Genomic DNA, 57,013 nt, shown 5'->3' on the forward strand with positions numbered 1-57,013 from the left:
ACACCGAACCGCCCATCACCACGCTCTCCCTGAAACCCCGCCGCATCGGCACGGCGGTGGTACAGCTCCTCATCGACGCCATCGAGGGAGTGGAATCCGACCACCCGGTGGAGCAGGTGATACCGACGGAGCTGATCGTGCGCACCTCGTCCCAGCGACGCCCGCCGCGCACGACGGTCAGCCCTCCGCGATCACCCGAGGACACGTAGGTCCCGCACGGGTAAGAGGAAGGTCGCCCTCCTGGGGAGAAACAGGGCCGGTCCCCCGGAGAGAAGGGATCGTTCTCGCGAAGAGAAGAAGAGCGCGGGCGGTCACACGGTGGTCAAAGCCCGGCCCAATCGGGGCGAAAGCCGCGGTGAACTGGACTCTTGCTCTGATTCACCACCCCTGGGTCATCACATGGCGCGATCCGCATTCCTATGATGGGCCCACGACACCCGCGGGCCGCTACGACCAGGCAGTCCGATGCGGTGCAACGCGGCGCGATGGTGGAGGGGTCGATGACTCAGGGGGCCGGTCAGGGACCCGAGGTGGAGCGGACGGCGACGTTGCGCGACTTCCGGGTGCCCGCGTACGTCCACGAGGCCGGTCCGTATGTCCACAGCGTCCACCCCGAGGTCGCCCCGCCGCCCGAGGAGACCTACCCCGAGGGATACACGCCGACCCAGCGCGACCTTCCCGTCGTCAACCGGGGTGACACTGTTCAGGTGACCGTGGATCCCGAGATCGCCGCCCCGCAGTCCACCACCGGGCAGGGCCCGCTGTACGTCGTGGGTGACGTGCACGGCTACCTCGACCAGCTGGTGTCGGCCCTGCAGGAGAAGGGCCTGCTCGACGCCGCCGGCAACTGGTGCGCGGGCACCGCCCGGCTGTGGTTCCTCGGCGACTTCACCGACCGCGGCCCGGACGGCATCGGCGTCATCGACCTGGTGATGCGGCTGTCCGCCGAGGCCGCCGCGGCCGGCGGCTACTGCAAGGCGCTCATGGGAAACCACGAACTGCTCCTGCTGGGTGCGAAGCGATTCGGCGACACCCCCGTCAACTCCGGCGCGGGCACCGCCACCTTCCAGGCGGCCTGGCTCCTCAACGGCGGCCAGAAGACCGACATGGACCGCCTCCAGGACCACCACCTGCAGTGGATGTCCCGCCTGGACGCCATCGAGGAGGTCGACGGCCACCTGCTCGTCCACTCCGACACCACCGCCTATCTCGACTACGGCCGCTCCATCGAAGAGGTCAACGACACCGTCCGCGAGACGATCACCCGCAACGACGCGGACGAGGTCTGGGACCTGTTCCGCAAGTTCACCAAGCGATTCTCCTTCCGCGACGAGGGCGGCGCGGACGCCGTGCGCTCCCTGCTCGATACGTACGGGGGCAGCCGCATCGTTCACGGGCACAGCCCGATCCCCTATCTGCTGGGTGAGGTCGGCTCCGAGGACGACGAGGACAACGGCGACCCCGTCATCGAGGGACCGCACGTCTACGCCGACGGACTCGCCATCGCGATGGACGGCGGCGTGACCATGGCCGGAAAGCTGCTGGTCCAGCAACTGCCGCTGGATACGTGAACGTTCACCGGGCAGGCGTTCCCGGTCGGAGGACCGGGCCGGTGAGGGGTCAATTTCGGTAAACCCCCTGTCACCGCGTACCGTCACCGCTCTACCATCGGCTTATCCGTAGCAGGCTCCCCTCCGTTTCTGCCCGACGGCTCGTCAGCATGCCGAGCCCCAAGCCCTACGGAGCATCGGGGGATGCACATGAACAGCGTTCCGCAGCACCTGCTGAGCGAGGACCGCCAGGAATACGAGCGGATCCTCGATGAGGCGCTGCGCTCCGCACCACACCGTCCGGAACTGGCCGCTGTCGGACAGCGGCTCAACCCCGAACAGCTGCGCACCATGGCGCTGAGCGCCACCGCGCTCATCACGGCGGCCGCCTCGACCGAGTACCAGCACTACGTCAAGGTCCGCGACGAACTGCGTCAGCCGGCCTCGGCCGCCTCACCGGCCGTGCGCGGGTCCAACGCCTCCGAGCCTGGCTCGGGTGCGTCGGGGCTCGCCGCCACCGTCGGAGGGGTCGCCGAGACCACCGGCGCGGGCGCCGTCGCCGTCGTCGCCGTCCTCGCACCCGTCCTGGCCGGTACCGCCGCGGCGATCTTCCTGCTCGTCGGCTACATCCTGCGGATGCTCGACCCCGAGCAGGGGTTCGCCCGGACCATGCTCACCACGGGCTGGGTGTTCGGTGCCGTGACCGCGGTCGCGATCCTCGTGGCCGCGGTGGGGCTGCTGCTCACCGCTCTGCGCAACAAGCCCACGGCCGAGGGCGGGCCGCACGGCGAACTGCAGGGCGAGGTGGCCCAGGCCAAGGAGGCCTGGCACGAGGCCCTGCTGGAACGCGGCATCCTGCCGTTCCTGCGGGACGCACTCGCCGACCCCGGCGCGGCCGCCGCGCTGCACCCCACGTCCTCGTCCACTCCGGTCAGCCGCATGCCGCACCTCGGCTACGACCGCCCGGGCTTCACCAGCCCGGACGACGGCGACCGCGGCTCGCGCCCCAGCTTCAGCAGCCCGGACTACACCAGCCCGGACTTCGGAGGACCGGAGCACCAGCCGGAGTAGCCGGCGGAGCCCGTCCGGGCACCCCCGCCCGCCACGGGCGGCGAGACCCCGGGCGGCTCCTCGCACGGCACCTCCCACAGGCCGGGGCCCGTCGGCCCCGGGCCTGTGCATGGCGCGGGGCGCGTCGGCCCCGGCCTGTGAGCGGCGGTCAGTCCGCGATGGGCAGGTACACGCGGTTCCCGCTCGCCGCGAACTCCTTCGACTTCAGGGCCATGCCCTCCTCGACCTCGGCCCTTGTGCCGCCGTGTTCCCGGCGGATGTCCTGCGAGATCTTCATGCTGCAGAACTTGGGACCGCACATCGAGCAGAAGTGGGCCGTCTTGGCGGGCTCCGCGGGCAGGGTCTCGTCGTGGAACTCCCGTGCCGTGTCCGGGTCGAGGGCCAGGTTGAACTGGTCCTCCCACCGGAACTCGAAACGAGCGTCCGAGAGCGCGTCGTCCCACTCCTGCGCACCCGGGTGGCCCTTGGCGAGGTCGGCTGCGTGGGCGGCGATCTTGTAGGTGATCACGCCGGTCTTGACGTCGTCACGGTTCGGCAGGCCCAAGTGCTCCTTGGGCGTGACGTAGCACAGCATCGCCGTGCCCCACCAGGCGATCATCGCGGCACCGATGCCGGAGGTGATGTGGTCGTACGCCGGGGCGACGTCCGTGGTCAGCGGGCCGAGCGTATAGAACGGAGCTTCATCGCAGATCTCCTGCTGAAGGTCGATGTTCTCCTTGATCTTGTGCATCGGGACGTGGCCCGGGCCCTCGATCATGGTCTGTACGTTGAAACGCTTCGCGATCCGGTTGAGTTCCCCGAGCGTGCGCAACTCCGCGAACTGCGCCTCGTCGTTGGCGTCCGCGATCGATCCGGGCCTGAGTCCGTCCCCGAGCGAGTACGTGACGTCGTACGCGGCGAGGATCTCGCAGAGCTCCTCGAAGTTCTCGTACAGGAACGACTCCTTGTGGTGCGCGAGGCACCAAGCCGCCATGATCGAGCCGCCCCGGGAGACGATGCCGGTCTTGCGGTTCGCCGTGAGCGGCACGTACGGCAGGCGCACACCCGCGTGGACCGTCATGTAGTCCACGCCCTGCTCGGCCTGTTCGATGACCGTGTCCTTGTAGATCTCCCAGGTCAGCTCCTCGGCCCGGCCGTCGACCTTCTCCAGGGCCTGGTAGAGCGGCACGGTACCGATGGGCACGGGGGAGTTGCGCAGCACCCACTCACGCGTGGTGTGGATGTTGCGGCCGGTGGACAGATCCATGACCGTGTCGGCGCCCCAGCGGGTCGCCCAAGTCATCTTCTCGACCTCCTCCTCGATGGAGGAGGTCACCGCCGAGTTGCCGATGTTGGCGTTGACCTTCACCAGGAATCGCTTGCCGATGATCATCGGCTCGATCTCCGGGTGGTTGACGTTGGCCGGCAGCACGGCCCGACCCGCGGCGATCTCGTCGCGGACCACCTCGGGCGAGACGTTCTCCCGGATGGCCACGTACTCCATCTCGGGCGTGATCTCGCCGCGGCGGGCGTACGCGAGTTGGGTGACCGCCTCTCCGCCCCTGCCGCGGCGCGGCTGGCGGGGCCGGCCGGGGAAGACCGCGTCCAGGTTGCGGAGACCACCACGGGGCGAGGTGTGCTTGATGCCGTCGTCCTCGGGACGGACCGGGCGGCCCGCGTACTCCTCGGTGTCGCCGCGGGCGATGATCCAGTTCTCGCGCAGCGGCGACAGACCCCTGCGGACGTCGGTGTCGACGAGTGGATCGGTGTAGGGGCCCGACGTGTCGTACAGCGTGACCGCCTGGCCGTTGGTGAGGTGCACCTGACGGACCGGCACGCGCAGGTCGGGGCGGGTGCCCTCGATGTACGCCTTGTGCCAGCCGATGGACTTCCCGGCCTCCTCGGACGTCTCGTCCTGAACGGAGGCAGGCGTGCGTGCGTCCTTGTTGGTCATGAGACCTACTCCCTACGCCGGCATTACCCGGTAACAGGTTCGGCGGTCGACGCAGCGGTGTCCGTCCGGCGATGCTTCGTGTGAAACATCACTCGACTCCGGCGACGTTTCATGTGAAACATCGCTGGGACGGAGGTCAGCGCCCTCTCAGCCCGGTGCTCCGAGCTCCCGCGTGTACAAAAGGTGCCCCCACGCTAGCGGCAATTCTGGCGCGGTGAACAGAGGGCCCCCCTCGTTCTTGCGATGATCGGGCGGTGACCACGACGCAGCGTCCCTCCTTCCCACCGCCCGAGCCGCCCCGCGGATCCGGCGCCGGAAACGGCAACGGCCGTGGCGACGGCCGTGATTTCGCCGCCGGGGCCGGGCAGGGAGGGGCCAGAGTGCCAGGGCCTGCCACGGGGCAGAGCCCTGAGCTCGGGTACGGGCAGGACACGGGGTTCGGCCCTGGGGGCCGCGGCGAGTATGGGCGGGGCTCCGGACATGGCACCGGTGGTGAGTACGGATCAGGGCCCTCCGGGGGTGGCGGCCACGGCGGTGGCGCCGGGGACGGTTCCGGTCACGGCGGAGGCAACGGACAGGGTCATGGTCAGGGCGGTGGCGACGGGCACGGCCAAGGCGGAGGCGACGGGCACGGCCACGGCCACGGCCACGGCGGAGGCGACGGGCACGGCCTCGGTTCCGGCTCGGGTGGCGGGCACGGGCATGCGCACAGTCACGGTCCGGCCACGCCTGTCTCCCTGCATCTGCGCAAGGTCATCGCGGCGATCCTGATCCCGTTCGGCGCTGCCGTGCTGGTCGGTCTCGCCGTGCTGTGGCCGGGCGGCGCTCCGGCGCACGAGCGCACCGGCGTCGGGTTCGACCGGCAGACGCAGGACGCCACCGTCACCAAGGTGGTCGAGGTGAGTTGCAAGGAGGCCGGCGCTTCGGGCGTGCCGCCGACCGGTGACACCTCCACGGCCGAGGGTTCCTCCGCGGTGCAGGAGGAGAAGGGCACCTGCAAGCGGGCGACGATCCGGGTCGACAGCGGCGACGACAAGGGCCGTACGTTCACCGAGATCGTCCAGCCCGACCAGACACGCCAGCTGCACGAGGGCCAGGAGGTCGTGGTCGCCTACGAGCCCTCGGCGCCGAAGGACCTGCAGTACTCGGTCACCGACATCAACCGCCGTCTGCCCATGGCGCTGCTCGCGGGCATCTTCGCCCTGGCCGTGGTGGTCGTCGGGCGGATGCGGGGTGTCATGGCGCTGGTCGCCCTGGCCATCAGCTTCATGGTGCTGAACTTCTTCATCCTGCCCGCGATCCTGCAGGGCTCCAACCCGCTGGTCGTGGCGGTGGTCGGCGCGAGCGCCATCATGCTCATCGCCCTGTACCTGTGTCACGGCCTGTCCGCCCGGACGTCCGTGGCGGTGCTCGGCACCCTCATCTCACTGCTGCTGATCGGCATCCTCGGCTCGGTGTTCATCGACTGGGCCGCCCTGACCGGGAACACCGACGACAACACCGGTTTGATCCACGGCCTCTACCCGACGATCGACATGAGCGGTCTGCTGCTGGCCGGCGTCATCATCGGCTCGCTCGGCGTACTCGACGACGTGACGGTCACGCAGACCTCGGCGGTCTGGGAGCTGCACGAGGCCAACCCGTCGATGGGCTGGCGGGGGCTCTACCGCGCGGGCATCCGGATCGGCCGCGACCACATCGCCTCGGTCGTCAACACGCTCGTCCTCGCCTACGCGGGTGCCGCGCTGCCCTTGCTGCTGCTGTTCTCCATCGCGCAGAGCAGTGTGGGGACGGTCGCCAACAGCGAGCTGGTCGCGGAGGAGATCGTGCGCACGCTGGTGGGTTCGATCGGCCTGGTCGCCTCGGTGCCGGTCACCACCGCCCTGGCGGCGCTGGTGGTCTCGGCCGACCGCCCCGGCTCACGACCCGCCCCGGAGGCCGCCTCCGCGGTCCCGGTCCGCGGGGGGAGGGGCAGGCGCCGCAAGCGCTGACGCCTCAGAGCCCGAGGCGTCTCGCCGGGCCGGAGGAAGATCGTAGGACGATCGCAGGAAGAAGCGTTCCTGCGTAGCTCGGCGGCGTTCGGTGAAGCGTTACTCCACCGTGCCGCCGGGCCATGGCTCAGCCGGCGCTCTGCTCGGCGAGGATGCGGTCCAGGGCCTCGTCGAGGTGCGCGTCGAAGTCGGCGAGCGAGCCCTCCTGGCCCAGCGGCACCAGCTTGTCCGTACGGTCGAGGAAAGCGACGAGCGGTGCCGTCGACGAACGGAACAACGCCTGGTCGCTGCCCACCTGAAGCCGGATCAACACCTCGCCCAACGCGTCGGGTTCGACGGGCGTGACGCGCACATCGCCCTCCCCGCACGGCCGGCCGACCCCGTCGATCAGCAACTCCCGTCCAAAAGCCCACGTCACCGGGGCATCACCGGGCAAGTGGAACGTCAGCCGGACGGCATAGGGATCACTGGACTCATAGCGCAGCTCCACCGGGATGCGGAAGGAGAGCTCCTCGGACACGAGAAAGCTCATCATGACCTCTGCTTGTACGGACTCGCGCATCGATAACCCCGTCAATCGCCGTTACTGGCCGGGAACGAACCTCTGACACTTGGTGGAATCTTGCTGAACGTACACAGCAGATCACAAGGAGTGAGTTTTCACATACTGATAGAGAGCGCGAGTGAGCCGAGCAACCGCCCCATCTCGGCCTGCAACTGCCGGGCCGCGGGCAGCAGCCGGTCGGCCTGATGTGCGGGGAGTGAGATGGCCATCGTCGCTGCCGTGGTGCCGAGGGTGAGGGGGATCGCGGCGCAGACCGCGCCGAGGGCGTACTCCTGGCGCTCGGTCACCGGCTCCATCCGCCGGATCCGCTCCAGTCGCCTGAGCAGGCTGTGGTTGTCGCGCACCGTGTAGGGCGTGAGGGGCTGCACCGGGTAGCGGTCGAGGTGGTCACGGCGTGTGTCCTCGTCCAGTTGGGACAGCAGGCACTGCCCGATGGCGTGCGCGTGCCCGGTCTCCCGGAAGTCGGCCCATTCCTCGACCGCCGGGTTGACGGGGGTGTCGGAGACGCACATGACCTCGATTTCGCCCTCGCGGTAGACCGCGTAGTACACGGGCACGCCCAAGGCGTCCCGCCAGCGCGCCAGGGCGTCGACGATCGTGCTGCGACGTTTCTGCCGCGCCCCGCTGCTGCTCAGCCGCTCGGCCGCCTCACCGAGGAAGAACAGGCCCTTGTCCCGGCGCAGATAGCCCTCGTGCACGAGCGTGCGCAGCAGGTGGTACGTCGTGGGCAGGGCCAGCCCGGTCTCACGGGCCAGTTGCTTGGCCGGGGCGCCGTGCTCGTGCGCGGCGACGGTCTCCAGCAGGCGCATCGCGCGCTGCACGGAGCCGATCAGGGTCGGCGGAGACGGTGCGGCAGCCGGAGCCGGTGGCCCGGAGGGCGCCGCCGAGCGGGGTTGCGCGGGGACGGTGCGGAGGTGGGCGGGTGCGGTGTCAGCCGGGACCAAGGGGCTCTCCCGAAGCGCGAGGGACAGACCCGTGCGGGGAACACGGGTGGGGGTGAATGCCGCTCGCGGGGAAGTCCCCGCGTCGAATTCCGGACTCTATTCGCCTGCCACCGCCTGCAGACGGCCCCGCCGGGAAACTTCCCCCGCCCGAGGGAACCGGTGATTCCAGGCGTTTCCCGCTACCCCCACCGGTTTCCCACCGGTCTCACCAGTCGCTGCGCGACGAGGAGCTCGACGTGAACTTGCGTACGACGTAGATCAGTCCGCCGACCAGGGCCACGAAGACCAGCACCTTGAAGAGCAGTCCGATGACGAACCCGACCACACTGGCGATCAGCCCGCCGAACACGACCAGGGCGATGACCGGCACCGCGATCCACTTCACCCACCACGGCAGTCCCGTGAAGATCTCTCGCATCGCCCTCGTCCTTACCTCTCCGCCCGTTCGAGTGCCGGGTCCTGTCGGTCCTGTCGGATCTCTGATGTCCTGCACTCGATGCTAGGTGCGGGAGGGGGTCGAACGGGTGCCTCGCATCCCTTGTCCTCCCCTGACCGACCCCCTAGGGAACCCTGAGACGCCGCGTCAGCTCTCGGGCGGAGAGAAGATGACCAGCACCCTCAGGTCCTCGGTGATGTGATGGAACTTGTGAGCGACGCCCGCCGGCACGTAGATCACACTGCCGCGCGCCACCTGGGTGGTCTCCATCCCGACGGTGATCGCGGCCCGACCGCTCACAATGAAGTAGACCTCGTCCTGATTGTGCGGCTTCTGTGGATCCTGTTCGCCCGCGTCGAGGGCGTACAAGCCGACCGACATGTTCTGCTCCCGCAGAAACTGCAGGTAGGCGCCCTCGTTGGCGGCGCGCTCCGCCTCCAGTTCGTCCAGCCGGAATGCTTTCATCGCCTTGTCCGCCCCTGCCTCTTGTGCCCGTGTCCGATCAGGTCTGCCACGATCAGACACATGAAGAATTTCCTAGTCAAGACGATCGCGAACGCGGGCGCCCTGGCGGTCGCCGTATGGCTGCTCGACAAGATCACCCTGACCGGTGACAGCACGGGCAAGGAGTTCGCCACCCTGATCATCGTGGCGCTGCTCTTCGGCCTGGTGAACTTCCTGGTCAAGCCGGTGGTCAAGCTCCTCAGCCTGCCGTTGCTGATATTGACCCTCGGCCTGTTCACGCTGGTCGTCAACGCGCTGATGCTGCTGCTCACCTCGTGGCTGGCGGACAAGCTCGACCTGAGCTTCCACGTGGACGGCTTCTGGACGGCCGTCGTGGGAGCCCTGATCATCTCGGTCGTCTCCTGGGCGCTGCACGTCATCCTGCCCGACGGGGACTGAGCGGACATGACGTACCGGGTCTGTTTCGTCTGCACGGGCAACATCTGCCGCTCGCCGATGGCCGAGATCGTGTTCCGCGCGCGGGTGGCTGAGGCCGGTCTCGACGAGCTGGTGGAGGTCGACAGCGCCGGTACGGGCGGCTGGCACGAGGGCGACGGCGCCGACCCGCGCACCGTGGCCGTCCTCGAGGACAACGGATACCAGGGCGGCCACACGGCCCGGCAGTTCCGGTCGTCGTGGTTCTCCCGCCTCGACCTCGTGATCGCCCTCGACTCCGGCCATCTCGGGGCCCTGCGCCGCCTCGCGCCCACCGAGCAGGACGCGGGGAAGGTACGGCTGCTCCGCTCCTACGATCCCGCCGCCGGCGACGACCTCGACGTACCGGACCCCTACTACGGGGGCATGGACGGCTTCGAGGAGTGCCTTGAGATGGTGGAGGCTGCGAGCACCGGTCTGCTCGCCGCAGTGCGCGAGGACGTGGAGGGACAGGTGGCATGAGTGATTCCGCGACGGGTGCCGGAGGTGGCGGGCCAGCTGCCGCAGATGACGCGTCGGGGGCCGCGGGCCAGGTGACGGGCCCCGCCGACCCGGCCGCCGCGGGCGCCGGTGACGGCACGCGTGCGGTGCGGGCCGGGCTGCCGGAGCCGGTCAAGCACGAGCCCACCCTGCCCGGCCCGGTGTTCGCGGCCCACTTCCATCTCCCGGGCGACCCGACCGGTCCCTACACCTACGGCCGCGACGAGAACCCGACGTGGACGCTGCTGGAACGCGCCGTCGGCGAGCTGGAGGCCCCCGGCCGGGACGGCGCCGAGACGCTCGTCTTCGCCTCGGGCATGGCGGCGATCTCGGCGGTGCTCTTCTCCCAGCTGCGCACCGGCGACGCGTGTGTGCTGCCCGACGACGGCTACCAGGCGCTGCCGCTGGTCCGCGCTCAGCTGGAGGCATACGGCATCGAGGTGCGCACGGCGCCCACCGGCGGGGACGCCCAGCTCGACGTCCTCGACGGTGCGCGGCTGCTGTGGATCGAGACTCCTTCCAATCCCGGGCTCGACGTGTGTGACATCAGGCGGCTCGCCGAGGCGGCACACGCGCGTGGTGCCCTGGTCGCCGTCGACAACACCCTCGCGACACCGCTCGGCCAGCGTCCGCTGGAGCTCGGCGCGGATTTCGCGGTGGCCAGCGGCACCAAGCAGCTCACCGGCCACGGCGATGTCCTCCTCGGCTATGTGGTCGGCCGGGACCCCGAGGCCATGGCGGCCGTGCGCCGCTGGCGCAAGATCGTCGGTGCGATTCCCGGACCCATGGAGGCCTGGCTCGCGCACCGTTCGATCGCGACGCTCCAGATGCGGGTCGACCGGCAGAGCGCGACAGCCCTGACGGTCGCGAAGGCGCTGCGCGAGCGGCCCGAGGTGGCAGGGCTGCGCTACCCCGGACTGCCCGACGACCCCTCCCACGAGATCGCCGCGCGGCAGATGCGGCGCTACGGCTGCGTCGTGTCGTTCACGTTGCCCACCCGCGCGCGTGCCGACCGGTTCCTCGACGCGCTGCGCCTCGTGGACGACGCGACGAGCTTCGGCGGGGTGCGGTCCACGGCCGAACGGCGTGGCCGCTGGGGCGGAGACGCGGTGCCGGAGGGCTTCATCCGGCTGTCGGTAGGCGCCGAGGATCCCGAGGACCTGGTGGCGGATGTGCTGCGTGCGCTGGACGAGTCGGCCGCCTGACCACCCCCACGGACGGTCCGAGCCTCCCCCCTCGTGGCTCGGACCGTCCCCCGGTTCCGCGCGCAAGAACCGCGCGACCAAGGCTAGTTGACTCTCTGTCAGTGTCCAATCACAGTAGCGACAGAGACCTATCGACTTATTTATAGTTGGGCACGGCCAGGGCAGGGAGCAGGGGCCGAAGAGGGGGGTGCGCGGTGGATCTGGCCTTGCTGCGGACCTTCGTGACCGTGCACCGGGCCGGCTCCTTCACCCGCGCCGCCGCCCTGCTCGGCCTCTCTCAGCCTGCTGTCACCTCGCAGATACGGACGCTGGAACGGCAACTGGGCCGCCCTCTGTTCCTGCGACAGGCCCGTGGCGTGACCCCGACGAGCATCGGCGACGAACTCGCCCACAAGGCCGCACCTCATCTCGACGCCCTGGTGGAGATCACCGAGACCGGCCTCGACGACGACTCCTCCTTACGGACGCTGCACCTCGCGGGTCCTCCGGAGTTCACCGCCGAACGAGCCCTGCCCGCCCTCACGGAGCTGACCGGCGAGGACGGCCAGGGCTTCGCCCTGCGCGCCTCCTTCGGGACCGCCGAGGAAACGCTGGAAGGGCTTTCCGCCGGGCACCATGATCTGGCCATCAGCACGGCTCAGCCACGCGGCGCCCTGCTCACGGCGACTGCGCTCTGCGACGAGGAACACGTTCTGGTCGCCGCCCCGCGCTGGTCCGAGCAGCTCGGGACCGGGCAGCCCGACTGCGGGCCGGAACCGGCCCTCGACAAAGTGCCGGTGGTGGAGGTGCACGAGTCACTGCCGTTCGTCTCCCGCTACTGGGCCTCCGTCTTCGACTCGCATCCGGCCGCCCCGGGCACCGTGATCGTCCCCGACCTCCGTGCGGTCCTGGCCTGCGCGGTCGCCGGCGCAGGCCTGGCGGTGCTGCCCCGCTATCTGTGCGCGGCAGCGTTGGAGCGGGGCGATGTCGTCGCGCTGCACGAGCCGGCGGTGCCGCCGCTTCGGACGTACTTCCTGGTCGTCCGGACCGGGACGCTCGCGATGCCCCATATCGCGCGGGCACACGACTGGCTGCTGCGGTCCTCGGCCGACTGGTGCTGAGGCGCTCGGAGACGCGCGCCGGGGTGCACTGACGTGAGGTGTGGGCGCTCGGGGCCGTTCCTCACTCTGGGAGCTCGACCGGTGACGTTTCGCGATGTTTCACGTGGAACCAGCCGGGCCACATTTCACTCATGACCGTCCGACCCGTGGTCAAGCGCACCGCCCGCGCCGTTCTGCTGGACGGTGCCGACCTGATCCTGATCAAGCGCACCAAGCCGGGTGTGGATCCCTACTGGCTCACCCCTGGTGGCGGGGTCGAGCCCAGTGACTCCACCGTCGTCGATGCCCTGCACCGTGAGGTGTACGAAGAGCTCGGCGCGAAGATCTCCGATGTGGTGCCCTGCTTCGTGGACACCATGGAGCACATCGGAGAGGACGGCGGCGCGACCGGGGTGAAGGTGCAGCACTTCTTCGTCTGCCGTCTGGAGTCCATGGACCCCTCTCTGCGTCACGGCCCCGAGGTGGACCAGCCGGTCGGCGAGTACGAGATCGTGCGCGTGCCCTTCACCCGGGTCGGAATCGCCTCCGTCCATCTCGTGCCGCTGTCGCTGCGCCACTACCTGGACGGCAACATCGAGGGCGTGCTCGCCATGCACGCGCCCGACCTGGGCTGAGACGCCTGATCAGCTTCCCGCCGCGACCAGTTCCTCGACGGAGTCGTGCCGTATGCGGTCCGACGGGATACCGATGTCCCGCAGGGCGTCCACACCGCTGCGAATCATCCCGGGCGGGCCCGAGAGGTAGGCATCGAACTGGTCCCACGGCCCGTAGGTGCGTATGGCGTCCGGCAGCTGAAGGTGCGCCTGCTGGTCGATGATCGCGCGGACCGAGAGCCAGGGGTGGGTCTGCTGGAGGCGGAGCATGGTGTCGATGTCGTACAGGTCGTGGTCGGTGCGGGCACCGTAGAAGACCTCGACCGACCGGCGGTCCCCGTGCTCGGCGACATCCTCGACCAGGGCCTTGATGGGCGCTATACCCGTGCCGCCGCCCAGGCAGAGCAGGCCGTTGTCGGTGGTGTGGTCGACGGTCATGGAACCCGCGGGCGGGCCGAGCCGGATGATGTCGCCAGGGCGGGCGCGGTGCACCAGGGCGTTGGAGACCCAGCCGGCCGGTACGGCCTTGACATGGAACGACAGCAGACCGTCGGACCGGGGCGCCGACGCGAAGGAGTAGTGCCGCCAGATCCGCGGCCACCAAGGCGTCTCCACACTCGTGTACTGCCCGGCGAGGAACGGGTACGGCTGGTCGGGTCGGACGGTGACCACCGCGACATCCGGCGTTCTCAGGTCGTGCGTGACGATCTCGGCGTACCACCAGGCCGGGGCACGTAGTTCGTCCGCGGCCGCCGCGTCGATCATGACTTGGGAGATCGTGGTGTAGGCCCGGATCCAGGCCGCCTCCATCTCCGCGTTCCACACCCCGGCGGCGTACTTGCTCAACGCGCCGATCAGGCACTCGCCGACGGCCGGGTAGTGCTCGGGCCGCGTCCCGTACTTGCGGTGGCCCCGGCCGAGTTTTTGCAGGTAGTCGACGAGGACGTCCTTGTTGTCGATGTGCTCGGCGGCCGTGAGCAGCGCTCTGAGGAGCCGGTCCCGCTGGGTGTCCATCGCGGCGGGGAACAGCGACCGCAGATCGGGATGGCGGACGAAGAGCAGGGCGTAGAAGTACGACGTGACCTTGTCGGCAACCGGCGCGACCTCGGCCATGGTGCGGCGGATGAGGAGGGCGTCAGGGGAGCCCTCTTCGGCCGGTGCGGTGGCGTCCGGACTCGAGGGCGGCGCCGGTGCGTGTTCCTGGGCGGAAACCCGCTGTTCGGGGAGAGTGCGGGGCGGGTCAACGGTGGAGGCGAAGGGCGTCGGGGTGAGCGCCGTGGGGGCGGGGCCCGGCGACGAGACAGTGGGGCCGGACGCAGCGGCGGGGGACGGAGCGTGCTGTACGGCCGGAGAGGCGGGCGTGGGTATCGCCTCCGGATGTTCACGCCCTTGTTCGGGCCCATCGGTGCGTGGGCTGCCGGATGGCGAACCGGGGGGCCCGGGTTGGGCGTCTGCCGGTGCTTCCGGGACGGGCCCGGGCCTGCCCACCGGGCGTATCGTGGCCGGTCGACGCGCTTCCGCCGTGCTGTCCGGCGAACCGGCGGCGTCGCTTTCCGGTGCTGCCGTCGGGTTCTTGCGGGGTGTGAACCAGTCGCCCCCGCCGCCAGAAGTGCCGTTGTCGGCCGACGTGGTGGTCGGAGCGTCCATGGTGTGCCTCGCCTCGAGCATCTTTCGGTCGGTCTGCGCACTTCCGAAGTCGGAAGGTGCCTGCTTCCCCCGTGGACGGTCTCGTTCCCATCCTTGTCGCGGCCAATGCGGCCACATTCAACCCGTATTCCGGCTCCGTACGGACAAGTAAGGCGAGAGTGTGACATTGGCCGCAGTGACTCTCATCGAGCTTCCCACCCGCCTGGCCGCTTCTGGCGTATACCCGGAAACGTGGGTCTTCGATCTCTCCGTCCCGTTAGGCTGCATTGCCCTGCGCTACCCCATACGGGACGGGGCGTCCCGTCCCGGATGCGAACCGGACTCGACCCTACCGGCCACTGCCGTGCACACAAGTCCCCCCTCCTCTCGTCACGAATGCGGGCAGGACGCGAATCGCCGAGTCCGTCAACCCTGGGGCGGGAAGGTCCCGTTCAGCGTTTCGGTCGGGCGTCCGGCGTTCTTACCTGTTTCACGTGAAACATCCGGCACCGGCCCCCTGCTGTCGGGGCGGCGACAACTGGCCAAAAGCTCGTACGTCTCCGCTGAAACAGGTGGACGTCAGGGGCCCTCGTCGGACAGCCTGACCTGCGTGCCGACTCCTTCCCTTGCCTCCTTGCCCATCCGCCGTCTGACGCTCCGCGATCTGGCCGCCTGCGCCGACTTGTCCGAGGACCGGGGGTGGCCACGGGAGGAGCACAAGTGGGGCTTCCTCCTCACGGCCGGAAAGGGCTACGGCATCGACGACCCCGAGGGTGGCCTGCTGAGCGCCTGCGTCGTCACCGAGTACGGACCGCAAAACCCCGCCCTCGCCGCGATCGGCATGGTCCTGGTCGCCGGACGGCATGCCCGGCAGGGCGTGGGACGCCGGCTGATGCGTCACGTCGTCTCGGCGATGGGCACCACGCCGCTCACCCTGCACGCGACGCCGAACGGCCGCCCCCTCTACGAGGAACTCGGCTTCAAGGTCACAGGGCGGGCCGAGATGGTCCTCGGGCACTTGACTCCCGGTGGACCGGAGCCGGAGGTGGCCACCCGCGCCGCGACCGCCGAGGACCTCACCGCCATCCTCCGTCTCGACGAGCAGGTCTTCGGGAGCGACCGCACCCACATCGTCACCCGGCTGCCGGCCTTCGCCGACCAGTTGCGCGTGGCCGAGGACGGCGGGCAGATCATCGGGTACGCGGCCGCCTGGCCCAACATGGACACCCACGTCGTCGGGCCGCTCATCGCGCGCGACACATCGGTGGCCCAGGCTCTCATCGCCTCCCTGGCCGCCCGCACAGACCGTCCCCTGCGCACCGACATCGACGTGCGTCACGAGGAACTCCTCGCGTGGGTGAAGGAGCGCGGCCTGCAATCCGTCGCCTTCAACTCGGTGATGGCCTACGGGATCGCCGAGCTGCCCGGCGACTGGAGCCGGCGGTTCGCGCCGGTCACGGTCGCGGCGGGCTGACGAGCCTCGATACGACGACGTCGGCACCCCGAGAACAGGGAACCGGCGTCGTCGCGCCGCAGGGGCCGGTTCAGGCGAAACCTCCACGGCGGCCGTGGCGAAGCCGTGGATCCTGCTCCGGGGCGCCGCCGCCGACGCCTATCGCGCCGATCAGCCGGCCGTCGCGGTGCACCGGCACGCCTCCGGCGATGAACAGCAGCGGCCGGTCGAGCGCTGTCGGCAGCGTGTGGAAGAGGCCTCCGGGCTGCACCGCGTCCACCAGGTCGGCGGTGGGCGCGTTCAGCTGGAGGCCGTGTAGGCCTTGCGGGTGCTGGTCTCACCGGAGATCAGCACGGCTCGGTCGTCACGCCGGAAGGCGAGCAGCTGGCCGCCCGCGTCCAGGACTGTGACGCTGACGGTGACGCCTGCGGCCTCGGCGGCACGGTAGGCCGCGGCCACGAGGATGTCGGCGTCCTGAGTGGTCAGCGGGGCGACGGCGGTGGTGGTGCTCATGAAGAGGTTCTCCTGAAGGACTTACCGTCGTTCCGGATCGTGGGGCCGGTTGGGGTGTGGATGTTGCTCAGTGGCGGACAGCAGCGCGCTGCTCGGCCGGTGTGGCTACCGTGACGACGGTGCTGGGACCACCGGCGCGACGCTCCAGGGCGGCCGAGAGGAAGGCCAGGACCAGGGCACCGGCAGCCAGGGCGGCACCGACCCAGTTGGGTGCGGTGTAGCCGAGGCCCGTCGCGATCACCAGGCCACCGAGCCAGGCGGAGAGCGCGTTGCCGAGGTTGAAGGCGCCGATGTTCACCGCGGAGGCCAGGGTCGGGGCGCCGTGCGCCTGGTCGAGAACGCGCTTCTGCAGCGGCGGCACGGTGGCGAAGCCCAGGGCACCGATCAGCGCGATGGTGATCGCCGAGAGCACCTTGTCGTGGGCGGTGAGGGTGAACAGAGCCAGGACGACGGCCAGGGCACCCAGGGAGACGTACAGCATGGGCATCAGGGCGCGGTCGGCGAACGTGCCGCCGACCAGGTTGCCGCCGACCATGCCGAGGCCGAAGAGGACCAGCAGCCAGGTGACGGAGCCGTCGGCGAAGCCCGCGACATGGGTCATCATCGGCGCGATGTACGTGATGGCGGCGAAGACACCGCCGAAGCCCAGGACGGTCATGGCCATCGCCAGGAGGACCTGCACGTTCTTGAACGCGGCCAGCTCATGTCGCAGACGCGCGCCCTCCGCCTTGGGCATGTCAGGGACGAGCCGGGCGATGCCGGCCAGGCCGACGACGCCGAGGGCGGCGACGATGCCGAAGGTCACCCGCCAGCCGACGGACTGCCCGACGAGCGTGCCCAGCGGGACACCGACGACGTTGGCGACGGTCAGACCGGTGAACATCATCGCGATGGCACCGGCCTTCTTGTCCGGGGCGACGAGGTCCGCCGCGACGACCGACCCGATGCCGAAGAAGGCGCCGTGGGCCAGTGAGGCGACGATCCGGCCGATCAGCATGACGGAGAAGGCGGGGGCGAGTGCCGAGAGCAGATTCCCCAGGATGAAGAGGCCCATCAGCAGCATCAGCATCCGCTTACGGGAGATCTTGGTGCCGAGCACGGTCATCAGCGGCGCGCCGAACATGACGCCCAGCGCGTAGCCCGTCACCAGGTAACCGGCGATGGGGATGGAGACCCCGTAGTCGGACGCGACCTCGGGCAGCAGGCCCATGATCACGAATTCCGTCGTTCCGATCCCGAAGGCCCCGATCGCGAGGGCCAGAAGCGCGAGAGGCATGGAGGGTTACCTTCCCAGATGATTGCAGGAGCGCCTAGCTTGCGTCCACAATAGTTGCAGACGCGGGCTACAAGCAAACGCCGTCAATTGCGGTTCTGCTCTATCCTGGGTGTCAGCCGCTCCGGGACGGAGGAAACGCCAATGACAGCGACGGACCCCGCGCTCACCGCTCTCGCCCAGAGCTGGTGCGCCCTCTCCCTGCTCCATGGGAGGATCGAGGCCAGCATCGAGCGCGCCCTGCAGGCCGGGCACGACCTCAGCGCGCGGGAGTACTCACTGCTGGACGTGCTCAGCCGGCAGCACGACGGCGACGGGGGCCATCTGCAGATGAAGCAGGTCGCCGACGCGGTCGTTCTCAGCCAGAGCGCCACCACGCGCCTGGTCACCCGGCTCGAAGACCGGGGCCTCCTGGAGCGCTACCTGTGCCCCACCGACCGCCGGGGCATCTACACCAACGTCACCCCGGCGGGCCTCGAGTTGCTGGAAGCGGCGCGTCCGACCAATGACGCCGCCCTGCGCGAGGCTCTCGACGAAGCGGCGAAGAACCCCGAGCTGGCACCGCTGGTCCGAGTGGTGGAGACGCTGAAGGCTCCGGTGCCCGCATAGGGCACCCGAGTACGGCCGACGTGCGGCGTCTGCGCACCGCCGACTGTGCGTAAGGTGCGTTCATGGGAGATCTTGAGATACGTGCCGCCGCCGCCGACGACGTCCCCGCGATCGTCGCCATGCTGGCGGACGACCCTCTGGGGGCACAGCGCGAGTCGCCGGACGACCTCACCCCGTATCTGGCGGCGCTGGAGCGGCTCAGCACCGACCCGAACCAGCACCTGGTCGTGGCGGTCCGGGAGGGCAGGGTCGTCGGCACACTCCAGCTCACGATCATTCCCGGTCTCTCCCGGCGCGGTGCGACCAGGTCGATCGTCGAAGGGGTGCGCATCCATGCGGACGAGCGCGGCAGCGGCCTGGGAACCCAGCTCATCGAGTGGGCGATCGAAGAGTCCCGGAACGAGAGGTGCCAGTTGGTCCAGCTGACCTCTGACAAGACCCGCGCCGACGCCCACCGCTTCTACGAGCGGCTCGGGTTCACGGCCTCCCACACGGGCTTCAAGCTCCAGCTGTGACCGAGGGATGTGGGCGTCCTGTTTCACGTGAAACAGGACGCCCACGCATCCCACCGCGCTAACCGATTCCGCGCCATCCCTCGGGGTCGACGCCACCCGGCACCGGAGCACCCTCGTCGTACGGCTGACGCGTGAACACGAACGAGCCGAGGTCCAGGTGACCCACGGACCCATCCGGCCGCCGTACGGCCTTCAGAAGCTCGCCGGCGTAGTAGCCCTCCAGTCCCGTCCAGGTGCCGTCGCCGTTCGCACGGAACCGAGAGCGACGCCCTGCACCGGTCAATGGCCCCAGCGAGAGGAGCCCGTCGGCCGTCAGGCGCAGAGCGAAGGCGTGCGTCCCCCAGTACCACTGGCCCGTCAGCTCCAGCAGTGACTGATCGACATCATGGAGCGGCTTCCACGGTGCGGGGATCCGCGGTTCCGCCTCGACGACGATACGGACCAGGTCGGCCGCGAGGGGGAACAGCAGTGGTCCTGACGTGGAGTTGGCCAGGGTGATCGCCGCCACGTCGTCCTCGACGCTGATCATGAGACACGCGAGGAAGCCGGGCAACGACCCGGTGTGGCCGACAAGGGACCGCCCGTTCCGTCGCCGGATCTCCATGCCCAAGCAGTAGGCGTAACCGCTCGCCACGTCCGCCGCCTCGTGCGGGGCTGACGGCGTCCTCATCTCCCTCAGTGACCCGGCGCTCAGCACTCGCTCGTCGCCGTTGAGCAGGAAGGCCGCGAACCGCGCCAAATCACCGGTCGTCGACCAGAGTTGACCGGCCGGCGCCATGCGCCCCAGGTCCTCGATGGGCTCGGGAAGCATCACGTCGGCCCAGGGATGTACCGCCCAGCCACCCGCGTTGGGCGCCTGTGGGCGCACGCTTGTGCGATGCAGCCCCAGAGGTTCGAGCACTTCACGCCGAAGGACGTCCTCCCAGGAAGCCCCGCGGAGCTTCTCGATGAGCGCGCCGAGCAGGGCGTAGCCCGGATTCGAGTAGTGGAACCGTCGGCCTGGCGGAGTCAGCAGGGGTCGATCACCCAGTACGTCGGCCAGCTCGGGCCGCAGGGATCCGGGGCTCCGCTCCCACCACGGGCCTGGTGTCTCGGCCGCCAATCCGCCTGTGTGCGCGATCAGTTCGGCGACGGTCACCTCCCCCACGCCGGTACCCGGCAGATGCTTCTCGAGCGGATCGCCCAGAGCCAGAGCGCCCTCGTCGCGCAGCCGTAGTACGAGAACCGCCGTGAACGTCTTGGTGATCGAACCGATCCGGTACTGCACGTTCTCGTCCGGCGCATGCCCCTCCACCGAGGAACGCGCGCCCGTCCACACCGTCGTACCGTCCCGCACGACGGCCGCGACGAGCGAGGGAGCCCGCCCCTCGGCCTGTGCGACGGCGATCCGGTGCAACAGAGCGCGACGGGTTCCGGGAAGCAACTCTTCGAGAGATCTCGTCATGGACCCAGTCCACCCGGCCGGACAGCCCCGCGTCGAGCACATTCTGGCGGGGCGGAGAGACCTGGTCGGATCAGGTCTGGGCCATGTCAACGAACCGTGAGTAGTGGCCCTGGAAGGCGACCGTGATCGTCGCTGTCGGGCCGTTTCGGTGCTTGCCCACGATGATGTCCGCCTCGCCCGCCCGCGGCGACTCCTTCTCGTACGCGTCCTCGCGGTGCAGCAGGATCACCATGTCGGCGTCCTGCTCGATGGAGCCCGACTCACGCAGGTCGGACACCATCGGCTTCTTGTCCGTGCGCTGCTCGGGACCACGGTTGAGCTGGGAGAGCGCGATCACCGGAACCTCCAGCTCCTTGGCCAGGAGCTTGAGGTTCCGGGACATGTCCGAGACCTCCTGCTGACGGCTCTCGGAACGCTTGGAGCCGCCGGCCTGCATCAGTTGCAGATAGTCGATGATCACGAGCCTGATGTCGTTGCGCTGCTTCAGCCGACGGCACTTGGCGCGGATTTCCATCATCGACAGATTCGGGGAGTCGTCGATGTAGAGCGGTGCGGACGAGACCTCGGGCATCCGGCGCGCCAGACGCGTCCAGTCCTCGTCCGTCATGGTGCCGGACCGCATGTGGTGAAGGGCGACGCGGGCCTCCGCGGACAGCAGGCGCATCGCGATCTCGTTGCGCCCCATCTCCAGGGAGAAGATGACGCTCGGCAGGTTGTGCTTGATCGACGCGGCCCGGGCGAAGTCCAGGGCCAGCGTCGACTTACCCATGGCGGGGCGGGCAGCGATGACGATCATCTGCCCCGGGTGCAGGCCGTTGGTGAGCGAATCGAAGTCCGTGAACCCGGTCGGCACACCGGTCATCTCGCCGCTGCGCGAGCCGATCGCCTCGATCTCGTCGAGCGCGCCCTCCATGATGTCGCCGAGCGGGAGGTAGTCCTCACTGGTGCGCTGCTCGGTGACCGCGTAGACCTCCGCCTGGGCGCGGTTGACGATCTCGTCGACGTCGTCGTCGGCCGCGTATCCCATCTGCGTGATGCGCGTACCGGCCTCGACCAGGCGGCGCAGGACGGCCCGCTCGTGAACGATCTCCGCGTAGTACGCCGCATTGGCCGCCGTGGGCACCGTCTGGACGAGGGTGTGCAGATACGAGGCCCCGCCGACCTTGTTGATCTCGCCACGCTTGGTCAGCTCGGCGGCGATCGTGATGGGGTCGGCCGGCTCGCCCTTGGCGTAGACGTCGAGGACAGCCTGGTAGATCGTCTCGTGGGCCGGCTTGTAGAAGTCGTGGCCCTTGAGGATCTCGACGACGTCGGCGATGGCGTCCTTGGACAGGAGCATGCCGCCGAGGACGGACTGCTCGGCGTCGATGTCCTGCGGCGGTACCCGCTCGAACGACGGGGGCGATCCACCGTCCCACGCCCCGTTGTCCCTGCCGCGCTCGTGTTGATCGTCGCGGCCCCGGGCCCCGTCACCACGTCGGCGGGAAGCGGGCAGACGATCACTGGGACCGCTGTCGGCCCAGGGGTCGTCCAAGGGCTCGGAAATGCTCACCGAGCCACCTCCTCCCGTCCGCCGAAGCAGACCTAGCCGTGCCCCTCTTTTCTACGGCACGGCACTGACAAATAAGAGGCCCAACTCCGTTTGGCACGCGCCGGTTTTGTGGCGTTTTGTAAACCGGCGGACGGAGCGGGCGCCGGACTACCGTAGGCCCCTGGGCACCGTCAGCCAATCTGGTTATCCACAGGCCATGTGGACGACGGCCCAGATGCTGTGGAGAACTCCGCGAAACCTGTGCACGACCCGGTGGACAGGCCTGTGAACAAGCCGCGACTCTCAGCAGAACAGGGGCACTGACCTGCACCTTTACCGTCCACGGGCTGTGCAGAAGAAAAACTTTCCCAACCAGCCCAAGATCAGGTCGAACAGTGCACAGCAGTGCGCACACCGAGACGAAGAGTAAGGGTCTCAAATCCTTTGCATCTCTTACCTGTGGACGATTAGATTGGTGCGCATGACACAGGCCCCCGCGCGCCACCCCTCCGGCCGGAGACAGCACGATCGAGAGATCATCGCGCTGGCCGTGCCTGCCTTCGGTGCCCTCGTCGCCGAGCCCCTCTTCCTCATGGCCGACACCGCCATCGTGGGCCATCTGGGCACGGCTCAACTCGCCGGTCTCGGCGTCGCCTCGGCCCTGCTGATGACCGCCGTCAGCGTCTTCGTCTTCCTGGCCTACGCCACAACAGCCGCGGTGGCCCGCCGTGTCGGCGCGGGCGACCTTCAAGCCGCCATCCGACAAGGGATGGACGGCATCTGGCTGGCTCTGTTCCTCGGCGCTGCCGTCGTCGCCGCCGCGCTGCCCGCGGCACCCCACCTCGTGGACTTCTTCGGCGCTTCGGACGCGGCAACTCCCTACGCGATCACGTATCTGCGCATCTCCGTGCTCGGCATACCGGCCATGCTCGTCGTCCTGGCCGCAACGGGCGTCCTGCGCGGGCTGCAGGACACAAAAACACCGCTTTATGTCGCTGTCGCGGGCTTCGTCGCCAACGGCGCACTCAATGTCGGGCTCGTCTACGGTGCAGATCTGGGGATCGCCGGTTCCGCGTGGGGCACCGTCATCGCCCAGTGCGGCATGGCCGCGGTCTACCTCGTGGTGGTTCTGCGAGGGGCACGCAAACACGGGGCCTCGCTGCGCCCGGATGCCGCTGGGATCAGGGCCTCCGCGCAAGCCGGTGTCCCCCTGCTGGTGCGCACCCTCTCGCTGCGGGCGGTCCTGATGATCGCCACGGCGGTCGCCGCCCGTCTCGGGGATGCCGACATCGCCGCCCACCAGATCATCCTCTCGCTGTGGAACCTGCTGGCCTTCGCCCTCGACGCCATCGCCATTGCGGGGCAGGCCATCATCGGGCGCTATCTGGGAGCCGGTGACACCCAGGGCGCACGGGAAGCCTGCCGCCGCATGGTGGAGTGGGGAATCGCCGTCGGCGTCGTCCTCGGTGTCCTGGTGGTTCTCGCCCGACCAGCGCTTCTGCCTCTGTTCACCAGCGACCCGACCGTCAAGGACATGGCGCTGCCCGCCTTGATCATCGTCGCCCTCTCCCAGCCGATCTCCGGCATCGTCTTCGTCCTGGACGGCGTACTGATGGGCGCCGGCGACGGCCCTTACCTCGCCTGGGCCATGCTGCTCACCCTGGCGGTGTTCACGCCGGCTGCTCTTCTGGTCCCGGTACTGGGCGGTGGACTCACGGCCCTCTGGGCCACGATGACGCTGATGATGACTGTGCGGATGCTGACCCTGTGGCTTCGCACCCGCTCGGGCCGGTGGATCGTGACGGGCGCGACTCGCTGACCGTTTCACGTGAAACGCTGCCTGTTTCACGTGAAACAGGGAGTGCTCCGCAGAACGCGGTGTTTCACGTGAAACACGGAGCCGCCCGACGGTAGGCGCCCGGCAGACACGAATGAGGCCGCACCCCTGAGGGTGCGGCCCCAACGCTTACTGCTTCAGCGCGGCACTCAGGCCGCGACGACCTCGATGTTGACCTTGGCGGCAACCTCGGGGTGCAGACGCACGGACGTCTCGTGAGCGCCCAGCGTCTTGATCGGCGAGCCGAGCTCGATGCGGCGCTTGTCGACCTCGGGGCCACCGGAAGCCTTGATCGCGGAAGCGATGTCGGCCGGGGTGACGGAGCCGAAGAGTCGACCGGCGTCGCCGGAGCGCACGGCCAGACGGACCTTGACGCCCTCGAGCTGGGCCTTCACAGCGTTGGCCTGCTCGATGGTCTGGATCTCGTGGATCTTGCGAGCACGACGGATCTGCTCGACGTCCTTCTCGCCACCCTTGGTCCAGCGGATAGCGAACTTCCGCGGGATCAGGTAGTTGCGAGCGTAACCGTCCTTGACGTCGACGACGTCGCCCGCGGCACCGAGGCCGGAGACCTCGTGGGTGAGGATGATCTTCATGAGTCGGTCACCCTTCCCTTATCGCGCGGTGGAGGTGTAGGGCAGCAGCGCCATCTCACGGCTGTTCTTCACGGCCGTGGCGACGTCACGCTGGTGCTGCGTGCAGTTGCCGGTCACGCGGCGGGCACGGATCTTGCCGCGGTCGGAAATGAACTTCCGCAGCATGTTCGTGTCCTTGTAGTCCACGTACGTGACCTTGTCCTTGCAGAATGCGCAGACCTTCTTCTTCGGCTTGCGCACAGGCGGCTTAGCCATGGTGTTTCTCCTGTGTGATCAAGAAGTGTGAGTGCGAACCCGCCCCTAGAAGGGGGGCTCGTCCGAGTAGCCGCCGCCACTGCCGCCGCCGGAGTTTCCACCCCAGCCGCCGCCACCGCCCTGGTTGCCACCGGCGGGAGCGCCGGTCGCCCACGGGTCGTCGGCGGGAGCGCCGCCACCCTGCTGGCCGCCACCGGAGCCGCCGCCCCAGCCGCCGCCACCCTGGGCGCCGCCACCGCCGCCGCCGTAGCCACCCTGGCCACCCTGTCCACCGCGACCGGTGGTCTTGGTGACCTTGGCCGTGGCGTTGCGCAGGCTGGCGCCGACTTCCTCGACGTCCAGCTCGTAGACCGTGCGCTTGACACCCTCACGGTCCTCGTAGGACCGCTGCTTCAGCCGGCCCTGCACGATGACGCGCATGCCTCGCTGGAGCGACTCGGCGACGTTCTCCGCCGCCTGACGCCAGACCGAGCAGGTCAGGAACAGGCTCTCGCCGTCCTTCCACTCGTTCGTCTGGCGGTCGAAGGTGCGGGGGGTGGACGCGACACGGAACTTCGCGACCGCCGCACCGGAGGGGGTGAAGCGCAGCTCGGGGTCGTCGACAAGATTGCCGACAACCGTGATGACGGTCTCGCCTGCCATGGGGGAACCTCTCGGCGGGTTTGCTCTGGCTGCTTGCTACTCGAATCCCGGGATCAGCTGAGCCGAAGCTCAGTGCATCTCGGGACGGAGGACCTTGGTCCGGAGGACCGACTCGTTCAGGTTCATCTGGCGGTCGAGCTCCTTGACGACCGCAGGCTCGGCCTGCAGGTCGATGACCGAGTAGATGCCCTCGGGCTTCTTCTTGATCTCGTACGCGAGACGACGACGGCCCCAGGTGTCGACCTTCTCGACCTTTCCGCCGCCGTCACGGACGACAGAGAGGAAGTTCTCGATCAGCGGAGAGACAGCGCGCTCCTCGACCTCGGGGTCGAGGATGACCATCACCTCGTAGTGACGCATGTGGAACCCACCTCCTTTGGACTCAGCGGCCACGGTCGTTCCGTGGCAGGAGGGTTGTGATGCGTAGCAACGGTATCGGCCACCACTGACAGTCGGGGCTTGTGAAGAGAAGCCCCTGCCATGACGTGGGCAGACACCGGTGCGGACGGTACAGAGTACCCGCACAGCGGCTTGCGGTTGAAATCCAGCCGTCAGGGCAGCCAATCTGTACCCATCGGGTGTGTATGGCGCTACCGTGCGCCGACCTTTCGCAGGAGGTGCCCTATGGCACAGGCATTGCGACCCAACACCGCCGGCGGCCTCTTCGCCACGGACGGCAAGCCCCATCCCCTCCAGGACACCCTGCTCGCGGTGACCCTGGTGCTGGGCCTCACGTCGTTCCTCACGGCGATCATCGACGAGGACCTGCATCTGCTCAGCTCCTGGGCCGGTCTCGTGGGCATCCTCACGGGTGCGTACGGCCAGTGGACCTCGGAGACGACCCGGGAGCGCTTCGGTCTCATCCTGGGCTTGGGCGCATCGGGCGTCGGGTTCTTCCTGGGCATGGCGCACGGCGGCCTCATCGGCTGACGCCGGGACACCTCCTCATCTGAACACCGCATCACGCCCCGGCCGGACTCGGGCCGGGGCGAAGGCCCCGTACGCCCAACCGGCGCGCTCTCAAGGCGCAGTAGGCTTCGCGCGAGAGCCGGAGCCCCTGTACCCATGGGGACACACCAGCCCGAGGAGCGCCCCTAAATGAGCCTGACCCTGAGGACCATCAGTCGCGAGCAGCATCTGGCCTACATCCAGAGCCTGCCGTCGGCGAGCCACATGCAGGTCCCGGCCTGGGCTGACGTCAAGGCGGAGTGGCGCTCCGAGAACCTCGGCTGGTTCGACGACCGCACCGGCGAGATGGTCGGCGCCGGTCTGGTCCTCTACCGGCAGCTTCCCAAGATCAAGCGCTATCTCGCCTACCTGCCCGAGGGCCCGGTCATCAACTGGTTCGCGCCGAATCTGCAGGAATGGCTCGAACCGATGCTGGCCCACCTGAAGCAGCAGGGCGCCTTCTCCGTGAAGATGGGCCCGCCGGTGATCATCCGGCGCTGGGAGGCCCCCTCGATCAAGCAGGGCATCCAGAACCCGGACGTCAAGCGCCTGCGCGACATCGAGGCCGACCACATCGAGCCGCGCGCCTTCGAGGTGGCCGACAAGCTGCGCCGCATGGGCTGGCAGCAGGGTGAGGACGGCGGTGCCGGCTTCGGTGACGTCCAGCCCCGCTACGTGTACCAGGTGCCGCTGGCGAACCGCTCCCTGGAAGAGGTCCACAAGAACTTCAACCAGCTGTGGCGCCGCAACATCAAGAAGGCCGAGAAGGCCGGCGTCGAGGTCGTCCAGGGGGGTTACCAGGACCTCGAGGAATGGCAGCGGCTGTACGAGATCACCGCCGTGCGCGACCACTTCCGGCCGCGCCCCCTGTCGTACTTCCAGCGCATGTGGACGGCCCTCAACACCGAGGACCCCAACCGCATGCGGCTGTACTTCGCCCGCCACAACGGCGTGAACCTCTCGGCGGCGACGATGCTGATCGTCGGCGGGCACGTCTGGTACTCCTACGGCGCCTCCGACAACATCGGACGTGAGGTCCGGCCCTCGAACGCGATGCAGTGGCGGATGCTGCGCGACGCCTACGCTCTCGGCGCCACGGTCTACGACCTACGCGGTATCTCCGACTCGCTGGACGAGACCGACCACCTCTTCGGCCTGATCCAGTTCAAGGTGGGTACCGGCGGCCAGGCGGCCGAGTACCTCGGCGAGTGGGACTTCCCGCTGAACAAGCTGCTGCACAAGGCGCTCGACATCTACATGTCGCGCCGCTGATGTCCTGTTCAGTGCTTCTATACCTCTGACACACGGAAACCGCCGATACACGGCACCACGAGAAAGGTTCCAGGTCCGGCCATGGCGCTCACGCTCTACGTCGACACCGCGCGCTGGCGTGCGCACCACAAGCACGTGCAGGAACAGTTCCCGGGCCTCGTACCGGTCTGCAAGGGCAACGGCTACGGCTTCGGGCACGAGCGGCTGGCGGAGGAGGCCACTCGGCTGGGTTCGGACGTCCTGGCCGTCGGCACGACGTACGAGGCGGCCCGCATAAAGGACTGGTTCGGTGGGGACCTGCTGGTGCTGACGCCGTACCGGCGGGGCGAGGAGCCGGTGCCGCTGCCGGACCGGGTCATCCGCTCCGTCTCGTCGATAGACGGCGTCTACGGCCTGGTCGGCGCCCGCGTGGTGATCGAGGTGATGTCCTCGATGAAGCGGCACGGCATCAGCGAGCAGGACTTGGCGCAGCTGCACGCCGCCATCGAGAACGTCCGCCTGGAGGGCTTCGCCATCCACCTCCCGCTGGACCGCACGGACGGCTCGGACGCCGTCGAGGAGGTCATCGGCTGGATGGACCGGCTGCGTGCCGCCCGGCTGCCCCTGCACACCATGTTCGTCAGTCACCTCAAGGCCGATGACCTCGCCCGGCTCCAGCAGCAGTTCCCGCAGACCCGCTTCCGGGCCCGCATCGGCACGCGGCTGTGGCTGGGGGACCACGACGCCACCGAGTACCGCGGCGCGGTCCTGGACGTCACGCGCGTCGCCAAGGGCGACCGCTTCGGCTACCGGCAGCAGAAGGCGGCCTCCGACGGCTTCCTGGTGGTCGTGGCGGGTGGTACGTCACACGGGGTGGGCCTGGAGGCCCCCAAGGCCCTGCACGGCGTCATGCCGCGCGCCAAGGGAGTCGCCCGCGCCGGCCTCGCTACGGTGAACCGGAACCTTTCTCCGTTCGTCTGGGGCGGCAAGCAGCGTTGGTTCGCGGAGCCACCGCACATGCAGGTCTCGATCCTGTTCGTCCCGGCGGACGCGCCCGAGCCGAAGGTCGGCGAAGAGCTGGTGGCCCATCTGCGGCACACCACCACGCAGTTCGACCGGATCGTGGACCGCTGACCGTCGCGGCGCACCGTACCTCGCAGTACAGCAAGAAGGCCGTACACGGCTTCCCGTGTACGGCCTTCGGCGTTCCCGGCTACGGCGTCTCGCGCCGTTCGCTCAGAGCGAACCGCCCGTTGCGTCAGGCTTTCCCCACTCGACCGGTGTCCCACCGTCGAACTGGGCGGCCTCGTGCTGCCGTGGGCGGGCCGCTGGACCGAGAACGAAAACATCCTCGGCGCCGTCGAGCACTCCGCCCGAGGGGTCGTCGTCACCGGACCGGCGCACCGGATCCCGGTCCGGCATGAAGATGTCGCGCACGACCATCACGCACAGATACAGCGTCCCCAGCAGATGCAGCGCGATGGCCCAGTGGTAGCCGTCGGTGGGCAGCCCCTTGTGAGCCTCTCCGCTGGTCGTGTACGCGAGGTACAGCCAGATCCCGAGGAAGTACGCCACCTCGCAGGCCTGCCAGATCAGGTAGTCCCGCCACTTCGGACGGGCGAGAGCCGCCAGCGGCACCAGCCACAGGACGTACTGCGGCGAGTAGACCTTGTTGGTGAGGATGAAGGCCGCGACGATCAGGAAGGCGAGCTGGGCGAACCGCGGGCGGCGCGGGGCGGTCAGTACGAGGGCCGCGACGGCCGCACAGCACACCAGCATCAGCAGCGTCGCCAGTGTGTTGACGGTGTCGATGCTGAGCGGGTCGTCCGAGTTCTGGGCCATGATCAGCCAGAAGGAGCCGAAGTCGACGCCCCTTTCCTGGCTGAACGTGTAGAACTTCGACCAGCCCTCGAAAGCGAAGAGCATCACCGGCCCGTTCACGACGACCCAGGCGACGATCGCGCCCCCCAGAGCCGCCCCGAACTCGCGCCATTTGCCCGCGCGCCAGCACAGCACCATCAGAGGCCCGAGGAGAAGGAAAGGGTAGAGCTTGGCGGCCGTGGCAAGCCCCAGCAGGACGCCGAAGGCGAGGGAGCGGCCACGTGACCACATCAGCATCGCCGCGGCCGTCAGGGCGACCGCGAGCAGGTCCCAGTTGATGGTCGCCGTCAGCGCTGCGGCGGGTGCCAGGGCGACGAGCAGGCCGTCCCAGGGACGCCGGGCGTGGGTGCGGGTCACGCAGACGGCGATGACGGAAGCACACACCATGAGCATTCCGGCGTTGACCATCCAGTACCACTGCTCCTGGTCCTGGATGGCGCCGCTGCCGGGCGTGAGCCAGGAGGCGACCTCCATGAAGACGCCGGTGAGCACCGGGTACTCCAGGTACTGCATGTCGCCGGGAAGCCGGTCGAAGTACGGCACGAGCCCGTCGGCGAAGCCGCGCCCCTGGTAGAGGTGCGGGATGTCCGAGTAGCACGCGTGCGTGTACTGGGAGCTGGCGCCGAAGAACCAGGCGCCGTTGTAGCAGGGCGCCTTCTGGACCAGGCCGAGGGCGAACATGCCGATCGCCACCAGCGCGATCACCCGCACGGGCGTCCACCAGGACGACCCCAGCAGGGCACGTCGCCCGAGCGGGCCGCCGATCAGCTCGCTGCCGGCCGCGGCGACCTCGTCCTCCTTGGTCGGCCGCACCGGCTCCCGCTCATGGACGCTCGCTTGCGTCGATTCTGCACTGGGCATGCCGCACATCCTGCCGCACGGGTCCGGCGGCGGCGCCGGGCCGTCCTGACCGCGGCCTCGACCCGCGCTGGACAAAAGGCCAGCATTGCACCTAAATAGCCAAATTTAATAATCTTGAAGGAATTTTTAGGTACTGCTAGTTTCGAACGCAAGGCATTCATGCCAAGCAAGGGGGATCAATGAAAAACAGGACAAAACTCGCTCTCGTCACCACCGCGTCGGCGCTGCTCATCGGATTTACAGCCAGTCCGTCCCAGGCAGCCGCACAAGCCTATGCGAGTTGCGCTACGAGCCCGGCCGGAGCGGGTGGATCCGTTTCCACCAGCGGGTGGAAGTCAGGCGACCGAAGCATTCCCAGCCTGACGATGAAGTTGTATGACGAGGCCCCTGACAATCACCACGTGCGGATTCGACTCGTCGTTATGTACGCCGACACTCACAAGTACTTCGGGTGGCACCACAACTACGACGGCTGGGGAACTTACAAGGAGTTCCCCAGCCATGTTTCGCAGGGTGGCAACATCTTTGACGTCGGAATCCAGGCTGCCGTGTTCGAGGGGGACAGGCGGATCGACCACTGCACCAAGTGGGTTGGCGGAGGGTCGAAGGACCCTTCCTGAACCTCAGCGGTAGCCCGCGCCTCTTTGACCTGATGCCGGGACAGGTGATAACCGCCCTGTCCCGGCATCAATATTGTTCACGGGTTTTCTGATTCCGGAAAAAGCGAGAGGGCGCGATACGACTCGGTCGTATCGCGCCCTCTCATCGTGGCGTGTTTCCGCTAGCCCTCAGGGCCGCCGAAGATGCCTCCGTTGCCGTTTCCTCTGCTGTTGCCGTCCTCCGGATTCGTACCGGTTGGCGTGGGCTCGGGGGAAACCCCTCCGTCCGTGCCTCCATTGTCGGTGCCGCCGTTCTGCGCGCCACCGTCTTCCTCACAGCCGAAGAACCCGCAGGTGTCGCTCGGCGACGGCGAGGGAGACGAGCTCTCGCTCGGCGTGGGGCTCGGCGACTCCGTCACGGTCTCGCTGGGCTGCACACTGGGCGTCGGCTTCGGCGTCGGAGCGCCCAGCTCGTCCTGGATCTCGCCGATCTTCTCGGCGTCCGGGAAGCCGAGGTCGGGCTCACCCTTCAACGCGGCCTTCATGTACTCGGTCCACACCAGCGTGGGGACGTCACCACCGTGGATGGACTTCTCACCCGCCGTGCCGTTCATGGACAGCAGCTTGGCGCTCTTGGGGTCCTCACGGAACATCGCGACCGACGTCGACAGCTGCTGCGTGTAGCCGACGAACCAGGCCGACTTGTTCTCGTCGGTGGTACCGGTCTTGCCGGCCGCCGTACGGCCCAGGGAGAGCGCCTTCTTACCCGTACCGTTCTGGATGACGTTCTCCAGAACGTCCGTGACGTTGTTGGCCACGTTCTCCGGCATCGCCTGCGTGATCCTGGGCGGGTCGAAGCCCTCGACCTCCCGGCCGTTGAACTTGACGCTGGTCACCGAGTACGGGGAGGCCTGCTTGCCCGCCGCAGCGAACGACGCATAGGCATCGGCCATGCGGATCGCACTGGGAGTCGACGTACCCAGCGCGAACGAAGCGTTCAGGTCGGCGAAGCTGCTTTCCAGGATCCCGGACTTTTCGGCCAGGTCGGCCACGTTCTTCATCCCCACGTCCATGCCGAGCTGCACGAACGGCGTGTTGACGGACTGCTCCATCGCCTTGCGCAAGGAGATGTAGCCCCAGGGGTAGTCGCTCTCGTTCTCCTGGAAGAACGGGGTGTTGTCCTTCTTCAGGACGTAGGAGCCGTCGTTGTTCCTGACCTTGAGGTGGTCGTTGCCGTTGTACTTGCTCAGCGGTGAGAGGCCACCTTCGCTCCGGTAGGTGCCGTGCTCCATCGCGGCGGCGAGCACGAACGGCTTCCAGGTCGAACCGACGGGGACACCCGAGGTGTCCGCGTTGTTGTTGAAGTGGCCGTTCTCGTAACCCGCACCCCCGTAGAGCGCGACGATCGCACCGTCCTTCGGCTTCACTGAGGCCGCGCCGAACTGGACGTGCTTGTCCAGCTCGCGGTTCTCCGGGTCGAGCTTCTCCTTCTCGACCTTCTTGACGGCCTTCGCCAGTGCCTCGACGTTGGCCTTCTTGAAGGTCGTCTTGATCTGGTAGCCACCCAGGTCGAACTGCTTCTCGGAGATGTTCGAGTGGTTCAGGACGTACTTCTTGGCCGTGTCGGCCAGATACCCGATCTGGCCGGTCATGCCCTTGGACGCCTTGCGCGGGTCGGGCACGGGGTACTTCTTGATCGCGTCCTGGTACTGCTTGTCCGTGATCCTCTTGTCGTTGTGCATCTGCTCGAGGATCCAGCCCCAACGCGCCTCGGAGCGCTTGCGGTTGGCATCGGCGGTCGCCGTCTTGTCGATGCCGTCGTTGCCCGCGGGGTCGTAGTACGTCGGGCCCTTCAGGAGTGCGGCGAGGAAGGCGCACTCGCTCGCGTCGAGGTCCTTCGCCTCCTTGCCGTAGTAGGCCTGGGCAGCGGCCTGGATGCCGTACGCACCACGGCCGTAGTAGGAGGTGTTGAGGTACCCCTGGAGGATCTCGTCCTTGGAGAGCTTCGTGCCCACCTTGATCGAGATGAACATCTCCTTGAACTTACGGCTGACCGTCTGTTCCTGGCTCAGGTAGGTGTTCTTGACGAACTGCTGGGTGATCGTCGAACCACCCTGCGTGTCACCGCCCCGGGCCATGTTCGCCAGGGCGCGTGCGATACCCATGGGGTCGACACCCGAGTCGTCGTAAAAGCTCTTGTTCTCGGCCGAGATCACCGCCCACCGCATCTCCTTGGGGATCCGGTCGATCGTGACGTTCTGCCGGTTCTGACCGCTGCCCGCCGCGACCATCTGGGTGCCGTCGGACCAGTAGTAGACGTTGTTCTGCGACGACGCCGCGGCGTTCTCCTCGTTGGGGACGCCCACCATGGCGTAGCCGATGCCCGCCACGGCCACCAGGCTGCCGAAGAAGGCGATGCACAGCCCGGAGACGAGCTTCCAGGACGGCACCCAGCGCTGCCAGCCGTACTTGCCGGCTCGCGGATAGTCGATCAGCCGCTTCTTGTCGGGGACGGCGGCGGCGCGGCCTCTGCCTCGCCCGGGCCCGTTCGGCCCGCCAGGTGCGGCGCGCCGGCCGCCACGGGCCGGTTCGGCCGCTCTGCGGCGGCTGCCACCCGTACTTCTCTGCGCCGCACGGCGGGCCTCGGCACGGCCGCCGTACTGACGCTCCTCACCCCCTGAGTCGAGAGCGTCCGACCCATAGGAGTCGGACGGAGACCCGGTGGCGCCTCGCGGTGCCGCGCGGCGGCCGGAGGACGAGCCGGACTGGCCGCGTCGGGCCGCGGCACGTCCGCCTCCCTGCGGCTGCGGCGGTTTGCGACGGTGCTCGCTCATCGAACGACTACTCCTCGGGCAGGCGCACCCCTGCGCGCCTGGAAACGGCGGCTAGTTTCCGGTCCCCCCGAAGTACGGATGCGGTCGGCTCCGCATTCATCGGTCCCGCATGCACCCGTACTACACCGAAGACGACGACGCTCTCAGGCGTCACTCGGTTCCCGGTGATGTGCATGGCGCACAGACTACGCACCGCCAAAACCTGCCGAGCCCCGAAGTTCACCTCAAATCAGGCAACTCGCATCGGATGAAGCGGTGATGTGATCCCGTTCACCCACCCCCCTCTTGTCGCATCCGGAAGGCCGTTCTATCGTCATGATGTATCGACTCGATACATCAGCTCGACACATCGGCCCGACACATCGGACTGATACACGCGCACCGCGGCGAGAGGAGGCGACGATGAGCCGGCGTTCCGGCATCCTCGAGTTCGCCGTCCTCGGCCTGCTCCGCGAATCTCCGATGCACGGCTATGAGCTGCGCAAACGGCTCAACACCTCGCTGGGTGTGTTCCGTGCGTTCAGCTACGGGACGCTCTACCCCTGCCTCAAGACGCTGGTCGCCAACGGCTGGTTGATCGAGGAAACGGGCAGCACCACCGAGGACGCCCTCGCCGCCCCCCTCACGGGCCGCCGCGCCAAGATCGTCTACCGGCTGACGGCGGAGGGCAAGGAGCACTTCGAGCAGCTGCTCTCGCAGACCGGGCCCGACGCATACGAGGACGAAACCTTCGCAGCCCGTTTCGCCTTCTTCGGGCAGACCTCACGCGATGTCCGTATGCGCGTGCTGGAGGGCCGCCGCAGCCGGCTGGAAGAGCGGCTGGAGAAGATGAGCGCTTCCCTGGCCCGGACCCGGGAGCGCCTCGACGACTACACGCTCGAGCTCCAGCGCCACGGGATGGAGTCCGTGGAGCGCGAGGTGCGCTGGCTGAACGAGCTCATCGAGAGCGAGCGGGCGGGGCGGGACCTCAAGGGTCCGGCCTCCGGAGAGCCCGCTTCGCGTGACACCACATCTGGAACGTCGGGCGTCCTGCCCCGGCCGGGGGACGACCCCCGTCCGGATGCGCCCGACGACACCGCCACGTGAGAGCCCATTCAGGGCCTCACTCGTACACACAGGGAGCAACCGGAATGGGTTCGGTTCGCGTAGCCATCGTCGGTGTGGGCAACTGCGCCGCATCGCTGGTGCAGGGAGTCGAGTACTACAAGGACGCCGACCCGGCGTCCAAGGTGCCGGGCCTGATGCACGTCCAGTTCGGCGAGTACCACGTCCGCGACGTCGAGTTCGTCGCCGCGTTCGACGTGGACGCCAAGAAGGTCGGTCTCGACCTGGCGGACGCCATCGGCGCCTCCGAGAACAACACCATCAAGATCTGCGACGTGCCCAGCACGGGTGTCACGGTGCAGCGCGGCCACACCCTCGACGGCCTCGGCAAGTACTACCGCGAGACCATCGAGGAGTCCGCCGAGGAGCCGGTCGACGTCGTCCAGGTCCTCAAGGACCAGCAGGTCGACGTCCTCGTCTGCTACCTGCCCGTCGGCTCCGAGGACGCGGCGAAGTTCTACGCGCAGTGCGCCATCGACGCCAAGGTCGCCTTCGTCAACGCCCTTCCGGTCTTCATCGCCGGCACCAAGGAGTGGGCGGACAAGTTCACCGAGGCGGGCGTCCCGATCGTCGGGGACGACATCAAGTCCCAGGTGGGCGCCACCATCACGCACCGTGTGATGGCGAAGCTGTTCGAGGACCGGGGCGTCATCCTGGACCGCACGATGCAGCTGAACGTCGGCGGCAACATGGACTTCAAGAACATGCTCGAGCGTGACCGCCTCGAGTCGAAGAAGATCTCCAAGACGCAGGCCGTCACCTCCCAGATCCGCGACCGTGAACTGGGCGAGGGCAACGTCCACATCGGCCCGTCCGACTACGTCGCCTGGCTGGACGACCGCAAGTGGGCCTACGTCCGCCTCGAGGGCCGCGCCTTCGGTGACGTCCCGCTGAACCTGGAGTACAAGCTCGAGGTCTGGGACTCCCCGAACTCTGCAGGCGTCATCATCGACGCCGTGCGCGCCGCGAAGATCGCCAAGGACCGTGGCATCGGCGGTCCCGTGCTCTCCGCGTCGAGCTACTTCATGAAGTCCCCGCCCGTGCAGTACTTCGACGACGAGGCCCGCGAGAACGTCGAGAAGTTCATCAAGGGTGAGGTCGAGCGCTGACGCGCCGCAACCAGTCGCTCCTGCCAGGGCTGTGAGGGTCCCCGGGTCGTACGACCCGGGGACCCTCCCCATATGTGAGGCTGGGCTCCATGGCCGTCGTCCGTGACCTGCGCGTCCTGTTGCGCTTCCAGGGATTCCGGCGCCTGCTCGCCGTGCGTCTGCTGTCCCAGGGTGCCGATGGCGTCTACCAGGTCGCGCTCGCCGCGTATGTGGTCTTCTCCCCGGAGAAGCAGACCTCGGCGGCCGCGGTCGCCTCCGCGATGGCGGTGCTGCTGCTTCCGTACTCCCTCGTCGGCCCCTTCGCCGGCGTCCTGCTGGACCGCTGGCGGCGCCGTCAGGTCCTGCTGTACGGCAGCCTGTTGCGCGCTCTGCTGGCCTGCGCCACGGCCGTGCTGATCCTCAGTCCGGCTCCGGACTGGCTCTTCTACGTCTCGGCCCTGTGCGTCACCGCCGTCAACCGTTTCGTCCTGTCAGGCCTGTCCGCCGCGCTGCCGCGTGTGGTCGACGCCGATCGCCTGGTCCTCGCCAACTCCTTGTCGCCGACCGCCGGAACACTGGCGGCGACCGCAGGCGGCGGACTCGCCTTCGTCGTACGCCTGGCGGTGGCGGGCTCGGACGCCGCGGTGGTGCTCGTGGGGGCCGGGCTGTATCTGTGCGCGGCCCTGGCGTCGCTGGGCATGGCACGGGAACTCCTCGGCCCTGACCGGCCGTTGCCGCGCGAGCAGATCGGGCAGGCCCTCACGGGCACCGCCCGCGATCTGGCGGCAGGCGTACGTCATCTGGCCGCTCCACAGCGCCGCGAGGCCGCCTGGGCGCTCGCGGCGATGTCACTGATGCGGTTCTGCTACGGCGCCCTGCTGGTCATGCTGCTGATGTTGTGCCGGTACGCCCTCACCTCGACCCCGGACGACGGACTGGCCCTGCTGGGGCTGGCGTTGGGTGTCTCCGGGGCGGGGTTCTTCGCGGCGGCGGTGGTGACGCCCTGGGCCGCGGGACGGTTCGGGCCGGGACGCTGGATCGTCGTGTGCGCGGGCGCCGCGGCGCTGCTGGAGCCCGCTCTCGGGCTGCCGTTCGCCACCGCCCCGCTGCTGGCCGCGGCCTTCGTTCTGGGGCTGACCACCCAGGGCGCGAAGATCGCCACCGACACCATCGTCCAGTCCTCGGTGGAGGACGGCTTCCGTGGCCGGATCTTCTCGGTCTACGACGTGCTCTTCAACGTCTTCTTCGTCGGCGCGGCCGCCGTCGCGGCCCTGATGCTGCCGCCGGACGGCCGTTCCGTGCCCCTGGTGATCACGATCGCCGTTATCTACGCGGTAGTAGCTGTGACTATGGCCCGGTTTGGCCGCCAGTAAGTGTCACATCAATGACACAGAGCCACTTCTGACTACTGCGTTGTCGGTGGGGACCGCTACCTTACGTGGGTCTTATCTCGCGACATGTTCGCGTCACTCACCATGTTCAGGGGGACCCCCAGTGACTACTCCGCCGCCCCAGGGCAATCCGTTCGCGCAGAACCAGCCCGCGGCTGCACCCCAGGCTCCGTTCCCGCCCCAGGGCGGTTACCCGCAGCAGCCCGGGCAGCCCGGCTTCCCGCCCCAGGGCGCGGCTCCGTACGCTCCGGTTCCCCCGCAGCCGTCCGGCCGCAAGCTCAGCTTCAAGACGATCAAGAACATTGTCGTCGTCATAGCCGTGGCGGCCATCGCCATCGTCGGCTACGTCACGAGCCGGGACGACGCCAACACGGCCTCCGTGGGCGACTGCATGCACCGTGGCAGCACGAGCGACAACAACCCGGACCTCGAAGTCGTGAAGTGCGACGACGCGAAGGCCCAGTACAAGGTGCTGGCCAAGATCGAGGGCTCGTTCCTCACGGAAACCCTGGCTTCGAGCAAGTGCGAGGCCGAAGCCAAGGACTTCCAGTACACGTACACCGAGAGTGGCGACGGCAAGGACTTCCTGCTCTGCCTGCAGGACTACAAGAAGTAGGCAGAGACGACGAGGGGCGGTGTTTCACGTGAAACACCGCCCCTTGGTCTGTCTCCAGCAGGCCGCCTACCTCCGGAAGGGGTCATGTTTCACGTGAAACATGACCCCGTTTCGCAGCCTCAGCTCTCCTGGCCGGCCCACCACTCCTTGAGCGCGGCCACCGCGGCGTCGGGCTCCATCGGCCCGTGCTCCAGGCGCAGCTCCAGCATGTGCTGGTACGCACGGCCGATGACCGGGCCGGGGCCCACGCCGAGGATCTCCATGATCTGGTTGCCGTCGAGGTCCGGGCGGATCGAGTCCAGCTCCTCCTGCTCCTGCAGCTTGGCGATCCGCTCCTCCAGCCCGTCGTAGGCACGCGACAGAGCCGCCGCCTTGCGCTTGTTTCGGGTCGTGCAGTCCGAGCGGGTCAGCTTGTGGAGGCGGTCGAGGAGCGGACCGGCATCACGGACGTAGCGACGGACCGCCGAGTCCGTCCATTCGCCGGTGCCGTAGCCGTGGAAGCGCAGGTGGAGTTCGACCAGACGTGAGACGTCCTTCACCAACTCGTTGGAGTACTTCAGAGCCGTCATGCGCTTCTTGGTCATCTTCGCCCCGACCACCTCATGGTGGTGGAACGAGACCCGGCCGTCCTTCTCGAAGCGGCGCGTGCGCGGCTTGCCGATGTCGTGCAGCAGGGCGGCCAGTCGGAGGGTCAGGTCGGGACCGCCCTCCTCCAGCGCCATCGCCTGCTCCAGGACGATCAGCGAGTGGTCGTAGACGTCCTTGTGACGGTGGTGCTCGTCACGCTCCAGGCGCAGGGCCGGCAGTTCCGGCACCACGCGTTCGGCCAGGCCCGTCTCCACGAGCAGGGTCAGGCCCTTGCGCGGCTGCTCGGAGAGGATCAGCTTGTTCAGCTCGTCCCGCACCCGCTCGGCCGAGACGATCTCGATGCGCCCGGCCATCTCCGTCATCGCCGTGACGACCTCGGGGGCGAGTTCGAAGTCGAGCTGAGCCGCGAAACGCGCGGCCCTCATCATCCGCAGCGGATCGTCCGAGAACGACTCCTCCGGGGTCCCTGGAGTGCGCAGCACCCGCGCCGCGAGATCTTCGAGCCCGCCGTGCGGGTCGACGAACTCTTTCTCCGGCAGCGCCACCGCCATCGCGTTCACCGTGAAGTCGCGGCGGACGAGGTCCTCCTCGATGGAGTCCCCGTACGACACCTCGGGCTTGCGCGAGGTGCGGTCGTAGGCCTCGGAGCGGTAGGTGGTCACCTCGATCTGGTAGCCGCCCTTGTGCGCACCCACCGTGCCGAAGGCGATCCCGACCTCCCACACGGCGTCCGCCCAGGGGCGGACGATCTTGAGGACATCCTCCGGGCGCGCATCGGTCGTGAAATCCAGGTCGTTGCCGAGCCGGCCCAGCAGCGCGTCCCGTACCGACCCGCCGACCAGGGCAAGCGAGAACCCGGCCTCCTGGAAGCGGCGGGCGAGGTCGTCGGCGACAGGGGCGACCCGCAGCAGTTCACTCACCGCGCGGTGCTGCACCTGGCTCAGGGCACTGGACGTTTCTTCGTTGGCGTTCGGCACAACAGAAGAGGGTACGTGGCCCGGGCCACCGTGAGCTCCTCCTATTCCGCCTGCGCAAGCATGGGAACCCGTCCGCTTTACGCGCACAAGGAGAACTTTTGGTCCGTAAAGAAGCGTCCTCCTCCATAGAGCCCCATACCGGACAGTGAGGTACCCGTCCGCGATCTTGTGGAGCGGACCGCGGCACTTCCCCTCAGCGGGCATCGTTACCATGCGTGGACGCACATTCCGACGACCACTGACGACGACTAGGGACGGACGAGCGCGTGGCCGAGGCGGCAGACTTCCAGGGGGCCAGTGCCTCACCTGCCCGCCGCTGGCTGCGGCGCACCGGGGCACTGCTCGCGGGCGCGCCGCTGCTGGCCGGACTCCTCCAGTTGCCCGCCGCGACGACGGCGGAGGCGGCCGGGCAGGACTCCTCGCAGACTGCCGCCGGCACCGGCTCGGTGTCGGTCGCGGTCAATTCGCTCAGCCCCAGTGCCCCCTCCGAGGAGGACACGGTGACCGTGTCGGGCACGGTCACCAACAACGGCAAGCAGACGGTGACCGGCGCCCACGTCGACCTGCAGGTGGGCCCCCCGCTCGGCACCCGTTCGGCGATCGACACCCTGGCCAAGAAGAGCGATGACCTCCAGGGGCCCTCCGGCGAAAAGGTCGGCGGCAAGTACACCGAGAAGTTCTCGGCGCTCACCCCCGGCGTCGCACAGCCCTTCAGCATCTCCGTGCCGGCCGACAAGCTGGATCTCGGCCGGGACGGCGTCTACCAGCTGGCCGTCGCGCTCTCCGGGGAGACCACGGCACAGCCCTGGGACCAGGTTCTCGGTGTCCAGCGCACGTTCCTGCCGTGGCAGCCGGAAGAGGCCGGCACCAGGACGAAGACCACGTTCCTGTGGCCCCTCGTCTCCGGCGCCCACATGGCGGCTGAGACGGGATCGAACGAACAGCAGACGCCGGTCTTCCGTGACGACGAACTCGCCCAGGAGATCGCCCCGGGCGGCCGCCTCGACCAGATGGTGTCGCTGGGCAAGGGCCTCGACGTCACCTGGGTGATCGACCCGGACCTGCTGGCGTCCGTCGACGCGATGACGCGGAGCTACCAGGTCCGCGGCGCGGACGGCACCACCACTCCTGGAAAGAACCAGGAGCTCGCCAAGCACTGGCTGGCCGAGCTCCAGCAGGCGGTGACGGGGGAAGAGGTCGCCGCCCTGCCGTTCGGCGACCCGGACCTGGCTTCCCTCGCCCACAACGGCACGAACGTCACCGGCTCGCTGAACCACCTCAAGGAGGCCACCGACGTCGCCGACGACACGGTGAACACGATCCTCCACGTGAAACCGTCCACGGACTTCGTGTGGCCAGTGGACGGCGCCATCGACCCGTCGATCGTGAAGGTCGCCACATCCGCGGGCGCCGACAAGGTGATCACTCGCAGCGACAGCCTCCAGGACAACCTGTCGTACACACCCTCCGCCGCCCGGCCGATCGGCGGCGGCACCACGGCCGTCGTCGCTGACTCCCGGATGTCCACGGCGTTCCAGGGCGATCTGACCAAGGCCTCCGCCTCCACGCTCGCCGTGCAGCGTTTCCTGGCCCAGAGCCTGACGCTCGGCCTGCAGACCGGCAAGCAGCGCAGCGTGGTCGTCGCCCCCCAGCGCATGCCGTCCGTGAGCCAGGCACAGGCCATGGCCGAAGCGGTGGGAGCTCTCCAGGTCGGGAACTGGTCCGAGTCGCAGGACCTCACGGCCGCCGCCAAGGCCAAGCCGGACCCCTCCGCCAACACAAAGGTGCCGTCGGCGTCCGCGTACCCCTCCTCGTTGCGCAAGCAGGAGCTGCCGCGGGCCACGTTCGAGCAGATCGCCAGGACGCAGGCCAAGCTCGACAAGTTCCAGGTGATCCTCACCCGCCAGTCCCGGGTGGTCACCCCGTTCGGGCGGGCCATGAACCGCGAGATGTCCACGTCGTGGCGCGGCCGGGGCGTCGCGGCGGTGGGGTACCGCGACGGCATCGAGTCGTACCTCAACGGACTCATCGACGGGGTCAAGCTGATCCAGAAGTCGGAGACCAAGCTCTCCGGCCGCAGCGCCATGATCCCCGTGACCGTGCAGAACAACCTGGTCCAGGGTGTCGAGCACCTGGAGCTGCGGCTCACGTCGAAGAACCCCACGCGACTCAAGATCGGCGGAGACGCCTACGAGGAGCAGCGCGTCACCGTCAACGGCGGCCACGCCCAGTCGGTGAAGTTCACCACGTCGGCCAACGCCAACGGCCGCGCGGAAGTCGTCGCCCAGCTGTACACGGAGGACGGCCAGAAGTACGGCGCCCCGGTCACCTTCGACGTGCGGGTCACCGAGGTCACGCCCACGGTGATGCTGGTCATCGGCGGTGGTGTCCTGCTCCTGGTCCTCGCGGGCTTCCGGATGTACACCCACCGCAAGCGCGCGGCCGCACGTGAGGCCGCCGAGGACGAGGCCGCCGAGGACGAGACCATGGAGGCGGACGACGAGGTCGACGAGTCGCAGGGCCGGGCCGACGCTCCGCGGAACCCGGAGGACTCCGGCGCACGTCTCGAAGAGGAGTCCGAGGCAGAATCACGGGCGGACGCCCCCGAGCAGCCGAGTGACCCGGCCCCGGACACCGCAGCGGAAAGCGCCGACCCGTCCGGCACGGGTGAGAGAGTGGACCGTTGAGAAATCGTGGCCGGTGGGCCCGGGACGATGAGGTGGGGTAACCATGAACGCGCCGTACGACGGTGACCGCGGCCATGCCGCGGGCAGCTCGGGCTACCCCGATGCGGGCGGGCCCGAGGGCTCACCGCCCGAGCACGGCCAGGTGCCGCCGCAGCCGCCCACAGACATCTACCTCCAGGACGCCTACGGCCAGGACCCCTACCGCGCGCAGGACCCCGCGGCGCAGGACCCGGTCGGTGAGGCGCTCTACGACCGCGCCGCGCATCCGCCGCCCCCTCCCGGCACGTACCAGCCGCAGCAGAAGCTGTACGGGCCGCCCGCGCAGTCGCCGTACGCGCCCGACCCGCAGGTGTGGGCGCAGACGCCCGCCCCGGAGCCGGAGGGCCCGTCGCGGCATCTGCCGTACGGCGACGACCCGCGCACCACCCAGTTCGTGGGCGTGGACGATCTCGTCTCCCAGGCGGGCGAGCCGCGCCAGGAACCGGACGCGTTCGCGCATCTCTTCCGTGACCAGCAGCAGAGCAGCGGTCACCCGTCCTACGAGCCACCGTCCGTCCCCGGCCCCTCACCGGCCCCGGGGCAGATGGCACAGGGCCCGTACGCACCGCAGGGCCCGTACGCACCCCAAGGCCCCCCGTACGGGGCCGCCGACCAGACCGTGGCGGTGCCGCACCTGGTGGACGAGGCACCGGACCCTGAGCCCGACGCCTCGCCCGCTCCGAAGAAGAGCGGCCGCGCGGCGGGCCTGATGAAGTCCAGCGCCGTGATGGCCGCGGGCACGATGGTCTCCCGCCTCACGGGCTTCATCCGTTCCGCGCTGATCGTGTCGGCGCTGGGCGTCGGCCTCCTCGGTGACACCTTCCAGGTCGCCTACCAGCTGCCGACGATGATCTACATCCTCACCGTCGGCGGTGGTCTCAACTCCGTCTTCGTGCCGCAGCTCGTGCGTGCCATGAAGGAGGACGACGACGGCGGCGAAGCGTACGCCAACCGCCTGCTCACCCTGGTCATCGTGACGCTCGGCGCACTCACGGCGCTCTCGGTCATCGGCGCGCCGCTCCTGATCCGCGTGCTGTCCGACCCGGTCGCCAGCGACCCCGCGGCGAACCGGGTCGCCGTCACCTTCGCCCAGTACTTCCTGCCCACGATCTTCTTCATGGGCATCCACGTGGTGATGGGCCAGATCCTCAACGCCCGCGGCAAGTTCGGCGCGATGATGTGGACTCCCGTCCTGAACAACATCGTCATCATCGTGACGCTGGGCATGTTCATCTATGTCTACGGCACCGCTGCCGACTCCGGGATGAAGGCCGCGAACATCCCGCCGGAGGGCCAGCGCCTGCTCGGCATCGGCGTCCTGCTCGGTCTCGTGGTCCAGGCGCTCGCGATGATCCCCTACCTGCGCGAGACCGGCTTCCGGCTGCGGCTGCGCTTCGACTGGAAGGGCCAGGGCCTCGGCAAGGCCGTCACGCTCGCCAAGTGGACGGTGCTGTTCGTCCTCGCGAACCAGGCCGGCGCCATGATCGTCATCCAGCTGTCCACCGCGGCGGGCAAGGCCTCGCCGGTCGACGGCACCGGCTTCTCCGCCTACGCCAACGCCCAGCTCATCTGGGGCCTGCCGCAGGCCATCATCACGGTCTCCCTCATGGCCGCTCTGCTGCCGCGCCTGTCGCGCTCGGCGGTGGAGGGCGACAGGGGAGCCGTCCGCGACGACATCTCCCAGGGCCTGCGCACCACGGCGGTCGCGATCGTGCCGATCGCGTTCGGGTTCCTCTCCCTCGGCATCCCGATGTGCACCCTGATGTTCGGCTCCTCGGGCACCAGCGAGGCCACCAACATGGGCTTCATGCTGATGGCGTTCGGCCTCGGCCTGATTCCGTACTCCGTGCAGTACGTGGTTTTGCGTGCCTTCTACGCCTACGAGGACACCCGAACTCCCTTCTACAACACGGTCATCGTGGCCGCGGTCAACGCCGGTGCCTCGGCGATCTGCTTCTTCGTCATCCCGTCCCGCTGGGCCGTGGTCGGCATGGCCGCCTCGTACGGCCTGGCCTACGCGATCGGCGTCGGCGTCGCCTGGCGACGGCTGCGCAAGCGCCTCGGCGGGGATCTCGACGGCGCCCGGGTCCTGCGGACCTACGCCCGGCTGTGCATCGCGTCCGTCCCGGCCGCCCTGCTCAGCGGAGCGGCCTGCTACGGCATCGGCCACTCGCTCGGTCAGGGCCCCGCCGGCTCGCTCGTCGCGGTCCTGGCAGGCGGGGCCGTGCTGCTCGGGATCTTCTTCGTCGCCGCCCGCCGCATGCGCATCGAGGAGCTCAACTCCCTGGTGGGCATGGTCCGCGGACGCCTGGGACGCTGAGTCGGGGGGTAGGCGCACAACCATCGTCAGCCACCGCGTGTCGTGCATAGCGGCGGACTGTGGGCACAATTGGTTTCGGCGTCGCCCGGCGCGCATGGGGCGCCGGCCGGCGCGTAATGGATGGGGAGGCAGGAACGACGGTGGCGGAACGGAGTACGGCTGCCGTCGACGTGGCAGACAACAGCGACGAGGCGTCGCTGACCGCACAGGCGGACCAGTCCACGGCCGACGGGGTGGCCAAGAACCGGGAGCGGGACACGGACAGCGACGAGGTACAAGAGAGCACCAGGACCGACGGTGCCGGAACGACCTCGCCTCCTGAACTGCACAGTGGTCACAAGCTCGCCAGACGCTACCGCCTCGAGGAGTGCGTCACCCGTCTGGACGGTTTCAGCAGTTGGCGTGCCGTGGACGAGAAGCTCCGCCGTGCCGTCGGCGTGCACATCCTGCCCGCCGACCACTCGCGTGCCCGCTCCGTCCTGGCCGCCGCCCGCTCCTCCGCCCTCCTGGGTGACCCTCGCTTCGTCCAGGTGCTGGACGCGGTGGAGGAGAACGACGTCGTCTACGTCGTCCACGAGTGGCTTCCCGACGCGACGGAACTGACCACGCTCCTCGCCTCCGGTCCCCTGGAGCCCTACGACGCCTACCAGATGGTCAGTCAGGTCTCCTCAGCCATGGCAGCCGCCCACCGTGAGGGCCTCGCCCATCTGCGGCTGAATCCCAACGCCGTGTTGCGCGCCTCGACCGGCCAGTGGCGCATCCGCGGCCTCGCGGTCAACGCCGCCCTGCGCGGCGTCTCGTCCGACACCCCGCAGCGCACGGACACCGAGGCCATCGGTGCCCTGCTGTACGCGGCGCTCACTCAGCGCTGGCCATACGAGAGCGACGCCTACGGCCTGTCGGGCCTGCCCAAGGACATCGGCCTGATCGCGCCCGACCAGGTGCGGGCCGGTGTGCACCGCGGTCTGTCCGAGCTCTCCATGCGCGCGCTCGTCAACGACGGCGCCACCGCGTCCCGGCACGAGTCGCCGTGCACCACGCCGGAGGAGCTGGTGAAGGCGATCGGTGAGATGCCCCGCATCCGCCCGCCGGAGCCGGCGTTCACCGCCCCGCCCGAGTACCAGCGCACGACGTACCAGCAGGGCACGTACGGCCGTCAGACCCCGCGTCCCGGCGTCACCCAGCCCGTCCCGACTCCGCCGCCCCCGCTCCAGAGCCGCACGGGCAAGGCCCTGAAGTGGGCCGTCTCCGGACTCCTGATCGCAGCGCTGGGCCTCGGCAGCTGGCAGCTGGCAGACGCGCTGATGGACCAGAGCGGCAAGAAAGAGGGCCCGGGTGAGACGCAGACGAACGACGGGAACGACAAGAGCCCGAAGAAGCCGATCAGCAAGCCGATCACCATCAGCGCCGCCCGCGACTTCGATCCTCTCGGGGATCAAACAGAGAAGCCGTCCGACGTAGGGAAGGTCTACGACAACAGCACTGCCACCTATTGGCAGACGGACTTCTACCTGAGCCCGGACTTCGGCCGTCTCAAGTCGGGCGTCGGCATAATCCTCGACCTCGGCAAGACGCAGCAGGTCGGGAAGGTGACCGTAAAGTTCGTGGGGGACACCTCGGTCGAGCTCCGCGCTGCGAGTTCGAACGCGGGCTCGGAGCCGACGTCCCTCGACGCCTACCCCAAGGTCGCGGAAGGTTCAGGGACGACTGTCCAGCTCAAGCCCGGCAAGTCGCTCAGGAGCCGGTACCTCCTCGTGTGGCTGACGAAGCTGCCTCTGCAGCCGGACGACGGCAAGTGGCGCGGCCGGGTCGCGGACATCAAGGTGACCAGCTGACGGCATCTGCCTCGAGGAAGGAGGCCGATGGCAGACGGCACCGGATTTGACGGAGTGAGCGATCAGGATCTCCTCGCACGGCACGTCGAAGGCGACCCCGATGCCTTCGGTGAGATCGTGCGGCGGCATCGCGACCGGCTCTGGGCCGTCGCCCTGCGGACACTCGGTGACCGCGAGGACGCCGCTGATGCCGTGCAGGACGCCCTCGTGTCCGCCTATCGGGCCGCCCACACCTTCCGGGGCCAGTCGGCCGTCACAACCTGGCTGCACAGGATCACGGTGAACGCCTGCCTGGACCGCGCCCGCAAAGCGGCCTCCCGGAAGACCTCCCCCGTGGACGACACCGAGCGCCTGGAGCAGTTGCTGGAGCCACACGAGTCGGCTTCGGCCCCCGCCGAGCGCAATGATCTCCACCGGCAGCTCATCGAAGCCCTGGGGACCCTGCCGGCCGACCAGCGGGCCGCGCTCGTCCTGGTGGACATGCAGGGCTACCCGGTCGCGGAGGCGGCCCGGGTTCTCGATGTGCCCACCGGCACGGTGAAAAGCAGATGCGCGCGTGGCAGGGCCAGACTTCTGCCGCTGCTCACCCACCTGCGGCCGGACAGTGGCGGTGAGGGCAAGAACCCGGGCGGAGAACGGAACCGGACGCAGGGGGCAGCCGTCCCACCCGCAGCGGGGCCGCGCCGGGCGGGGCCCCCGGACACAGGACCGACCGACTCAGCTGCTGTGAAGGGCGGAGGTGGACGAGCGTGACGTCGACGACAGACATGGCCGGGCACCCGGACGTCGCGGAGATCTCCGACCTCGCCGAGGGGCTCCTCCCGCCGGCCCGGACCACCGACCTGCGCGGGCACCTGGAGGCGTGCGAACTCTGCGCGGACGTGTACGCCTCCCTGGAGGAGATCCGTGGACTGCTCGGCACGCTGCCGGGCCCGCCGCGTATGCCCGCCGATGTCGCGGGCCGCATTGATGCCGCTCTCGCCGCCGAGGCCCTGCTGAACGCCAACAGTCCGGAGTCCGCGGAGAGCCCGGAGCCGGTGGGTTCCCCCAGTTCTGGCGCTGCCGGTCTCCCCTCCGGCGACGACAGCGATGTGCACGTTTCACGTGAAACATCGCCGCCCGCCGACCGGCCTTCCGGCCGACCGCGTTCCTCCACCACCGGCCCGGGCCGCAAGGGACGCACACGCACGGGACGTCGCAGGGTCGCCGTCCTGGGGACCGTCTTCACGGTGGCCGCCCTGGGACTGGGCTCCGTCCTACTGTCATCCCTCGGCGACAACAAGCCCTCTCATGAGTCGGCAGGCGGACGGGAGACTGCCGCCGCGGACACCTTCTCCGAAGGAAAGCTGCAGAAGCAGGTCACCGACCTCCTGGCCCAGGACAAGGCCAAGGGTGGCGGCTCCCGCACCCCCTTCGGCGCGGCGACGGCCCCCGGCAGCAATCAGCCCAAGGTCTTCAAGGAACCCGTGGTGCCCGGCTGCGTCCGCGACGGCATCGGGCGCGACGATCCGGCACTGGCCACCGAGAACGGCGTCTACCAAGGGAAGAAGGCCATGCTCGTGCTGCTTCCCGACGCTTCCGACGCCACTCGGGTCACCGCCTACATCGTCGACGCGACGTGTGTGGATCACGCGGCGACCACCGCCACCGGCGAGGTGCTCCTGGAGCGCACCTACCCCTCCGTCTGAGCGAGCGGCTCGTCTTCGCCCCCGAGGGTCACCGCTTGGTGCCGTATCTCCGTGTGCCCGGACACAGTGGGAATGCGCGCCCCTTAGGATCCGTTGGGTGGGTGAGAGGTCCTAGAGACGCTCCCACCGGTCAGACGACGCAGTCCAGAGACGAGGAATCAAGCCGTGAGCGACGTCCGTAACGTGATCATCATCGGCTCCGGGCCCGCCGGCTACACGGCGGCGCTCTACACCGCGCGCGCGTCGCTGAAGCCCCTGGTGTTCGAGGGCGCCGTCACCGCTGGTGGTGCGCTCATGAACACCACCGACGTCGAAAACTTCCCGGGCTTCCAGGACGGCATCATGGGCCCCGAGCTCATGGACAACATGCGCGCCCAGTCGGAGCGATTCGGTGCCGAACTCGTTCCGGACGACATCGTGGCCGTCGACCTGAGCGGTGAGATCAAGACCGTCACGGACACGGCGGGAACCGTGCACCGGGCGAAGGCCGTCATCGTCGCCACCGGCTCGCAGCACCGCAAGCTCGGCCTGCCGAACGAGGACGCCCTCTCCGGGCGTGGCGTGTCCTGGTGCGCCACCTGTGACGGGTTCTTCTTCAAGGACCAGGACATCGCCGTGATCGGTGGCGGCGACACCGCGATGGAGGAGGCGACCTTCCTCTCGCGGTTCGCCAAGTCCGTGACCATCGTCCACCGTCGTGACACCCTGCGCGCCTCCAAGGCCATGCAGGAGCGCGCCTTCGCCGACCCGAAGATCTCCTTCGTCTGGGACAGCGAGGTCGCCGAGATCCAGGGCGACCCCAAGCTCTCGGGTCTCAAGCTGCGCAACCTCAAGACCGGTGAGCTCTCGGACCTGCCGGTCACCGGACTGTTCATCGCCATCGGCCACGACCCGCGCACCGAACTCTTCAAGGGTCAGCTCGACCTGGACGAAGAGGGATACCTGAAGGTGCAGGCACCGTCGACGCGCACGAACCTGACCGGTGTCTTCGGTGCCGGCGACGTGGTCGACCACACCTACCGTCAGGCGATCACCGCGGCCGGGACCGGCTGCTCCGCAGCTCTCGACGCCGAGCGCTACCTCGCCGCCCTGGCGGACGAGGAGCAGCCCGAGCCCGAGAAGACCTCTGTCTGACCTCTCCCTACCCGCCCCACGCACCAACCAGTTAAGGAGCCCGCCGTGGCCGGCACCCTGAAGAATGTGACCGACGACTCCTTCGAGCAGGACGTCCTCAAGAACGACAAGCCTGTTCTGGTGGACTTCTGGGCCGCCTGGTGCGGTCCGTGCCGCCAGATCGCCCCGTCCCTCGAGGCGATCGCCTCCGAGTACGGCGACAAGATCGAGATCGTCAAGCTGAACATCGACGAGAACCCGGGTACGGCCGCCAAGTACGGCGTCATGTCCATCCCGACCCTGAACGTCTACCAGGGTGGCGAGGTCGCCAAGACCATCGTGGGCGCGAAGCCGAAGGCCGCGATCGTTCGCGACCTCGAGGAGTTCATCGCCGAGTGAATCGGCTGAACCGTCGCACCGACGACGCATGTTTCACGTGAAACACGAATGGGCCAACCCTTCCGGGTTGGCCCATTCATTTGCCTGCATTACAGCGGTCGCAGCGCCGGCTCTTTCTGCACAGCTCCCAGGAGACGGTCCAGTGCCATCTCGACGTCTTCCTTCCAGGAGAGCGTCGACCTCAGTTCCAGCCTCAGCCGGGGATGGGTGGGGTGCTGACGGACCGTCTTGAAGCCCACCGCCAAGAGATGGTCGGCAGGCAGGACGCAGGCGGGTTCCTTCCAGCGCGCGTCCCCGAAGGCTTCGATCGCCTTGAAGCCGCGACGTAGAAGATCCTTGGCGACCGTCTGCACCATCACCCGCCCCAGTCCCTGGCCCTGGTATCCGGGAACGATGAACGCGGTCATCAACTGCACCGCGTCGGGCGAGACAGGACTCGTGGGAAACGCCGTGGAGCGGGGAACGTAGGCGGGCGGGGCGTAGAGCACAAATCCCACTGGCACGTCGTCGACATACACGACCCGCCCGCAGGAGCCCCAGTCCAGCAGAACCGCCGAGATCCAGGCTTCCTTCTCCGAAGCGGACGTGCCCGCCTCTACCGCGGCCTCACCGCTGACTGGGTCGAGTTCCCAGAAGACACACGAGCGGCAACGCTTGGGAAGGTCCTGGAGGTTGTCCAGCGTGAGCGGTACGAGCCGGCGGCCCATGAAGGCTGTTCCTCGCTTCCTTCGCCCGCCGCCGCATCGCGGGCGGCTGTCAGAGCACTCCGTTCCCTGAGGAGGCTGCCAATGAACCCACCGACTGCTCCCAGCCCCAAACCGGCGCTCACCAATCCGGTGCGCCTCGTGGTTCGCATGGCCCCTGCCTCCCTCTCAGAGGTGCTGCCAAGTGGTTGCGCCGTACCCAACGCATCGTATCCACGATGCGATTCCATCGATACCGCCAGAAAGGAACAGAGCGGGCCATGTTCCGGCACACACCGGACATGGCCCGCTCCGTCTCCCGCACTGCGGAGGTTCCTATGCCGGAGGCTCAGGACTCGTTCTCCTCGGAGTCACCCTCCAGGAGACTCTTCTGCAGGACCGGCCCCTCGCCAGGAGCGAGTGAGCCGAGGATGCGTTCAAGGTCCTCCATCGAGGCGAACTCGACGGTGATCTTGCCCTTCTTCTGGCCCAGGTCGACCTTCACCCGTGTCTCGAAGCGGTCCGAGAGCCGCGTGGCGAGGTCGGACAGCGCGGGAGAAACCCGGGCGCCGGCACGCGGGCCCTTGGGCTTCTGAGCCTTCTGGGGCCGCGACCCCATCAGGGTCACGATCTCCTCGACGGCCCGCACGGAGAGCCCTTCGGCCACGATGCGGTGAGCAAGCCGGTCCTGCTCCTCCGAGTCCTCGACGGAGAGCAGTGCCCTCGCGTGGCCGGCGGAGAGCACCCCGGCGGCGACCCTGCGCTGCACGGCCGGGGAGAGCTTCAGCAGACGCAGCGTGTTGGAGACCTGAGGGCGGGATCGGCCGATGCGGTCCGCCAGCTGGTCATGCGTGCAGTTGAAGTCCCTCAGCAACTGGTCGTAGGCGGCCGCCTCTTCCAGCGGGTTCAGCTGGGCGCGATGCAGGTTCTCCAGCAGGGCGTCCAGGAGGAGCTTCTCGTCCTCCGTGGCGCGCACGATGGCCGGGATAGCCTCCAGCCCCGCCTCACGACAGGCCCGCCAGCGGCGCTCGCCCATGATGAGCTCGTAGCGGTCGGGACCCACCTGCCGTACGACGACCGGCTGGAGGAGCCCCACTTCCTTGATGGACGTGATGAGCTCGGACAGCGCGTCCTCGTCGAAGACGTCACGCGGCTGGCGCGGGTTCGGCGAGATGGAGTCGAGGGGGATCTCGGCGAAATGCGCACCGATGGGTGCCGCAGGCGTGGCAGGAGCAGTCGACTGCGCCGACTCCTCTGTTTCACGTGAAACAGGCGGCAAGGTTGCTACCTTCGCCGCGGCCACCCCACGGTCGTTCGGCAGCGCAGGCACTGCCGCGGGGGACGCGGACACAGCGTTCCCCGCCGCGGCCTGGGCCACCGACTTCTCCGTCGGTGCGGCAGGGATCAGTGCGCCGAGACCACGCCCCAGCCCCCTCCGTCGCTCGCTCACTGAATGCCCTCCACCATGCTCGGGTCGTTCTGCTGTACGCCGATATGGGCGTGCGTCGCGTCATAGCTGATGCCGACGCCCTTCAGCGCGATCTCTCGTGCCGCCTCAAGATAGGAGAGGGCACCACTCGATCCAGGATCGTAGGTCAGTACCGTCTGCCCATAACTCGGCGCCTCCGAGATACGGACGGAGCGCGGGATGCTCGTCCGCAGTACCTCGTCACCGAAGTGGGTGCGCACCTCTTCCGCGACCTGGGATGCGAGGCGCGTCCGGCCGTCGTACATGGTGAGCAGGATGGTCGACACATGCAGGGCGGGGTTGAGGTGCCCCCGCACCAGGTCGACGTTCCGCAGCAGCTGCCCGAGGCCTTCCAGCGCGTAGTACTCGCACTGGATGGGGATCAGAACCTCCTGGCCCGCCACGAGGGCATTGACCGTCAGAAGACCGAGTGAGGGCGGGCAGTCGATCAGGATGTAGTCCAGCGGCTGTTCGTACGCCTGGATCGCGCGCTGGAGCCTGCTCTCCCGTGCCACCAGGGACACAAGCTCGATCTCAGCACCGGCGAGATCGATGGTGGCGGGAGCGCAGAAGAGTCCCTCGACATCGGGGACCGGCTGGACGACCTCGGAGAGCGGCCTGCTGTCGACCAACACGTCGTAGATGGACGGGACTTCGGCGTGATGATCGATGCCCAGGGCGGTCGACGCATTGCCCTGTGGGTCGAGATCGACCACCAGGACCCGGCCACCGTGCAGCGCCAGCGATGCGGCAAGGTTGACGGTCGTCGTCGTCTTCCCCACACCGCCCTTCTGATTGGCGACCACGATGATGCGCGTCTGCTCGGGCCGTGGCAGGCCTTCGCCGGCACGCCCCAGAGCCTCCACCGCCAGTTGGGCAGCACGACCGATGGGAGTGTCGTCCATCGGAGGCGGTGTTTCACGTGAAACATCCGCCCCCATCGACTCGGTACGGGGACCGGGGACCGGATCGGTCATCGGTCCCGCGATATTGGCGTCGGACCGCAAGGATTCACTCTCCTCGACTTCAGGCTCGCAATGAACAGAGCCTCCCATGTCTTCAGGGTCGCGAACCAGTGAGGCCTGGCGTTCTGTGGAGAAATCCACCTCTGTGGATACCTCAGGTCCCTCATCGAGTGAACCAAGAGGCTTTCGGTCGCGGGGTTCGGCCGCAGCGCGGCCACGACTGATGATGCCGTGCAGCAGTGAGCGACGTTTCACGTGAAACACGATGCACAGCAGCCGCGGCCGGACTGTCGCGACACTCCGGCATGCATGGGTTTGGCAGCTTGTGTGGAGTACGTCTCTTCCTCAGGACGGATCAGCGCCGCGAGGACGGATCAGCGCGCCGCGAAAACGGATCAGCGTCGCGAGGAGCGATGAGCACCGCACGGACGGGTCAGCCTCGCGAAGACCGATCGGCACCGCCCACAAAGGATCAGCTCAGCGCCGACGGCGCGTCCGCCCTGTGCGAGCCGCCTTCGCGCGCTTCGCAGCGAAGCGCACACCTCCGGGACTCTCCCCGACCTCGACCCGTACGACGGTGGAGGTCGGATCCACCACTCCCTCACCCACATGCAGAATGGACGTCTCCACCGCCCCCAGCTTGCTCAGGGCTGCCGACGCGCTCTTCAGCTCCTCCTCGGCGGTGTCCCCCTTGAGCGCGAGCATCTCCCCGTACGGCCGCAGCAGCGGAATGCCCCACGTGGCGAGCCGGTCGAGGGGCGCGACGGCTCGGGCCGTCACGACATGGACGGGCTGGATCTTCCCCATGACCTCTTCGGCCCGGCCGCGCACGACCGTCACATGGTCGAGGCCGAGCAGCTCCACGACCTCGGAGAGGAAGTTGGTACGCCGCAGCAGGGGCTCCAGGAGCGTGATCTTCAGGTCGGTGCGTACCAGCGCCAGCGGAATGCCGGGGAGCCCGGCGCCGGAGCCGACATCGCACACGGTCACGCTGTCGGGCACGACCTCCGAGAGCACCGCGCAGTTCAGCAGGTGCCGCTCCCACAGGCGAGGCACCTCTCGCGGGCCGATGAGACCGCGCTGCACGCCCGCATCTGCGAGCAACTCGGCGTACCGCACCGCATCCGCGAAGCGATCACCGAACACCTCGCGCGCCTGCTCGGGCGCGGGGGGAAGCTCCGCTGCCTCCGTCACGGGGGGACCGTCCTTCCGTACCGCGTCAGCGCACCCGGCGCCGACACCAGAACCACCAGAACTATCAGGCTGACAAAGTTCGGCCCCGCCTGCGCAACAGACGGGGCCGGGGAACGTAAGGGCCGATCAGGCAGGCAGCACGACGACGAAGCGCTGCGGCTCCTCGCCCTCGGACTCGCTGCGCAGACCCGCGGCCTTGACCGCGTCGTGCACGACCTTGCGCTCGAAGGGCGTCATCGGCTGCAGCTTGACGGCCTCGCCACTGCTCTTGGCCTCCGCGGCGGCCTTGGCACCCAGCTCGGACAGCTCGGAGCGCTTCTGTGCCCGGTAACCCGCGATGTCGAGCATCAGGCGGCTACGGTCACCGGTCTCCCGGTGCACAGCCAGCCGAGTGAGCTCCTGGAGCGCTTCCAGCACCTCGCCGTCACGGCCGACCAGCTTCTGCAGATCGCGGCCGCCCGTGTCACTGATGATCGAGACAGAGGCACGGTCGGCCTCGACGTCCATGTCGATGTCGCCGTCGAGGTCGGCGATGTCGAGCAGACCCTCCAGGTAGTCCGCCGCGATCTCGCCTTCCTGCTCCAGGCGAGTCAGGGTGTCTGCACCCTCGGCAGCGGCGGAGGTGGTGCCTTCCGTCACGGGATGGACTCCTTCTTACTTCTTGGACGGGGACTTGGGTCGCTGCGGACCCTTGCGCTGTCCGGACTGGGCCTTGCTGCGGGTACCGCCGGCGGGCTTCGCCCCGCCCTTCTTGGCAGCGGCGGCGGGCTTGGCGTCCTCGGGCTCGTCCGACTTGGTCAGCGACGTCTTCGGCTCGTCGGTCTCACCGGCCGCCTTGACGCCGCCCTGCTGCCGCTGCGACTTGCTCTGCCTCTTGGGCTGCTGACGCTTCGGGGTACCGCCGACGGTGGTCGGCGTACCGTCCTCGGCCTGGGCCGTGACCGCGGCTTCGCTCTTGATCACAGTGCCGTCGGCCTGTGCGGCGAGGCCCGCCTTGCTCAGGCCGTTGATGAACTTGCGCTCGAACTCGTTGCGGTCGCGGCCCTTGGCGACGATCGCCTTGACGATGGCACGGTCGCGACGCTTGCCCACCTTGTGGTGCTGCTCGACGTGCTTGACCAGGCGCTCCAGGTACGCGGCCTGAGCCTTGGAACCCGGGGTCGGGTTGTTGCGGATGACGTACATCTGCTGGCCCATGGTCCACACGTTGGTGGTCAGCCAGTAGACGAGGACACCGACCGGGAAGTTGATACCGAAGACGGCGAACATGACCGGGAAGACGTACATCAGCATCTTCTGCTGCTGCATGAACGGGGTCTTCACGGTGGTGTCGACGTTCTTCGTCATCAGCTGGCGCTGGGTGAAGAACTGCGACGCCGACATCAGGACGATCATGATGGCCGTGACCACGCGCACGTCGGTGAGGGAGGCACCGAGTGCTTCCACCTTCGACGAGCTGTCGGTGAACTTCGCCGCCAGCGGCGCACCGAAGATGTGTGCCTTCTGCGCACTCTCCAGCAGGCTCTTGTTGATCACACCGATGGTGTCGCCGGTCGCGATGCCGTTGAGCACGTGGTACAGCGCGAAGAAGAACGGCGACTGCGCCAGGATGGGAAGGCACGAGGAGAGCGGGTTGGTGCCCGTCTCCTTGTACAGCTTCATCATCTCTTCGGACTGGCGCTGCTTGTCGTTCTTGTACCGCTCTTGGATCTTCTTCATCTCGGGCTGCAGTGTCTGCATGGCCCGAGTCGACTTGATCTGCTTCACGAAGAGCGGGATCAGGCAGATGCGGATCAGAATCACCAGGGACACGATCGACAGGCCCCAGGCCCAGCCGGTGTCGGGGCCGAAGAGGGCGCCGTACACCGAGTGGAACTGGACGATGACCCAGGAGACGGGTGTGGTGATAAAGCTGAAGAGGCTGGCAATCGTGTCCACTAATCATGCTCCTTGGGCATGGGACGGTGTCTCTGCGGCCGGGCTCGAAGGACTTGACGGACTGGTGGGAGAAGTCCGTCCCTCGGTGGCCGGTCCGACGGCGGAGGGCCCGCCCTTGCGTGCATGCCACGCGTTGCGCAGCATTTCGTGCCACCGCGGGCGCTTGCGCGGCGGGACATGGTCCACACCGCCCAGCGACCACGGATTGCACCGCAGGATGCGCCAGGCCGTGAGTGCCGTTCCCTTGATGGCACCATGCCGGTCGATGGCCGTGAAGCCGTAGTGGGAGCACGACGGGTAGTACTTGCAGACCGGCCCGAGCAGCGGACTGATCGTCCACTGGTAGAGCTTGATCAGAGCCAGCAGCGGGTACTTCATCGCGCGCCCCCTCCCAGCAACCGCTGGAGAGCGGCATCCAGGTCTCGGGCCAGCTGTGCATGGTCGGCGTCGCCCGATCCGGGCAGCGCTCGTACGACTACCAGGCTACCGGGGGGCAGCTGGGCGACTCGCTCGCGCATCAGGTGGCGAAGCCTGCGCTTCACTTTGTTCCGCACGACCGCGCCACCCACCGCTTTGCTCACGACGAAACCCGCACGCGTCGGGGGAGCGCTCTCCCCAGGCGCGTGCGGGTCCGTGGAACCGCTACGTAGGTGGACGACGAGGAGCGGGCGTCCGGCCCGGCGCCCTCGTCGTACCGCGGTCGCGAAGTCCTCGCGCCGCCTCAGCCGATGCTCGGTAGGCAGCACGACGTCATGACCTGATCAGGATCAGGCGGACAGGCTGGCGCGACCCTTGCTGCGGCGGTTCGCGAGAATCGCGCGACCGGCACGGGTACGCATCCGCAGGCGGAAGCCGTGGGTCTTCGCGCGACGACGGTTGTTCGGCTGGAAGGTGCGCTTGCTCACTCGGGGGCTCCAGAAAATCGGTAGTTGCGGGGTGCCGTCCTGGCTGTCACCGTGCGCCCACGAGTAGCTCGCAGTTACGCCCGAGTGCACCGCTGACCGATCACCCAAATGATCTGTGCCCATCGGAGGCAGGCGGCAGCAGCCATCGACAACTCGACCTGGTTACGGTACGCGCGGCTACGCCATCCGGTCAAACCGGGAGGCGCCGGGAGACACTTGTCCACAGGCTGGGGACAACAACTTGAACCGTACCGGCCGCGCTGACTACCGTGACGGAACTCCGATTCATTCCCCTATCCCTGCCCCAGCGGGTTTGCTCCCGCCCACCCACCCGGATTACATCCCAAACCGTCCCAGAACCACACGTTCGTGGGACCTGTGAGAGAGCGTGCCCTGTGGCTGACGTACCTGCCGATCTTGCCGCAGTGTGGCCACGCGTATTGGAGCAGCTCCTCGGGGAGGGCCGCGGCCAGGGAGTCGAGGGGAAGGACGAGCACTGGATCCGGCGCTGCCAGCCGCTTGCGCTCGTCGCGGACACGG

54 protein-coding genes and 1 pseudogene (2 of these 55 only partly in view) are annotated in these 57,013 nt (G+C 68.4%); 29 read left to right on the forward strand and 26 right to left on the reverse strand.

Annotation, left to right across the window (positions count from 1 at the left end; all coding sequences use genetic code 11):
* The 3 genes from FDO69_RS08260 to FDO69_RS08270 form a co-directional block, all read left to right on the forward strand.
* Positions 1–209 carry the final stretch of a LacI family DNA-binding transcriptional regulator gene (locus tag FDO69_RS08260; protein WP_104779085.1) on the forward strand. It extends 904 nt beyond the left edge of the window, so the window shows 209 of its 1,113 coding nt (coding positions 905–1,113); its start codon lies off the left edge, out of view; it ends in the stop codon at positions 207–209.
* Between the two features lie 276 nt (positions 210–485).
* Complete coding sequence (locus tag FDO69_RS08265) at positions 486–1,571, forward strand: metallophosphoesterase (protein WP_267896218.1); 1,086 nt, start codon at positions 486–488, stop codon at positions 1,569–1,571.
* A 183-nt stretch (positions 1,572–1,754) separates the two neighbouring features.
* Complete coding sequence (locus tag FDO69_RS08270) at positions 1,755–2,621, forward strand: hypothetical protein (protein ID WP_104779087.1); 867 nt, start codon at positions 1,755–1,757, stop codon at positions 2,619–2,621.
* A 148-nt stretch (positions 2,622–2,769) separates the two neighbouring features.
* On the opposite strand, the gene thiC is transcribed toward FDO69_RS08270, so the two are convergent.
* Positions 2,770–4,554, reverse strand: coding sequence for a phosphomethylpyrimidine synthase ThiC (gene thiC / locus FDO69_RS08275; RefSeq protein WP_104779088.1), 1,785 nt, complete (start codon positions 4,552–4,554; stop codon positions 2,770–2,772).
* 254 nt (positions 4,555–4,808) lie between these two features.
* Here thiC and FDO69_RS08280 point away from each other — a divergent pair, with 254 nt between their 5' ends.
* The gene (locus FDO69_RS08280) at positions 4,809–6,545 is read left to right on the forward strand and encodes a YibE/F family protein (RefSeq protein WP_104779089.1); all 1,737 of its coding nucleotides are present in this window, start codon (positions 4,809–4,811) and stop codon (positions 6,543–6,545) included.
* A gap of 127 nt (positions 6,546–6,672) precedes the next feature.
* Here the strand turns inward: FDO69_RS08280 and FDO69_RS08285 are convergent, their stop codons facing one another.
* From FDO69_RS08285 to FDO69_RS08300, 4 genes are all read right to left on the reverse strand, one after another.
* Positions 6,673–7,107: an SsgA family sporulation/cell division regulator gene (locus tag FDO69_RS08285; protein ID WP_104779090.1), complete on the reverse strand. Its 435-nt coding sequence runs from the start codon at positions 7,105–7,107 to the stop codon at positions 6,673–6,675.
* Between the two features lie 98 nt (positions 7,108–7,205).
* Positions 7,206–7,943 (reverse strand): IclR family transcriptional regulator, encoded by a 738-nt coding sequence (locus FDO69_RS08290; protein ID WP_267896219.1) that lies wholly within the window; start codon positions 7,941–7,943, stop codon positions 7,206–7,208.
* 316 nt (positions 7,944–8,259) lie between these two features.
* The gene (locus FDO69_RS08295; RefSeq protein WP_020271174.1) at positions 8,260–8,472 is read right to left on the reverse strand and encodes a DUF5326 family protein; all 213 of its coding nucleotides are present in this window, start codon (positions 8,470–8,472) and stop codon (positions 8,260–8,262) included.
* A gap of 165 nt (positions 8,473–8,637) precedes the next feature.
* Positions 8,638–8,955, reverse strand: a complete 318-nt coding sequence (locus FDO69_RS08300; protein ID WP_104779091.1) for a cupin domain-containing protein — start codon at positions 8,953–8,955, stop codon at positions 8,638–8,640.
* A 60-nt stretch (positions 8,956–9,015) separates the two neighbouring features.
* Between FDO69_RS08300 and FDO69_RS08305 the strand changes: the two genes are divergently transcribed.
* The 5 genes from FDO69_RS08305 (at position 9,016) to FDO69_RS08325 (ending at position 12,828) form a co-directional block, all read left to right on the forward strand.
* Positions 9,016–9,393 (forward strand): phage holin family protein, encoded by a 378-nt coding sequence (locus FDO69_RS08305; RefSeq protein ID WP_104779092.1) that lies wholly within the window; start codon positions 9,016–9,018, stop codon positions 9,391–9,393.
* Between the two features lie 6 nt (positions 9,394–9,399).
* Positions 9,400–9,891 (forward strand): low molecular weight protein-tyrosine-phosphatase, encoded by a 492-nt coding sequence (locus FDO69_RS08310; RefSeq protein ID WP_104779093.1) that lies wholly within the window; start codon positions 9,400–9,402, stop codon positions 9,889–9,891.
* Positions 9,888–11,114, forward strand: a complete 1,227-nt coding sequence (locus FDO69_RS08315) for a cystathionine gamma-lyase (protein ID WP_104779094.1) — start codon at positions 9,888–9,890, stop codon at positions 11,112–11,114. The genes FDO69_RS08310 and FDO69_RS08315 overlap by 4 nt, the downstream gene beginning before the upstream one ends.
* A 194-nt stretch (positions 11,115–11,308) precedes the next feature.
* Positions 11,309–12,214, forward strand: a complete 906-nt coding sequence (locus FDO69_RS08320; protein ID WP_104779095.1) for a LysR family transcriptional regulator — start codon at positions 11,309–11,311, stop codon at positions 12,212–12,214.
* 131 nt (positions 12,215–12,345) lie between these two features.
* Positions 12,346–12,828 (forward strand): NUDIX domain-containing protein, encoded by a 483-nt coding sequence (locus tag FDO69_RS08325; protein ID WP_104779096.1) that lies wholly within the window; start codon positions 12,346–12,348, stop codon positions 12,826–12,828.
* Positions 12,829–12,837: 9 nt separating this feature from the next.
* Here the strand turns inward: FDO69_RS08325 and FDO69_RS08330 are convergent, their stop codons facing one another.
* Positions 12,838–14,475, reverse strand: coding sequence for a globin domain-containing protein (locus FDO69_RS08330; protein ID WP_420878494.1), 1,638 nt, complete (start codon positions 14,473–14,475; stop codon positions 12,838–12,840).
* Positions 14,476–15,043: 568 nt separating this feature from the next.
* On the opposite strand from FDO69_RS08330, the gene FDO69_RS08335 reads away from it, so the two are divergent.
* Positions 15,044–15,907 carry a GNAT family N-acetyltransferase gene (locus tag FDO69_RS08335; protein ID WP_104779097.1) on the forward strand — a complete coding sequence of 288 codons (864 nt, stop codon included), beginning with the start codon at positions 15,044–15,046 and terminating at the stop codon, positions 15,905–15,907.
* Positions 15,908–15,988: 81 nt separating this feature from the next.
* On the opposite strand, the pseudogene FDO69_RS08340 reads toward FDO69_RS08335, so the two are convergent.
* Positions 15,989–16,399, reverse strand: a pseudogene (locus FDO69_RS08340) (GlcG/HbpS family heme-binding protein); the annotation flags it as partial.
* 67 nt (positions 16,400–16,466) lie between these two features.
* Entirely contained in the window at positions 16,467–17,675 is a 1,209-nt protein-coding gene (locus FDO69_RS08345) for an MFS transporter (RefSeq protein WP_104779098.1), read from the reverse strand.
* 141 nt (positions 17,676–17,816) lie between these two features.
* On the opposite strand from FDO69_RS08345, the gene FDO69_RS08350 reads away from it, so the two are divergent.
* Positions 17,817–18,281: a MarR family winged helix-turn-helix transcriptional regulator gene (locus FDO69_RS08350; RefSeq protein ID WP_104779099.1), complete on the forward strand. Its 465-nt coding sequence runs from the start codon at positions 17,817–17,819 to the stop codon at positions 18,279–18,281.
* A 62-nt stretch (positions 18,282–18,343) separates the two neighbouring features.
* On the forward strand, positions 18,344–18,796 hold the full coding sequence (locus FDO69_RS08355) for a GNAT family N-acetyltransferase (protein ID WP_104779100.1): 453 nt from the start codon (positions 18,344–18,346) through the stop codon (positions 18,794–18,796).
* 58 nt (positions 18,797–18,854) lie between these two features.
* Here the strand turns inward: FDO69_RS08355 and FDO69_RS08360 are convergent, their stop codons facing one another.
* Positions 18,855–20,240, reverse strand: coding sequence for a serine hydrolase domain-containing protein (locus tag FDO69_RS08360; RefSeq protein WP_104779101.1), 1,386 nt, complete (start codon positions 20,238–20,240; stop codon positions 18,855–18,857).
* Positions 20,241–20,310: 70 nt separating this feature from the next.
* On the reverse strand, positions 20,311–21,792 hold the full coding sequence (gene dnaB / locus FDO69_RS08365; protein WP_104779102.1) for a replicative DNA helicase: 1,482 nt from the start codon (positions 21,790–21,792) through the stop codon (positions 20,311–20,313).
* A gap of 460 nt (positions 21,793–22,252) precedes the next feature.
* On the opposite strand from dnaB, the gene FDO69_RS08370 reads away from it, so the two are divergent.
* Positions 22,253–23,590: an MATE family efflux transporter gene (locus tag FDO69_RS08370; RefSeq protein WP_104779103.1), complete on the forward strand. Its 1,338-nt coding sequence runs from the start codon at positions 22,253–22,255 to the stop codon at positions 23,588–23,590.
* 167 nt (positions 23,591–23,757) lie between these two features.
* On the opposite strand, the gene rplI is transcribed toward FDO69_RS08370, so the two are convergent.
* The 4 genes from rplI to rpsF all read right to left on the reverse strand — a co-directional run bounded on the left by rplI (position 23,758) and on the right by rpsF (position 25,461).
* Positions 23,758–24,204 (reverse strand): 50S ribosomal protein L9, encoded by a 447-nt coding sequence (gene rplI / locus FDO69_RS08375; RefSeq protein ID WP_033309881.1) that lies wholly within the window; start codon positions 24,202–24,204, stop codon positions 23,758–23,760.
* An 18-nt stretch (positions 24,205–24,222) separates the two neighbouring features.
* Complete coding sequence (rpsR, locus tag FDO69_RS08380; RefSeq protein WP_003949403.1) at positions 24,223–24,459, reverse strand: 30S ribosomal protein S18; 237 nt, start codon at positions 24,457–24,459, stop codon at positions 24,223–24,225.
* Between the two features lie 45 nt (positions 24,460–24,504).
* The gene (locus FDO69_RS08385) at positions 24,505–25,101 is read right to left on the reverse strand and encodes a single-stranded DNA-binding protein (RefSeq protein ID WP_104779104.1); all 597 of its coding nucleotides are present in this window, start codon (positions 25,099–25,101) and stop codon (positions 24,505–24,507) included.
* 69 nt (positions 25,102–25,170) lie between these two features.
* Entirely contained in the window at positions 25,171–25,461 is a 291-nt protein-coding gene (gene rpsF, locus FDO69_RS08390; RefSeq protein ID WP_104779105.1) for a 30S ribosomal protein S6, read from the reverse strand.
* A 264-nt stretch (positions 25,462–25,725) separates the two neighbouring features.
* On the opposite strand from rpsF, the gene FDO69_RS08395 reads away from it, so the two are divergent.
* The 3 genes from FDO69_RS08395 (at position 25,726) to FDO69_RS08405 (ending at position 28,434) form a co-directional block, all read left to right on the forward strand.
* Positions 25,726–26,031 carry a hypothetical protein gene (locus tag FDO69_RS08395; RefSeq protein ID WP_104779106.1) on the forward strand — a complete coding sequence of 102 codons (306 nt, stop codon included), beginning with the start codon at positions 25,726–25,728 and terminating at the stop codon, positions 26,029–26,031.
* Positions 26,032–26,199: 168 nt separating this feature from the next.
* Positions 26,200–27,321: a peptidoglycan bridge formation glycyltransferase FemX gene (femX, locus tag FDO69_RS08400; protein ID WP_031137685.1), complete on the forward strand. Its 1,122-nt coding sequence runs from the start codon at positions 26,200–26,202 to the stop codon at positions 27,319–27,321.
* 81 nt (positions 27,322–27,402) lie between these two features.
* Positions 27,403–28,434, forward strand: coding sequence for an alanine racemase (locus tag FDO69_RS08405; protein WP_104779107.1), 1,032 nt, complete (start codon positions 27,403–27,405; stop codon positions 28,432–28,434).
* A 102-nt stretch (positions 28,435–28,536) separates the two neighbouring features.
* Here the strand turns inward: FDO69_RS08405 and FDO69_RS08410 are convergent, their stop codons facing one another.
* Positions 28,537–30,051: a glycosyltransferase family 87 protein gene (locus FDO69_RS08410; RefSeq protein ID WP_104779108.1), complete on the reverse strand. Its 1,515-nt coding sequence runs from the start codon at positions 30,049–30,051 to the stop codon at positions 28,537–28,539.
* A gap of 170 nt (positions 30,052–30,221) precedes the next feature.
* On the opposite strand from FDO69_RS08410, the gene FDO69_RS08415 reads away from it, so the two are divergent.
* Complete coding sequence (locus FDO69_RS08415) at positions 30,222–30,662, forward strand: hypothetical protein (RefSeq protein ID WP_138430074.1); 441 nt, start codon at positions 30,222–30,224, stop codon at positions 30,660–30,662.
* A gap of 161 nt (positions 30,663–30,823) precedes the next feature.
* Here the strand turns inward: FDO69_RS08415 and FDO69_RS08420 are convergent, their stop codons facing one another.
* Entirely contained in the window at positions 30,824–33,475 is a 2,652-nt protein-coding gene (locus FDO69_RS08420) for a transglycosylase domain-containing protein (protein ID WP_234387874.1), read from the reverse strand.
* 402 nt (positions 33,476–33,877) lie between these two features.
* Between FDO69_RS08420 and FDO69_RS08425 the strand changes: the two genes are divergently transcribed.
* The 4 genes from FDO69_RS08425 (at position 33,878) to FDO69_RS08440 (ending at position 37,674) form a co-directional block, all read left to right on the forward strand.
* On the forward strand, positions 33,878–34,561 hold the full coding sequence (locus tag FDO69_RS08425) for a PadR family transcriptional regulator (protein ID WP_104779111.1): 684 nt from the start codon (positions 33,878–33,880) through the stop codon (positions 34,559–34,561).
* 44 nt (positions 34,562–34,605) lie between these two features.
* A complete protein-coding gene (locus FDO69_RS08430) occupies positions 34,606–35,688 on the forward strand; it encodes an inositol-3-phosphate synthase (RefSeq protein ID WP_104779112.1) in 1,083 nt (360 codons plus the stop codon).
* Between the two features lie 89 nt (positions 35,689–35,777).
* Positions 35,778–37,040, forward strand: coding sequence for an MFS transporter (locus FDO69_RS08435; protein ID WP_104779113.1), 1,263 nt, complete (start codon positions 35,778–35,780; stop codon positions 37,038–37,040).
* A 121-nt stretch (positions 37,041–37,161) separates the two neighbouring features.
* Positions 37,162–37,674 (forward strand): LppU/SCO3897 family protein, encoded by a 513-nt coding sequence (locus FDO69_RS08440; protein ID WP_104779114.1) that lies wholly within the window; start codon positions 37,162–37,164, stop codon positions 37,672–37,674.
* 119 nt (positions 37,675–37,793) lie between these two features.
* On the opposite strand, the gene FDO69_RS08445 is transcribed toward FDO69_RS08440, so the two are convergent.
* Positions 37,794–39,239, reverse strand: a complete 1,446-nt coding sequence (locus FDO69_RS08445; RefSeq protein WP_104779115.1) for a CCA tRNA nucleotidyltransferase — start codon at positions 39,237–39,239, stop codon at positions 37,794–37,796.
* A 266-nt stretch (positions 39,240–39,505) separates the two neighbouring features.
* Between FDO69_RS08445 and FDO69_RS08450 the strand changes: the two genes are divergently transcribed.
* The 7 genes from FDO69_RS08450 to trxA all read left to right on the forward strand — a co-directional run bounded on the left by FDO69_RS08450 (position 39,506) and on the right by trxA (position 49,320).
* Positions 39,506–41,926, forward strand: coding sequence for a DUF6049 family protein (locus tag FDO69_RS08450; RefSeq protein ID WP_104779116.1), 2,421 nt, complete (start codon positions 39,506–39,508; stop codon positions 41,924–41,926).
* A 43-nt stretch (positions 41,927–41,969) separates the two neighbouring features.
* On the forward strand, positions 41,970–44,285 hold the full coding sequence (gene murJ, locus FDO69_RS08455; RefSeq protein ID WP_104779117.1) for a murein biosynthesis integral membrane protein MurJ: 2,316 nt from the start codon (positions 41,970–41,972) through the stop codon (positions 44,283–44,285).
* A gap of 140 nt (positions 44,286–44,425) precedes the next feature.
* A complete protein-coding gene (locus FDO69_RS08460) occupies positions 44,426–46,120 on the forward strand; it encodes a protein kinase family protein (protein WP_104779118.1) in 1,695 nt (564 codons plus the stop codon).
* Between the two features lie 27 nt (positions 46,121–46,147).
* On the forward strand, positions 46,148–46,873 hold the full coding sequence (gene sigM / locus FDO69_RS08465) for an RNA polymerase sigma factor SigM (protein ID WP_104779119.1): 726 nt from the start codon (positions 46,148–46,150) through the stop codon (positions 46,871–46,873).
* A complete protein-coding gene (locus tag FDO69_RS08470; RefSeq protein WP_104779120.1) occupies positions 46,870–47,808 on the forward strand; it encodes an anti-sigma factor family protein in 939 nt (312 codons plus the stop codon). The genes sigM and FDO69_RS08470 overlap by 4 nt, the downstream gene beginning before the upstream one ends.
* A gap of 165 nt (positions 47,809–47,973) precedes the next feature.
* Positions 47,974–48,942 (forward strand): thioredoxin-disulfide reductase, encoded by a 969-nt coding sequence (trxB, locus tag FDO69_RS08475; RefSeq protein WP_104779121.1) that lies wholly within the window; start codon positions 47,974–47,976, stop codon positions 48,940–48,942.
* A gap of 45 nt (positions 48,943–48,987) precedes the next feature.
* Positions 48,988–49,320 (forward strand): thioredoxin, encoded by a 333-nt coding sequence (trxA, locus tag FDO69_RS08480; RefSeq protein WP_104779122.1) that lies wholly within the window; start codon positions 48,988–48,990, stop codon positions 49,318–49,320.
* A gap of 89 nt (positions 49,321–49,409) precedes the next feature.
* Here the strand turns inward: trxA and FDO69_RS08485 are convergent, their stop codons facing one another.
* The 9 genes from FDO69_RS08485 to rpmH form a co-directional block, all read right to left on the reverse strand.
* The gene (locus FDO69_RS08485; RefSeq protein WP_053670143.1) at positions 49,410–50,027 is read right to left on the reverse strand and encodes a GNAT family N-acetyltransferase; all 618 of its coding nucleotides are present in this window, start codon (positions 50,025–50,027) and stop codon (positions 49,410–49,412) included.
* A gap of 325 nt (positions 50,028–50,352) precedes the next feature.
* Positions 50,353–51,453 (reverse strand): ParB/RepB/Spo0J family partition protein, encoded by a 1,101-nt coding sequence (locus FDO69_RS08490; RefSeq protein WP_104779123.1) that lies wholly within the window; start codon positions 51,451–51,453, stop codon positions 50,353–50,355.
* Entirely contained in the window at positions 51,450–52,526 is a 1,077-nt protein-coding gene (locus tag FDO69_RS08495; RefSeq protein WP_104779124.1) for a ParA family protein, read from the reverse strand. The genes FDO69_RS08490 and FDO69_RS08495 overlap by 4 nt, the downstream gene beginning before the upstream one ends.
* A 387-nt stretch (positions 52,527–52,913) precedes the next feature.
* Positions 52,914–53,630, reverse strand: coding sequence for a 16S rRNA (guanine(527)-N(7))-methyltransferase RsmG (rsmG, locus tag FDO69_RS08500; RefSeq protein WP_104779125.1), 717 nt, complete (start codon positions 53,628–53,630; stop codon positions 52,914–52,916).
* Positions 53,631–53,756: 126 nt separating this feature from the next.
* Positions 53,757–54,269, reverse strand: a complete 513-nt coding sequence (locus FDO69_RS08505) for a Jag family protein (protein ID WP_031137666.1) — start codon at positions 54,267–54,269, stop codon at positions 53,757–53,759.
* 15 nt (positions 54,270–54,284) lie between these two features.
* On the reverse strand, positions 54,285–55,568 hold the full coding sequence (yidC, locus tag FDO69_RS08510; RefSeq protein WP_104779126.1) for a membrane protein insertase YidC: 1,284 nt from the start codon (positions 55,566–55,568) through the stop codon (positions 54,285–54,287).
* A 3-nt stretch (positions 55,569–55,571) separates the two neighbouring features.
* Positions 55,572–55,946, reverse strand: a complete 375-nt coding sequence (gene yidD / locus FDO69_RS08515) for a membrane protein insertion efficiency factor YidD (RefSeq protein WP_053670149.1) — start codon at positions 55,944–55,946, stop codon at positions 55,572–55,574.
* Entirely contained in the window at positions 55,943–56,314 is a 372-nt protein-coding gene (gene rnpA / locus FDO69_RS08520; protein ID WP_078615240.1) for a ribonuclease P protein component, read from the reverse strand. Before rnpA ends, yidD begins: the two co-directional genes overlap by 4 nt.
* A 21-nt stretch (positions 56,315–56,335) precedes the next feature.
* Positions 56,336–56,473, reverse strand: a complete 138-nt coding sequence (rpmH, locus tag FDO69_RS08525) for a 50S ribosomal protein L34 (protein WP_005482975.1) — start codon at positions 56,471–56,473, stop codon at positions 56,336–56,338.
* Between the two features lie 395 nt (positions 56,474–56,868).
* Between rpmH and dnaA the strand changes: the two genes are divergently transcribed.
* Positions 56,869–57,013: the beginning of a chromosomal replication initiator protein DnaA gene (gene dnaA, locus FDO69_RS08530; protein ID WP_104779127.1), read on the forward strand. The gene runs 1,970 nt beyond the window's last position; 145 of the gene's 2,115 nt are visible here — the first part of the coding sequence; its start codon is at positions 56,869–56,871; the stop codon falls past the right edge of the window.

The organism is Streptomyces tibetensis (assembly GCF_007655005.1).
GTDB lineage: Bacteria > Actinomycetota > Actinomycetes > Streptomycetales > Streptomycetaceae > Streptomyces > Streptomyces tibetensis.

Excerpts from the sequence above, each read along its gene's own strand:
- yidD (WP_053670149.1), bottom strand. The coding sequence starts at position 55,946 with ATGAAGTACCCGCTGCTGGCTCTGATCAAGCTCTACCAGTGGACGATC.
- FDO69_RS08330 (WP_420878494.1), bottom strand. The coding sequence starts at position 14,475 with ATGCTCGAGGCGAGGCACACCATGGACGCTCCGACCACCACGTCGGCC.
- FDO69_RS08310 (WP_104779093.1), top strand. The coding sequence starts at position 9,400 with ATGACGTACCGGGTCTGTTTCGTCTGCACGGGCAACATCTGCCGCTCG.
- FDO69_RS08300 (WP_104779091.1), bottom strand. The coding sequence starts at position 8,955 with ATGAAAGCATTCCGGCTGGACGAACTGGAGGCGGAGCGCGCCGCCAAC.
- FDO69_RS08385 (WP_104779104.1), bottom strand. The coding sequence starts at position 25,101 with ATGGCAGGCGAGACCGTCATCACGGTTGTCGGCAATCTTGTCGACGAC.
- FDO69_RS08265 (WP_267896218.1), top strand. The coding sequence starts at position 486 with ATGGTGGAGGGGTCGATGACTCAGGGGGCCGGTCAGGGACCCGAGGTG.
- FDO69_RS08370 (WP_104779103.1), top strand. The coding sequence starts at position 22,253 with ATGACACAGGCCCCCGCGCGCCACCCCTCCGGCCGGAGACAGCACGAT.
- FDO69_RS08360 (WP_104779101.1), bottom strand. The coding sequence starts at position 20,240 with ATGACGAGATCTCTCGAAGAGTTGCTTCCCGGAACCCGTCGCGCTCTG.
- FDO69_RS08420 (WP_234387874.1), bottom strand. The coding sequence starts at position 33,475 with ATGAGCGAGCACCGTCGCAAACCGCCGCAGCCGCAGGGAGGCGGACGT.
- FDO69_RS08395 (WP_104779106.1), top strand. The coding sequence starts at position 25,726 with ATGGCACAGGCATTGCGACCCAACACCGCCGGCGGCCTCTTCGCCACG.
- murJ (WP_104779117.1), top strand. The coding sequence starts at position 41,970 with ATGAACGCGCCGTACGACGGTGACCGCGGCCATGCCGCGGGCAGCTCG.
- rpsF (WP_104779105.1), bottom strand. The coding sequence starts at position 25,461 with ATGCGTCACTACGAGGTGATGGTCATCCTCGACCCCGAGGTCGAGGAG.
- FDO69_RS08355 (WP_104779100.1), top strand. The coding sequence starts at position 18,344 with ATGGGAGATCTTGAGATACGTGCCGCCGCCGCCGACGACGTCCCCGCG.
- FDO69_RS08345 (WP_104779098.1), bottom strand. The coding sequence starts at position 17,675 with ATGCCTCTCGCGCTTCTGGCCCTCGCGATCGGGGCCTTCGGGATCGGA.
- FDO69_RS08495 (WP_104779124.1), bottom strand. The coding sequence starts at position 52,526 with ATGGGAGGCTCTGTTCATTGCGAGCCTGAAGTCGAGGAGAGTGAATCC.
- rpsR (WP_003949403.1), bottom strand. The coding sequence starts at position 24,459 with ATGGCTAAGCCGCCTGTGCGCAAGCCGAAGAAGAAGGTCTGCGCATTC.
- FDO69_RS08325 (WP_104779096.1), top strand. The coding sequence starts at position 12,346 with ATGACCGTCCGACCCGTGGTCAAGCGCACCGCCCGCGCCGTTCTGCTG.
- FDO69_RS08350 (WP_104779099.1), top strand. The coding sequence starts at position 17,817 with ATGACAGCGACGGACCCCGCGCTCACCGCTCTCGCCCAGAGCTGGTGC.
- FDO69_RS08430 (WP_104779112.1), top strand. The coding sequence starts at position 34,606 with ATGGGTTCGGTTCGCGTAGCCATCGTCGGTGTGGGCAACTGCGCCGCA.
- FDO69_RS08405 (WP_104779107.1), top strand. The coding sequence starts at position 27,403 with ATGGCGCTCACGCTCTACGTCGACACCGCGCGCTGGCGTGCGCACCAC.
- FDO69_RS08485 (WP_053670143.1), bottom strand. The coding sequence starts at position 50,027 with ATGGGCCGCCGGCTCGTACCGCTCACGCTGGACAACCTCCAGGACCTT.
- FDO69_RS08425 (WP_104779111.1), top strand. The coding sequence starts at position 33,878 with ATGAGCCGGCGTTCCGGCATCCTCGAGTTCGCCGTCCTCGGCCTGCTC.
- sigM (WP_104779119.1), top strand. The coding sequence starts at position 46,148 with ATGGCAGACGGCACCGGATTTGACGGAGTGAGCGATCAGGATCTCCTC.
- femX (WP_031137685.1), top strand. The coding sequence starts at position 26,200 with ATGAGCCTGACCCTGAGGACCATCAGTCGCGAGCAGCATCTGGCCTAC.
- thiC (WP_104779088.1), bottom strand. The coding sequence starts at position 4,554 with ATGACCAACAAGGACGCACGCACGCCTGCCTCCGTTCAGGACGAGACG.
- FDO69_RS08305 (WP_104779092.1), top strand. The coding sequence starts at position 9,016 with ATGAAGAATTTCCTAGTCAAGACGATCGCGAACGCGGGCGCCCTGGCG.
- FDO69_RS08315 (WP_104779094.1), top strand. The coding sequence starts at position 9,888 with ATGAGTGATTCCGCGACGGGTGCCGGAGGTGGCGGGCCAGCTGCCGCA.
- rplI (WP_033309881.1), bottom strand. The coding sequence starts at position 24,204 with ATGAAGATCATCCTCACCCACGAGGTCTCCGGCCTCGGTGCCGCGGGC.
- FDO69_RS08415 (WP_138430074.1), top strand. The coding sequence starts at position 30,222 with ATGAAAAACAGGACAAAACTCGCTCTCGTCACCACCGCGTCGGCGCTG.
- FDO69_RS08410 (WP_104779108.1), bottom strand. The coding sequence starts at position 30,051 with ATGTGCGGCATGCCCAGTGCAGAATCGACGCAAGCGAGCGTCCATGAG.
- FDO69_RS08295 (WP_020271174.1), bottom strand. The coding sequence starts at position 8,472 with ATGCGAGAGATCTTCACGGGACTGCCGTGGTGGGTGAAGTGGATCGCG.
- FDO69_RS08435 (WP_104779113.1), top strand. The coding sequence starts at position 35,778 with ATGGCCGTCGTCCGTGACCTGCGCGTCCTGTTGCGCTTCCAGGGATTC.
- FDO69_RS08270 (WP_104779087.1), top strand. The coding sequence starts at position 1,755 with ATGCACATGAACAGCGTTCCGCAGCACCTGCTGAGCGAGGACCGCCAG.
- FDO69_RS08285 (WP_104779090.1), bottom strand. The coding sequence starts at position 7,107 with ATGCGCGAGTCCGTACAAGCAGAGGTCATGATGAGCTTTCTCGTGTCC.